The sequence below is a fragment of the Bacteroides pyogenes DSM 20611 = JCM 6294 genome (genome assembly GCF_000428105.1).
GTDB classification, from domain to species: domain Bacteria; phylum Bacteroidota; class Bacteroidia; order Bacteroidales; family Bacteroidaceae; genus Bacteroides; species Bacteroides pyogenes.
The window spans coordinates 115,343-163,290 of sequence record NZ_ATZH01000009.1 but is presented as its reverse complement, the minus strand read 5'-3'; the positions used below and the strand labels follow the sequence as shown (position 1 = coordinate 163,290).

30 protein-coding genes and 1 tRNA gene (1 of these 31 cut by a window edge) are annotated in these 47,948 nt (G+C 44.7%); 17 read left to right on the top strand and 14 right to left on the bottom strand.

Annotated elements, in window-relative coordinates; all coding sequences use genetic code 11:
• On the top strand, positions 1 to 266 hold a 266-nt coding region (locus C234_RS0102445), incomplete at its 5' end, for a transposase (RefSeq protein WP_027324468.1).
• 106 nt (positions 267 to 372) lie between these two features.
• Here the strand turns inward: C234_RS0102445 and C234_RS0102440 are convergent.
• The 10 genes from C234_RS0102440 to C234_RS0102395 form a co-directional block, all read right to left on the bottom strand.
• Positions 373 to 1,146 (bottom strand): radical SAM protein, encoded by a 774-nt coding sequence (locus tag C234_RS0102440; protein WP_027324467.1) that lies wholly within the window; start codon positions 1,144 to 1,146, stop codon positions 373 to 375.
• Between the two features lie 190 nt (positions 1,147 to 1,336).
• The gene (locus C234_RS0102435) at positions 1,337 to 3,562 is read right to left on the bottom strand and encodes a DUF5117 and DUF5118 domain-containing protein (RefSeq protein WP_027324466.1); all 2,226 of its coding nucleotides are present in this window, start codon (positions 3,560 to 3,562) and stop codon (positions 1,337 to 1,339) included.
• A gap of 28 nt (positions 3,563 to 3,590) precedes the next feature.
• Entirely contained in the window at positions 3,591 to 5,936 is a 2,346-nt protein-coding gene (locus C234_RS0102430; protein WP_027324465.1) for a zinc-dependent metalloprotease, read from the bottom strand.
• Positions 5,937 to 5,951: 15 nt separating this feature from the next.
• Positions 5,952 to 7,589, bottom strand: a complete 1,638-nt coding sequence (locus tag C234_RS0102425; RefSeq protein ID WP_027324464.1) for a PKD-like family lipoprotein — start codon at positions 7,587 to 7,589, stop codon at positions 5,952 to 5,954.
• Positions 7,590 to 7,607: 18 nt separating this feature from the next.
• A complete protein-coding gene (locus C234_RS0102420; protein WP_027324463.1) occupies positions 7,608 to 8,285 on the bottom strand; it encodes a DUF4843 domain-containing protein in 678 nt (225 codons plus the stop codon).
• 9 nt (positions 8,286 to 8,294) lie between these two features.
• Complete coding sequence (locus C234_RS0102415) at positions 8,295 to 9,821, bottom strand: RagB/SusD family nutrient uptake outer membrane protein (protein WP_027324462.1); 1,527 nt, start codon at positions 9,819 to 9,821, stop codon at positions 8,295 to 8,297.
• 16 nt (positions 9,822 to 9,837) lie between these two features.
• Positions 9,838 to 13,164, bottom strand: coding sequence for a SusC/RagA family TonB-linked outer membrane protein (locus tag C234_RS0102410; protein ID WP_027324461.1), 3,327 nt, complete (start codon positions 13,162 to 13,164; stop codon positions 9,838 to 9,840).
• A gap of 263 nt (positions 13,165 to 13,427) precedes the next feature.
• Complete coding sequence (locus tag C234_RS0102405; protein WP_244947323.1) at positions 13,428 to 14,591, bottom strand: FecR family protein; 1,164 nt, start codon at positions 14,589 to 14,591, stop codon at positions 13,428 to 13,430.
• Between the two features lie 44 nt (positions 14,592 to 14,635).
• Positions 14,636 to 15,133, bottom strand: a complete 498-nt coding sequence (locus C234_RS0102400; protein ID WP_027324459.1) for a sigma-70 family RNA polymerase sigma factor — start codon at positions 15,131 to 15,133, stop codon at positions 14,636 to 14,638.
• 50 nt (positions 15,134 to 15,183) lie between these two features.
• Entirely contained in the window at positions 15,184 to 17,220 is a 2,037-nt protein-coding gene (locus C234_RS0102395; protein ID WP_027324458.1) for a helix-hairpin-helix domain-containing protein, read from the bottom strand.
• A gap of 586 nt (positions 17,221 to 17,806) precedes the next feature.
• Between C234_RS0102395 and C234_RS0102390 the strand changes: the two genes are divergently transcribed.
• A complete protein-coding gene (locus C234_RS0102390) occupies positions 17,807 to 18,409 on the top strand; it encodes a DUF4294 domain-containing protein (protein WP_051290127.1) in 603 nt (200 codons plus the stop codon).
• Positions 18,410 to 18,413: 4 nt separating this feature from the next.
• Here C234_RS0102390 and C234_RS0102385 read toward each other — a convergent pair whose 3' ends face one another.
• A complete protein-coding gene (locus tag C234_RS0102385; RefSeq protein WP_027324456.1) occupies positions 18,414 to 18,944 on the bottom strand; it encodes an RNA methyltransferase in 531 nt (176 codons plus the stop codon).
• Positions 18,945 to 19,635: 691 nt separating this feature from the next.
• Between C234_RS0102385 and nadA the strand changes: the two genes are divergently transcribed.
• On the top strand, positions 19,636 to 20,574 hold the full coding sequence (gene nadA / locus C234_RS0102380) for a quinolinate synthase NadA (RefSeq protein WP_027324455.1): 939 nt from the start codon (positions 19,636 to 19,638) through the stop codon (positions 20,572 to 20,574).
• Between the two features lie 538 nt (positions 20,575 to 21,112).
• A tRNA-Pro gene (locus tag C234_RS0102375) sits at positions 21,113 to 21,185 on the top strand.
• 78 nt (positions 21,186 to 21,263) lie between these two features.
• Here C234_RS0102375 and C234_RS0102370 read toward each other — a convergent pair.
• Complete coding sequence (locus C234_RS0102370; protein WP_027324454.1) at positions 21,264 to 21,938, bottom strand: hypothetical protein; 675 nt, start codon at positions 21,936 to 21,938, stop codon at positions 21,264 to 21,266.
• Positions 21,939 to 22,355: 417 nt separating this feature from the next.
• On the opposite strand from C234_RS0102370, the gene leuS reads away from it, so the two are divergent.
• The 3 genes from leuS to C234_RS0102350 all read left to right on the top strand — a co-directional run bounded on the left by leuS (position 22,356) and on the right by C234_RS0102350 (position 26,917).
• Positions 22,356 to 25,193, top strand: a complete 2,838-nt coding sequence (gene leuS / locus C234_RS0102360) for a leucine--tRNA ligase (RefSeq protein WP_027324453.1) — start codon at positions 22,356 to 22,358, stop codon at positions 25,191 to 25,193.
• A 59-nt stretch (positions 25,194 to 25,252) separates the two neighbouring features.
• Positions 25,253 to 26,170, top strand: coding sequence for a YitT family protein (locus C234_RS0102355; protein WP_027324452.1), 918 nt, complete (start codon positions 25,253 to 25,255; stop codon positions 26,168 to 26,170).
• A 162-nt stretch (positions 26,171 to 26,332) separates the two neighbouring features.
• Positions 26,333 to 26,917 carry a non-canonical purine NTP diphosphatase gene (locus C234_RS0102350; protein ID WP_034536795.1) on the top strand — a complete coding sequence of 195 codons (585 nt, stop codon included), beginning with the start codon at positions 26,333 to 26,335 and terminating at the stop codon, positions 26,915 to 26,917.
• A gap of 51 nt (positions 26,918 to 26,968) precedes the next feature.
• On the opposite strand, the gene C234_RS15740 is transcribed toward C234_RS0102350, so the two are convergent.
• Positions 26,969 to 27,889: a DMT family transporter gene (locus tag C234_RS15740; RefSeq protein WP_051290126.1), complete on the bottom strand. Its 921-nt coding sequence runs from the start codon at positions 27,887 to 27,889 to the stop codon at positions 26,969 to 26,971.
• A gap of 337 nt (positions 27,890 to 28,226) precedes the next feature.
• Between C234_RS15740 and C234_RS0102340 the strand changes: the two genes are divergently transcribed.
• From C234_RS0102340 to C234_RS0102305, 8 genes are all read left to right on the top strand, one after another.
• Positions 28,227 to 28,805, top strand: a complete 579-nt coding sequence (locus C234_RS0102340) for an RNA polymerase sigma-70 factor (RefSeq protein ID WP_027324450.1) — start codon at positions 28,227 to 28,229, stop codon at positions 28,803 to 28,805.
• 322 nt (positions 28,806 to 29,127) lie between these two features.
• A complete protein-coding gene (locus tag C234_RS0102335; RefSeq protein WP_051290125.1) occupies positions 29,128 to 30,042 on the top strand; it encodes a FecR family protein in 915 nt (304 codons plus the stop codon).
• Between the two features lie 209 nt (positions 30,043 to 30,251).
• The gene (locus tag C234_RS0102330; protein WP_027324448.1) at positions 30,252 to 33,608 is read left to right on the top strand and encodes a SusC/RagA family TonB-linked outer membrane protein; all 3,357 of its coding nucleotides are present in this window, start codon (positions 30,252 to 30,254) and stop codon (positions 33,606 to 33,608) included.
• A gap of 17 nt (positions 33,609 to 33,625) precedes the next feature.
• Positions 33,626 to 35,224: a SusD/RagB family nutrient-binding outer membrane lipoprotein gene (locus C234_RS0102325; RefSeq protein ID WP_027324447.1), complete on the top strand. Its 1,599-nt coding sequence runs from the start codon at positions 33,626 to 33,628 to the stop codon at positions 35,222 to 35,224.
• A gap of 22 nt (positions 35,225 to 35,246) precedes the next feature.
• Positions 35,247 to 36,269: a glycoside hydrolase family 18 gene (locus tag C234_RS0102320; RefSeq protein WP_027324446.1), complete on the top strand. Its 1,023-nt coding sequence runs from the start codon at positions 35,247 to 35,249 to the stop codon at positions 36,267 to 36,269.
• 98 nt (positions 36,270 to 36,367) lie between these two features.
• Positions 36,368 to 37,432, top strand: a complete 1,065-nt coding sequence (locus C234_RS0102315) for a DUF1735 and LamG domain-containing protein (protein WP_248596473.1) — start codon at positions 36,368 to 36,370, stop codon at positions 37,430 to 37,432.
• A 29-nt stretch (positions 37,433 to 37,461) separates the two neighbouring features.
• Positions 37,462 to 38,877, top strand: a complete 1,416-nt coding sequence (locus C234_RS0102310) for a BT_3987 domain-containing protein (RefSeq protein WP_248596472.1) — start codon at positions 37,462 to 37,464, stop codon at positions 38,875 to 38,877.
• A gap of 23 nt (positions 38,878 to 38,900) precedes the next feature.
• Positions 38,901 to 40,517, top strand: a complete 1,617-nt coding sequence (locus C234_RS0102305; protein WP_034540453.1) for an Hsp20/alpha crystallin family protein — start codon at positions 38,901 to 38,903, stop codon at positions 40,515 to 40,517.
• A gap of 260 nt (positions 40,518 to 40,777) precedes the next feature.
• Here the strand turns inward: C234_RS0102305 and C234_RS0102300 are convergent, their stop codons facing one another.
• Positions 40,778 to 42,847: an acetate--CoA ligase family protein gene (locus C234_RS0102300; protein ID WP_027324442.1), complete on the bottom strand. Its 2,070-nt coding sequence runs from the start codon at positions 42,845 to 42,847 to the stop codon at positions 40,778 to 40,780.
• A 620-nt stretch (positions 42,848 to 43,467) separates the two neighbouring features.
• Between C234_RS0102300 and C234_RS0102295 the strand changes: the two genes are divergently transcribed.
• Both C234_RS0102295 and C234_RS0102290 read left to right on the top strand, forming a co-directional pair.
• Positions 43,468 to 45,711 (top strand): TonB-dependent receptor family protein, encoded by a 2,244-nt coding sequence (locus C234_RS0102295; protein WP_027324441.1) that lies wholly within the window; start codon positions 43,468 to 43,470, stop codon positions 45,709 to 45,711.
• A 52-nt stretch (positions 45,712 to 45,763) separates the two neighbouring features.
• A protein-coding gene (locus C234_RS0102290) for a SusC/RagA family TonB-linked outer membrane protein (protein ID WP_027324440.1) crosses the window boundary here: on the top strand, positions 45,764 to 47,948 show its 5' portion. Its footprint extends 1,193 nt past the window's final position; 2,185 of the gene's 3,378 nt are visible here — the first part of the coding sequence; the start codon lies at positions 45,764 to 45,766; its stop codon lies off the right edge, out of view.

Below are 47,948 nucleotides of genomic sequence, written 5' to 3'. Positions count from 1 at the left end.
ATTTGGCATTTTGGTGCGATGTTGCCATTGATGCCAAGTTAGAACCGTTTCGCAAATTTGTAAACACCATCAAAGCACATTGGTCTGGTATAGTCTCTTATTTTGAGAATAGAGGCGTTACCAATGGTGTGCTAGAAGGTATTAACTCTAAAATTCAACTGGCCAAAAGAAGAGCTAGGGGATACAGCAACGTAGACAACTTCATAAGAATGATCTACTACATGTCGGGTAAACTTGACATGGCCTACCCACACGATTCGTTATAGGGCCCGACATCTGATGAGGGAACACTCCCTTGAGAAAAAGTCTTTTGACAACATTTTCATTTTTTTCATAGTCTCCGTTCTTTATAGTTAAGCATTCACTCAGTAATCAATAAGAGGCCATGACCGGTATTCCCCCCTCCCTTACCAGTCGGGCAATCCTGTCGAGCTCTTCGCGGGAAGCTTTCTGCAAATCGTGGTCGGGAGTCTCACGGTCGATGGTATAAATCATCACTTCCCGTGGACGTATCTCTTTCACAGCTTCCAGCCATGGGAGAACAAACCCGTCCGACGTATTGTTCATGTCCCTGCCCTTATGGTTTCCTTTCAGAAACATAGTCTGAACAATGCAATTCCCCCTGAATGCTTTCATCCTTTCGATAACGGCGCGAACGGAATACTTTCCGTTGGGAACATCGAGCAGGCGGATATATTCTTCGTCCACCGTATCCAGCTTCAGAATATTGTTGTCTACCTTGTTCAACGCCTCGAACACGGCAGGACGGTCGATAAACGTAGCATTGCTCAACACGCTGACCTTCGCCTCAGGAAAATAGCGGTTACGGAGCGCAATGGTATCTTCGATGATTTCGGGGAAATGCGGATGCAGCGTCGGCTCTCCGTTCCCCGCAAAAGTTAGCACATCGGGCGCAGTTCCGTCCGCCTGCATCTCTTTCAACTTGGCTTCGAGCGCCTCGCGCACTTCTTCACGGGCGGGAAGAGGGCGGTGAGGACGATGTTCGGCATTCCATCCGCACTCACAATAAATGCAGTCGAACGAACAGACTTTGCCGTCTTCCGGCAGCAGGTTAATACCCAGAGATGTGCCCAAACGGCGGGAATGTACAGGCCCGAAAACGGGTGAAGGAAAAATAATGGCCATTGTATGGATGATTAGTAACAAGTTTTCGAACCGGTCGTTGCCGATTCGAAAACAAAGATAACCCAAAAACCATAAAAACGGCAGCGTATATCAAACTCTTTTTGTCTCTCATCCCACATAAAGAGATAATGAGAGAAAAACATATTCCATCGGCTTCACTGCAAGACGGCCATAACCCGGCGATTATCTTTCAGAAACATCCGTGAATCTTTCTGACAAAAAAGCCATACATATCGCGCACGTCAGGCTGATGGTGAGTCTTAGCCAAATCTTCCAACTTGCCGCAAAGGCGATGCAACTCGTATTCCAGAACTCTTGCGGAGCTATCATGAATCGTATTCTCTTTCAGACTGCGCAACTCTTTCAGATTATCCAGCCAGGTCTGTAAACACAACAACTGAATATCCATCTGTTCATAACTCACCGGCACGGATGGGGAGAAATCATTGAACAGCTCTCGATAAAGATCTTGAAAGAAATCCATATCACTATACCCTTCCTCCTGCAAAGCCTGAAAGCGGAGAGCCGACAATGTTTCTCCACTCAGCAAATGCTTGCATAATACGCTCAGTTCCGGATACAGAATCTTGCTTTTTGTTTCCAGCAGGTTTTCTTTTACATAGGCACATTCTACCTCCTCCGACGGATGAAACAGATACTTACCCAAGTCGGTCATTGCCCGGTGCTGCACCTCTGCCGGACGAAAACTGCCCACCGCCCCTGCAATATCCTTCAAATAAGTGGCATACAAACGAATCGCTTTTCTGTATATAGCAGCCAAGGCGCTGCCCCGATCGCGTTCTTTATTCTTGTATACCACCTTGTCAAGTTGCTTCAACACCTCCAGCAAATGTTCGACACCTATGGCACAAGCACCGGAAGGATCGGCACTCAAGTCGCCCTTTTTGGATATTCTCTTGTCTGATGGACGGAATAAGCGGATACGGTCGGGCAATCCTTCTATCCAACGCCGCAAATATTCCCTCTGCTCATAGCAGTTCTTGCCTTTCACAGGAGCATAACCAAAGTAAATAGCCCGATAATCGTCTTCCCCTATTTTTAGAGGCATCCCTTTTCCCTCATACACATAATTATAGGGAAGAACATCCATTACGGAAGCCGTAAACCCGTATTGCTGTACCTTGTGTAAGTCTTTCAGCCAGTCGAGAGGATAAGCCGAACTGCCTGACAAGTTCTCTCCTAACCCCAGAAGAAATCCCACTTCGCGGATGATCTCGCTTTGCAGCAACTCCTTTTCCACCACTTTAGAGAAACGGTCGGCAAGCACACGCCGATCGGTAGCTCCACAGCTCAACAGATAATCATCCATCCTCTCTTGCAAGAATCCATGGCCCACGTTCAAACGGCATGAAAGAATTTCACCCGTGCGCGGATGGTTGGTCAGGGTTCCTTTTATTCCCGGCAATTTCAGGTCGTAAGCGATAAAAGCCCGCTGCTCTGCCGAGACCTTATTCTTATCCGAATATTCCACCCGCAGGGCATTGCGGATACCCGCCTTCCGAAACGCATCGTTCCAAGCCATCACACCATCTCTCACTGCCTGAAAATACTCTTTCGGAAATAAGGTATCGACATAGAACACAAGCGGTTTGGATAAGTCCCAACGAAGAATCAGAGAATCTTCAACCATGTCGTAAGGATTTTGAGAATAATCTTTAAAACGCAACGCCTGATAAGGAAATCTGTAATCGGCCAAACGAATGGAATCTTTCTTTAAAGGAAGCAGACGTATGACACAGGTCACTTCAAGCGGAAGACTTCCCTCAGGCAACATAACGGCAGAACTTGAAAAGACATATTGGCCTGCTTCACTTCCGTGATATCTCCTTATCGTAAAAGAAACTCCTTCATCAAACGGATGTATTTTGATAATCTCCGATAATTCGGGAACCAGAGAGCGGATGAAGTTATAATCATAGCTGAACCAACTATCGCCGTTCAAAAGGAAATCCGTTATCTCCATAATGGTTCCCCCGCCGGGAGAATAGGTAAGGATAGGGTATTTAACGCCGGGAAATTGCACGTTAGACAAAGAAAAAGATTGTCGGTACGTACTTTTTTCGTCCAATACACGCTCGGTGTAGAAGGGTTGCTGAAAACAAATCGTTCGCTTATCGGGCGAAGTGATACGTACCACGCCTAACCCCTTGACCGGACGGGATATCAAATCAAAACCCCGGTCTATCCCGGCATTGACTTCCACTTCCCTTTCCATATATTGACGAGGGATTTCCAAATAGACTTTCTTTCCTGATACATATACGGGAAACACACCGTCGATCTTTTTCATCCCATCAATAAAAAAACGTTCGAATGTTTGTAAAGTATCTTGTGCCTGCGCAAATGCGCCAACGCTCACCAACCATACAACAATCAGATATAATCCTTTCTTCATGATTTATTTTTCAAAATTTATTTCACCCTTAATATGGAATGTTCCGTATAAGCGCCTGAACCCGCTTTCTACTTAACGGATCGGCTGTATTCCCGCTGTAGAGTATAGCTTCTTCTTTTATTTTCTTCAATGCGCGTATAATGGAAACCAACAGCCGTGAAGAAGCGATGCCTCCCGGTTTGTCCGACAACCTCAGCAACCTCTCTGTATAAAGTGTCTGAATCTTATACTTCTCATCGCTCACAAGAGCGCTGCTTGCCCATTCACCGAAGAGTCCGCTGTGCATATACTGTAAAAACTCTTCGGCAGTCAACATATCCCCGCAAGCGTCTGCCGATTCATCCACCCTGCAAAGAGCATCCATCAGTTTGTTCAAAAGTTCTTTGTAAAAAGAATCGAATTCGTGTGCGGCATCTATCTCCAAAGGAACGGTAAGTTTCTCATCGAAAAGCCACATCGGGGGTTGCAAAACGTAAGTTTGTATAAAACGCATCACTTTGCGATTGTAGTCCGCTTTTTCGGGAATGTATACTGCTTTATCTTCGCTGCCTGCCACCCGCTTCCCTCCTAAATGGACATATACATGCTGCACCCAATTAAGAAAATGCTCCAGCATGGCATTGTAACGTCCCTGCAACACGTAGAGTGCGGTTTTATCGGCCGGCTTCCAAATCTCATGGCATTCGCAGAGAAGCTTCATGTTGTCTATGCCCTGCGCATTAAAAGCGACATGGTCATTGCCCAAGTCTTCGGCTTGCGCGCGCACATCGATTCCTCCTCCGAAATGCAACAAAGAATCTCGCAGTTTTTCCTTATTCCACAAATCTCTGTTCCGCTGTCGCTCGGCAGCATTCTTACCGGGGAAAATACGATATCCCCACTCTATGGCCCATTTGTCATATTCTCCCACACGAATACGTCTGTTGCTGAGATCTACCTTGTCATGAGGACGCAAGGCGTAATTAAAACGCACATAATCCATAATGGAGCTTCCTATTCCGTATAGGCTCAAAAAGTTATTATCGCGCAACTGCTCTATGGAGTAGTGGGAACTTGCCAGATAATTATGCTCCAATCCCAACGTGTGCCCTATTTCATGGGTCAAAACCAACTTGATCAATTCGCACTGCACAGAGTCGGGCAGCAGGATATTCCGAGCATCGGGGTCATTGGCCCCGCATTGTACGAAATACCATTTTTGGAGAATATTCAGTACACTGCTGAAAATACCGACATGACAACCGACGATCTCTCCCGACCGAGGTTCGCAGGGAGTGGGTCCGTAAGCATTGTTTTGACCGGATATTTTCCACGATATAAATGGATAGGCGGCGTCATACATGCAAAATTCAGGGTCTTCGGCAGCATCAGGTGCCAATCGAGCGTCTATAGCATTCTTAAATCCGGCTTTTTCGAAAGCCGGAGACCAGTCGCGTACCGCCTCCATCACACAATCGAGATACTTCTCGGGAATATTGCGGTCTATATAAAAGACAATAGGCTTTACCGGCTCTACCAGTTCCCCCTTCATGTATTTATCCACATCTTCGGGACGAACTTCCAACCTCCATCGCTTAATAAAAGACTTTCTTCGGGAAGGCTGATCGCCTTCGAAGCTTTCTTTGCTGAAACTGAAGTAACTTCCCGAATTGGCTGCAACAGGCTCCAGCGGCTTTTCAGGAAGCAATCCGATGCATACCCCTGTTTCCCAATTTCCCTTATATGAAGGAGAAGCCGGACGAGTGGAAGAAAACATCGAAGAATTTTCATAAGTTCTGGATATCTTAATCAGCAGACGATCATCATATCCTTTAACCTCTTCAATGCGATCCATACCTTTTACACGCATACCTATCATCAGGTCGAAAGATACAATATCAAGTGTAAACAGTGGAAAATCTTTCAACATATCTCCAATCTCCACCAAACTGCTCGCACTCCCCTTTGCCTTGACAGGTAAAACCTTATAAAGCCTATCACTCTCACTCTGCATCGCGATACGGGCATACGCCCCGGTAGAGTCTGCTATCGTCCGTTCGTGCCGCGGATCCATCATCCACAATTCATCGCCATGCTTGCGAAAGCTAAAGAAGACCGGGCCTATCATATCGCCCGAATATCCGAACTTTTTCTCCATATTGCGGTCGGGACGGGCGGGGGCGGTCAGAATAGCCGTCGTGATAACGAACTCCCGACCAATCAAAGAATCGGGAACTTCCCAATACATACGTTCACCACTGCGATAAGTGGTAAACATGCCGGGAGAGACATCGGGCGACAACTCTTTTTCAAAAAAATCAGTAATACCAGGCTGCCCGTACAAACATGTACAGGCAGCACAAAGCAGAATAATACAAGAAATTCTTTTCAGCATAAACACCCGCAAACACTATTCATAATTATAGGTGATATCGACAATCTTTCGAAACGGATGAGCAGTATCTTCATATACGCATTGGGCATTTTCCGAACGGGCCACATCCCCCGCTACCGTTAACTGCAATTCCACTACTATCGCTTTATCGGCGGTATTGATACCCAGTCCGACACATCTTCCCAGTTCTTCCTCTTCCTCCGAATCTTTAAATTTCAAACAGGAGATTTGCGCCGAAGGATCCGTTTCATACGAATAAAGCTCTGCCACCCTTCCACGGTCGAGATCAACACGATAAAGCGTATTGCCCGATGCCATAAACAGCATATTGGCAGTATAGGCATAAGAAGTAGCGAACTTTGCAGTAGCGGCATTTACTCCCGGCGGCAAAAGAACGGTATATTTAGCCGCACAAAGAGGATCCTCATCTCTTTCGCTGAATTTGAAAACGGTCAGCTCGTTTCCATGCGCGGTTGTGCCAACCGCATAGGCATAGCTTCCGTCACCCCCACCGGATATGATATCTTTTATTTCCAACGACGCATCAACGGCATCGGGATTAAACACGTTTTCAACCGTTGAATTTTGTCCTACCGGACGAAGTGCAAAAGGACGATCCATCCAAGCAGAACCGAATCTACGCACAAAGCTCGAAGAACGGGGAGTGCCCATAAAATTATTGGTTGAATAGGCAGACATCTTCAAGAAAGAATGATTGACCGGATCAAAAAAGAATAAATAACTTCCGGAAGCCCCATACGCCGAAATGGAAGGATATTCTTCCCCGCTCTTAACGGAATATGGAACGCAAAAGCCGTCCATATAAGCTAAATAAGCTTTACCGTCATTGACAAACAGTTCTCCATGAGTACTCATTTTGTAATTGTCTATTTTAATGGGCTTTCCCTGATTCACCGGTTCAAACAGTATCTTATCCGCCTGAAACTTCACAGACAAAGTGATTGGAGCCAAAACAGCCGCATCCTGACTTGTCACCAGTACCAATGCCGGATTGGCGGTAAATCCTAAAAAGGATAGCAGCCTGGAAGCTTGCTTGTTTCCATACTCTTTTCTGGCACTTACAGCCAAAGGTTTTCCCTCCAAAGGAAAACTTTTGTTTGCCTCCGACTTAAATACATCCGGATAAACATAGTATCCGGCAGGAGATCCTTCTATGGCTCCCAACACTCCTTTACCCTCCTGCTCCTGCAATACAAACCAGCAAGGATTCAAAGGCTTGATGATGGTAATCTGTCCTTTCTTATACCAATTCGTTCCGTTCACCTTATCGGTAACAACCAGCATCAAGCCGATATTTTCAGATTGGTAAGGCTCAACCGTTACTTTACATTCTTTCCCTACGGAAATCTCCTCGTAATCGGCAATATTATCCGAACCGGCTTTCACACCCTCCTTCGCTTTTCTCCATTGAAATATAAGGTTGGATTCGTTTTTCTCCAATGTTTGAGATATTTGAGGCGTTATCACAACCTCCAACGCCTCTTCCTTCGGCATGCGTACCTTAGTTTCAGGAAGAGTGACCTCAACCGTATTTACATCATGATAATCATAATTGCCTTTATCTTCGTAACAGCTTGTTTGCAACAACATCACTCCGATAAAACCCGAGATATATTTAATTAATGTTCTCATATACTGTTCTTTTTACTTTTATTCAAAACTGATTTCATCCCCTTTTTCATCCAAAATAGGCGGATTGCCCGCGTCTTTATAATTTTTATATGCTTCCACAACCTTGTCATAATCATCGTCTTGCATATCCTTCAAAGTGCATTCGCAAACATCCATCATAAACATGTATTTGGCGTCACTATATTCCTTCCAAATCCATTCTTCCCAATTTTCCGGTTTGAGATTCCACCGAACATTCAAATCCATCCGTTTTTTTTCTACCAATCCTTTATCAAATTGATGACGCGGATTATCCAAATCAAACTCTAAAAAACAGCCGTATACTTTTTTCCCCGATTTTACTTCAGGCCGGTTGATTTTATAATAAAAAGTCTGACAAACCGTATCAAGAGCAGTATATGTATATGTATCATCCAATACAATCTCTACCGACTTCTCATAATTACTGTTCGGAATGGATTTCAAACAGAACGCCCGCTGCTCTTTCAGAAAATCACCTTGTATTCTAACGACAAAGCTATCTGTTATATAGGGTGTTTTCTTCACATAATCGGTATCTACAAAACTCCGCATGTTCCAAGTCGCCACAAAATTAACACGGGGAGTCTGATTGTACAGTTCGATTTCATTCTCACTGCATCCGGCATACACGCCGCAAACAAAAAGGGCAAAAATAAAATATATAATGTGTTTCATAATGTTCCTTTATTTAGAATTGTTTCCAAAAAGATATTCGTTATCGGGCAATGGCATTTGGTAATGAGCTTCAGTCATATTATCCTCGCCACAACCGTAATAAGTGCTATAATAGTGTGCTTTGAAGAAGTAGAAAAGTTGTCCTTCACCGAAATACTCTTTTCTATACTCTTTCATAATTTCGTTGATTCGTTTAGTCTGATGCACATTATCCAACGAAGAAGCGTCGAGCTCGTCATAACCCGCAGTTACAATCTCGTCGTTATAAGAAATGCCCCGTGCAAAACGAACAGTATTCAAAGCTTTCACGCTCTCGGAAGGATCGGCAATACATTCAGCCAAGATGTAATACATTTCCGGAAGGCGAATCAAAGGAACAGCATCGGCCCCTATGTACTTATTCAAACTTTTTGAAATCAAAGGCTTTTGATTGTACTTCCTGCAAAACACATACACAGTACCCGCATCCTTACCTACTTCAAACATCTCAGGGTTTCTCCTCCAATCTGTATTTCCTGCTCCAGCTTTTTCGTAGAAGTAATTAAAGTTTTCTTCGAGCGTAGCAAAATGATCCTGCGGATTTGTGCTTTCCATTCCCATTTTGTTATTCACAAGCAGATTGGCGAATTCATTCACAGTAATGCCGAAAATCTGCTCTTCATAACGGATTGAGTTATAATTGGAAGCAGTCTGTGAAGTATACAAAGTGAAATAGTTGGAAGCATTGATTACTTCACGGGCATACTTTACTGCCAATTCTTTGCTTTCCCCATCGCCTTTATAGCAATAAACGCGTGCCAGCATGGCTTTTACCGCATACAAATTCATCCGGAATTCCCTATTCACAAGGAAATGATTCTTTTGTTCATAACCATTTGCATCATGATCGGTAAAAAAATCGCATGGGTCACTATTCACCAGTAAAGTTTCGGCTTCCTTCAAATCTTTCAGAAGAACTTCGACCACTTCATTCGCCGTAATAACAGGCGTGGCTTTCTTATTAAAAGAAGTACGATAAGGAATTGCCTTTTCCGCAGGATGTTCTTTATACACAGGTCCGAAGAGCCGTAACAAATCAAAGTGAAGAAATGCACGGAGTCCTAATGCTTCTCCTTTCATTGTTTCGTAGTACCTCTCCGTTTTCAATACATCTTTATTTTTATCGACATATTCCAAGAAATTATTGATATTGGCTATAATGTTATACATGCTCGAATAAATCCCGTTCTTCTTACCCAAAAAGCGGTTTTGATAATCGAATGTAATGCTTTGGTTGTATACAACATCCGAATCATATCCGGGATATACGGAATACAAGCCTGCAAGCTCGTCTAAATAAGCATAAGTCAAATCTCCGGCATATAGCTGGGTAGTTCCCAACTTAAGGTAAATACCGGTGAGCGCATCTTTAAATCCCGGTTCCGATTCAAATTGTTTATCAGTGGGGATAGACGTTTTCGGTTCTACATCCAACCAGTGGTTGCACGACGTAAGGCCAAGCAACATTATTATCAACGATACGTATAAATATTTCATACAACTATGCTTTAAATTAAAAACCGACATTCAAAGAAAAAGTAAACTGACGGGAGAAGGGGTAATGCAGACCTCTCTCGCGCTTGACTGACGATAGATAGAAGAAATCTTCCATATTGAACGCAACCTTGGCGGAACTCAGTCCCCATTGTTTTATAAATTTTGTGTTCGTACGATCCATACGATAGTAAACCGACAACGAACTGCCTTGAAACACATTTTCATCCATAATGAAACGGGAAGTGGCTTTCGTTCCCGAACCGGTGGTGTTGATCTCACGGAATTGAGATTTATCTCCGGGTCTCATCCAACGAAGTTGCGACACTCGACGATCAACATTATACCTCAGATCCGCATTCTCCACTTTATCCAGCAAAGTCTGATTATATACCTGGCCGCCGAATCGATACCTGAAGCTCACATCGGCACCCCATCCCATATAAGTAAAAGATGAATTTATATGACCTTGCCACTTAGGTTCTGTATTCCCGATGGGAACAACATCGTTGGCATTCCAATTGACAGCGCTCGTCATTTCGCCATTACGCTTCATTAAAATTTCATCGCCGGAAGCCGGATCGATACCCAAAGATCGAACCACCCAGATGCGATAAATAGACTCTCCCTCCTGATAGCGCGGTAACGGAGCGTCATTCAGCTTGCCGGAATTTATTTCGTTGATATGCCGCATGGCTTCCGAAATTTTCAACAGCTTATCGGTATTATGCGACCCGTTGAGAGATATCACCCAATACGACTGTTTCGACGGATTTCTATAAGGAATGGCAGAGAATGTGACTTCCCAACCTTTGTTTTCAAGTTTCCCTATATTTTCAGGATACTGCGGAAAACCTACGGAAGGCGCAAGGCTCACTTGAGTAATCATATTGTTCGTCACTTTCCGATAATATTCTATACGAGCCGTCAAACGACTGTCGAGCACACCCAGTTCCAAGGCAAGATTTGTGTTTTTAGTAGTCTGCCATTTCAAATCTTCATTGTGCATCGCCAAAATCTCCGAACCGGTGGCATCGGACGAATAATAAGGCAGCAGCAGATTTGCGTAAGTATAATATCCATGTGCCTGGTAAGGGTTAAAACCTTGCGAACCGGTTGTGCCATAAGTTCCTCGCAGAATAAAATCGGAAACGAAAGAGAAATCTTTCAAAAACGATTCTTTTTTCAGATCCCAACGGAGACCTGCCGACCAGAAAGGCGCCCAACGATTGTTTTTCCCGAATTCGGAAGAACCGTCCAGGCGAACATTGAAATCGAACGAATACTTATATTTATAAGAATATCCTCCGGCAATTACCCAGCCCAGACTGCGGCTTGTACTTTCCAGCCCGGTCACCTTCTCATTGTATTTCTTGCCGAACAATAAATTATCCATATTGTCGTTCGGGAATCCCGTGACATAATTTCCGTAACTTTCCATCCTATTTTCCAATACACTCATACGAGCATTGGCCGTAAGATAATGATCTTGCAGCTGTTTATTCCAACTTCCCGTGAAGTCTATTCCCCATCTTACCGATTCACTTTGGCTCCGTCGATAATCGCCTCGTAAGGTAGGATCCGTTATTCTGTCGAACGCAGTGTGCTGGGCCGGACGGAAAATATCACGGTGACCTACGCTCTTCGATAAAGAGAAAGCTCCTTCCAATCGCAAATCATCGGTAGCATAATACTCCACCTTGAAGAGTTCCCGCACCGTGAAGTTTTTGCTTTGATCTTTACTGTGAAAGGTAGTATTGTACATCGGATTCAAATAATTCGATATATCACCCAATCCTTTAAAGTTATCCAAATGTTTCAAAATCTCTCCATTTTCTCCATAAGGACGCAAATAAGGATTCAGGCGGGTGTACTCACCGAAACTTCCCCACGGAGACTCATTAGCTACCGAATTATCCAGTGTAATGCTATTTTTCAACAACACTTTTTTCAATCGGTACTGAAAATCGAGCGCACCCGTCAACACATCTCGCTTACTTTCTTTCATCACACCCGGAGAGCTATTGTAACCCACATACATACGGTAGCGCAAAGCCTCATCACCGCCTTCCAAAGTCAATGTATGGCGCTGTTGAAAAGATGTCTGCAAAGGTTTATCCAACCAATAAGTATCTACTCCCGACAGAACTTCGCGCAACTTCGATTGATATACTTCCCATTTCTCCACCGTCTCACCGCCGTAAGTGTAAAGTCCCGATTTAAGTTCCGCATCGAGTTTCTCTTTCGCGTTCATCAGATTATAGCCGGTAAGGTCTGGATTTTCCACACGCAGCTCACCGCCGTATGTTACCCAAATGCGGCCGGGTTTAGGTGTTTTACTTTCGATTACAATTACCCCATTCGCCGCACGCGAACCGTAAATAGCTGTAGCTGCCGCATCTTTCAGCAATACGATGGACGAAACGCGGTCGGGATCTAAATCGGCAAGAGTCTGTACAGTTATTTCAAACCCGTCCATAATAAGCAACGGTTGATTGGGATAGGTTTCATATTCTCCTTGTAAAGACAACACTTCACTGCTTGTAGCACTTAAATCCATGTTCGCTCCTCCCCGCATACGCATATCGGGCAGGTTATTCGGATTTGATCCATTGGATATATCCTCCATGATACGAAGTCCGGGGGCTACAGCCGACAGTGCTTTGGCTACATTCGTAGTACTGTATTTTTTCAGTTCTTCCCCTTTTATGGCAATCGCCGAACCGGTAAACCCTTCTTTTTTGCGGTTGAATATACCTGTAACAACAACTTCATCCAATACCTTCGTATCCGATTTCATGACGACGGACATACGGGACGAAGCATTCAGCACTTGCGTCTGCATACCTATATAAGAAAACTTTATCCAGCTGCCTTGAGGAACGTTGAACAATTTAAAGTTTCCATCATTGTCTGTAGTTGTCCGCAAAGAAGTTCCTTCTACCAAAACAGTTGCTCCAATAACAGGCAATCCGTCTTCTTCGGAAGATATCTTACCGATAACTTCCGAAAAATCTTTTTTAGAATCCTTTCTGGTGATATTGATAAATTGCCCTTCAATATGGTATTTAAGGGGATTTTTTCCTATAATGGCCACCAATGCCTCATCGATGGTAGCATTTTCTACTTTTCCGGTAGAAGTATACGAATTAATTTCGTCATAAATGAAAAGCACCTTGTAGCGGGATACTTTTTCTAAACGCTTAAAAATAGAAGGTAAGCGTTCATTTTTAAACTCCATCGTTATTTGCTTTTCTTTACCGGTTTGCGCTCCCAGATAGGATGAACAAGAAAAAAGAAAAAGCAAAAATAAAACAGTGATTTTTTGCGCTTGATTCTTTTTCATAAGCCTGAATAGTTAAATTTTATTTTATTCTTTTTATTTTATACGAAATTAAAAGAAAGATGGTTACCCTAAAAAACGCTATTTTCAGGAAAACTCAGAAAACTGTCATCATTTTCTACAATAAAGTTCACAGGCGATATTTTTCCGCTCCCTTTTATTCTTTGGGTAATTCAGGATGGAAAACTCATTCAACACGAGAAAACATGAGAAAATAGAAACAACTTTCAATCACTATCCAAGGTTTATGTGTTTCACATAAAAAATTATTCTATAATCAGTCTTCCCGACTCAAAATAAGCATGAATCTTTTCCATCCGGTTCAACAAATCGACTATATGATCAATCTCCCGGTTACGATTGGTGGAGAAGTGCATGCGCAAACCCATTATAGAAGCATTTCTGAATTCTATGTCAATGTTGTACCACCTCCCTATCTCTTTCATCATATCAGCCAGTGTGACATCATCAAAATAAAAGAATCCCTCTTTCCAATACAAATATGCCTCCGTATCTACTTCGGTCAATCGGTACGTTCCATCAGAAAAATATTGTATGCTTTGTTTGGGATTCATTTCGATGGTTTTACCCCCACAAGTATCTCTGACAGCTACTTTCCCTTCGATCAAAGTGACGCGAGCATCGGTCGAAGGATAGTTACAGACGTCGAATTCGGTACCCAGTACACGAATATCTATACGCCCGCTTTTCACAATAAAAGGACATTCGGTATTACGGGCAACTTTAAAATAAGCTTCTCCATTGAGCCAAACGACTCTTTCTTTTCCATTGAAAACAGTAGGATACGTAAACCGAGTGTCTGCATTCAGATAGACTTCGCTTCCGTCGGAAAGAATAACTTTGAATGTTCCTCCCCTGGGGATAGTCAGTTTATGCATCTCTACTCTTTTTTGCTCCACTTCCTTTCTTTGCTCCTTATGAACCAAGTAACTGATTTCGCCGGAAGATAATTCAGCAGGAGCAGATATTTTTTTGACAGCTGCCATCACAGGCTCTATCTCTTTTTCGCCTGCTATTTGCAAAGTCACCTGTGTAGAAGCAGAATGATCTGCCAGAAAAACTTCAATTTTATCGGGAACGGGAGAAGAAAAAAACAAACGTAAAACAAGAAGACCGGCCACAGAAGCCGCAACTCCCAAAGACACTGCCACCCATTTCATGCGTTTTGTTTTTCGAGATGAACGCTTGCGATGAAAGTCAGATAATTCTTTCGCGATATCCAGTTTTAATGCATCTCTCTCTCGCTGCATGTACATTGTGATTTCCGCAACGTCACAACAAAGTTGCATGCATTCATCCTCATTTTTCAGGCTTTCGAGTTGCTCTGAAGTAATATGAGAAGCGTTTTCCATCATCTGCAAAGCTTCTTCTTCCGGTCCGGTTATATGTATTTTGTTATCGTTCATCATCAAATTTGTACTATTTCTATATCATATACGATTTAACCCCTGTTTCAGTTACCTTTTTCATTAAGCTCTTTTCGGAGAATACGCAATGCCTTCACAATATTCTTATGAATGGCTGCCACGCTTACATTCAAACTTTCGGCTACTTCTTTGTATTTTTTATTGTGAATGTAACACTCTTCCAGAATATGACAATTGTAAGGAGTAAGTTTTTCCATCGCTTTCCTGAGCGACTTGATACGCTCATCCGACTTATGCCTGTCGGCTTCTATGATCTTACCCGCAAGCTGCGAAGCAAATTCCACATACTTCTCATGAATCTGTTGCTTACGGAGAAAATCTATGCAACGTGTGCGTATGATAGTATAAAGATAAGTTTTTGCAGTATTTTCCTCTATCTTGTCGAAGTTACGCCATAAATATTCGAAAGCATCGCTCACAATGTCCTTGCATACTTCTCCGTCGTTTATAAAATAGTAAGCAAAATATACCATTTGCGCATACCATTCATTAAACATACGGTCAAAAGATGCTTTATTGTCCATCGATTTGCTTATTTTCCTTTATTTTTATTACATCGAACCGCAAATATAGCTTAAAACTTCATACGTAACTGCATCTGCAGGTCGGCTTTTTTGTTTCCGCAGATCAAATCATTGCCCGAACCTATTTCGCGACGGTCGCGATAGATGGTTTCGCCGAACTTCGCTATCAGCATCCAATGCTCATTCAGGTCGTAGCGCAAATGAGCGGTCCACCGCATGCCACGCCCCTGAAAGGAAGGAGTATGGAATGTATAAAGCAACCCTTTTTCGGCAATATACACCCGCGAATCGTAATCGCCGGTACAAAAATAGCTGCCCTGAACCTGCGCTTTCAAAGCCAACCAAGGCAAACGATAAGAGAGCATTTGCGATAGTTGGTATCCGACGGAAGCAGTTTCTCCCTTGATGTGGAAATGAACATAATCCATTGTCGTGCGGCATGAAACCGATTCTGAAGGGTGGCAATCCAACCGATAGCGAAGCTGATGGCGAAATACGGGTTGCGTAACATTTCCGCCCGTTCCCGTCGCATCCCGTTCTTTTTGTTTATAACGGTATCGGAGATACATAGTGAGATACTTCCGTGCCGAGAAAGTTGCCTGAAACAGTCCGTCGGCTCCGGCAGAAGGTTTGCTGATCCGGTACTTCTTCCACGGAAACCGGAACAGATCGAACGAAGCGAAGAAATTCCAACGGCGGAACGGAGCGGTTTCCACTGCCAGATAACAGCCGTTTTCATTCTCTACGCTGTTTCCTTCGGAAAACGAACGGGCAAACATCGCCCAATAGTCGTAAGCATAGTAGCGATGAATGAACATCAGTTTTGTTCCTTGCGCCGGAGAATATTCCAAACGATTGAGCGAAGCCCAACCCTGTTTTCCCATCGCCGTTTCGCCCTGAACAGAAAAACGATGGAAGCGACAAGCATAATCCATCCCCAGATTATAGAACCTCCGTCCGTGCAGACTATAGCGTGAATAGCCTGTTAATAACGGTTCATAACTCCGGTTGAAAAAGTAGTAAACCCCGCTTATACCCAGCTTTATACGGTGTTGTTCATAACTTACGTTTCCTCCCGCCGACTGCAAGGCGAAAGCGTCTTTCTTCTCCGCCTCTTTCCGGCTGCGGTGCAGGCCCGTTCTATATATGGAAGTAATGACGCCGTTCTCAACCGTACCGTCAATCAATCGATGCGAATAAAAAGCCGATACATTCCATCTGTCGGAAAGAGAAAGCGTGGCAGCCGCTCCCCTGAAGTAGTTTACTTCGTCGGTGGAGGCATGTCTGCGGATACCCTGCCCAACGGTCTGACCGGAAAAAGCATACGCCGTCTTCCCCGTCAGGTATCCGGAACCGAGCACAAGCCCCTGCCCGAAACTTATGCGATAGTTGCCCAATGCCAATGCTTTCAGGCGTCCGCAGCGACGAAGAAAAACATAAAACGAATAATAATCGTATCCCCTCCCGTTGTGTAAAGCTCCGAAAGGCTCTCCAGCATCTTTCTCGGCAGTCATTCCCGCATACAGATTGTCCCGATAACGAAATACGTATTTCAAAGAGTTATAAACAGAAGGCCCGAGGTAAGCATGTTCATAACCTTTTCGTTTATAAAACGGTATATCCAAACGAATTAAGCCCTCATGCACACCATATTTCAGACTGTTTTTCAACATGCTTTTCCACCGGAAATCTTCCCGATTGTTGATATCTCTCACACAGACGAAAGGCAGCAGATATTCGATTGTTCTGCGGTCGAACCCATCCACCAATTGCAGTTCGTAAACAGTCTGCATCGGTCCGTTTATATAAATATAAGCCAACAGATTTTCTATTTGGAGATCGGTTAAAAAAGGAAACTGCCGGAGCTGATCGCGGGTAGCCGTATTCATATCAAGCGGTTCCCGAATCCGGTGGGAAAGCTCTTCCAGTTCATCTTCCCAATCGGGTTCTTCAACATCGTTATTAACAGACGATTCTTCGATTATATCTTCCAAAACACGTTCTGAAGGTGTTTGAGCGTTACAAACGGAAGTTATCAACACACTGTTCATAATACTTATCAACCATATCAGCCGATTTCTTTTCATGCAGTAGATTCGTTTTTTTCAAGGTCAACAATTAATTTGCGGTGCAAAAATAAATGAAGTACGACCAACTGCAAGCAAAGAATATATTTTTTAGAAGCCAAAGAATGAAATTTCTTCAAACCTTGCAGGTAGCTCTTCCTTTTTTAATCACAAGCAGGTTATATCCATCGGTAAAGAGTAAATCTCATCCCAAAGCATTAGTATTTTCATAGCATCCTATACATATATAGGCATCAGTGGTGAGTATATATACTCAGCGTGGTGGATATATATGCCCAGCGCGATAGATATATATGGCTACCACGGTGGATATATATGAATAACGAAACAGCTCTATATGATGATTACATATACCTCTCATACACCAATAAAACCAATAAAAAACAGTAAGTTGAAAATCAAAAACAAACGTTTTTACGGAATGCAACCACTCCTGAGAATAAAGCTGAATATCAATATTTCCGTATTTCTATTCCGTAAGAACTCCGGGATAGAAAAATCAATACCGGCAGTTTAAATAAGTTAATGAGCCTGAGAAAAAACAATCAAAGCTGATTATCAACAAATAATATTCTATTTTTGTAGGGTGAAGAAATATCTGTCCATAGCCATCCTATGGTTGTCGGTCGCCTTACTTTGCCCCGGCGTGCAGGCGCAGGAACAACAGCCCATCCGCGGATACCTCGTTCCGATGTGTATTTACGAAGGGGATACGATACCGTGCGTACAACTGAAGACAGTGTACATCTTCCGCCCGCTCTCGTTCAAAAGCGAAAAGGAACGGATTGAATATTACCGGCTGGTGAGAAACGTGAAAAAAGTATATCCCATTTCCAAAGAGGTGAACCGGGCTATCATCGAAACTTATGAATACCTGCAAACGTTACCCAATGAAAAAGCTCGCAACAAACACATCAAACGAGTGGAAAAAGGACTGAAAGAACAATATACCCCGCAAATGAAAAAACTCTCTTTTTCGCAGGGAAAACTGTTGATAAAGCTGATAGACCGACAAAGCCACCAAACCAGTTACGAACTGGTAAAAGCATTCATGGGACCTTTCAAGGCAGGATTTTACCAGACATTCGCCGCCCTGTTCGGCGCCAGCCTGAAGAAGGAATACGATCCCGAAGGGGAAGACAGGATGGTGGAACGAATCGTATTGCAGGTGGAAAGCGGGCAATTATGATTTCTCATAGACTCAATTTCCCGAACAAATCCCAAATCACAATGCCTGCGGTAACCGATACATTCAACGAATGCTTCGTGCCGTATTGAGGAATCTCGATGCAACCGTCGGAATGGTCGATAACTTCCTGCTGAACGCCTTTCACTTCGTTTCCCATCACAACGGCATACTTTTTCGATCTGTCGAGCTCCAGATCGTTCAACATCACGCTTCCTTCAGCTTGCTCCACAGAGTAAACCGTGTATCCTTCGCGACGAAGGTTATCAACAACTTCAACAGTGTTATCAACATGTTTCCAATCGACCGTGAACTCAGCCCCCAAAGCCGTTTTATGCATTTCGGGATGCGGAGGAACAGCCGTTATACCGCACAGATACACACATTCGATACGAAACGCGTCGGATGTGCGAAACACCGAACCGATATTGTGCATGCTTCGTACATTGTCCAACACAATCACCAAAGGCAACTTATCAACCGTTTTAAACTCTTCCGCACTGATGCGGTTCAATTCTGTTATTTTCAGCTTTCTCATTTTACAACCACCTTTTAATCTTCCGTCAATCAACAAACCTTATACAGAATAAGAAAAACAGGATCATTTGTTTTCAACACCCGGAAACCTTATTCCATACAATAAGGATGCAAACAAGTATTAAACAAACGATTATCTTCATCATCTTCTTCCACGAAAAACGTTCACGATGAAAAAGAATGCTTTTCTATCGTATGAAGTTATTCGTTCGTCACAATGCAATCACTGCCGCAAAGGTAACTCTTTTCTGTTAACACAAGTGTTTATAACGGTTGAAAACCTGTCGAAACTATCGGCAAAGATTTTTAAAAACAATAGTTGCTTTATTCAAAATAAAATATAATAGAAATAGGCTATGAACATTCCAAAAAAATAACCTGCAATTTTTGACGAATACATAAACACATTTTTCAGCATTCACCTGCCTGTTTATATCCGTAAAGTTTTTAACTTTGCATATTATCAACAAGAGGTGAATAGAAACTTCTCATTTCTGTAAAGTTTGATGATAATGAAACATATAACAGTAACAAATGAGAAAACAAAGCTGTTGATAATATACTCGTAAACCGGAAGTATGGACTAATAACTTATTTTGCAAGAAAAACGGAAAATAGTTTCTAACACTATTAACAGGCTATCATCACCAACAAAGATTTTTTTAAAAAAAAGAAAGAAAAAGAATATTATTATGAATGAACTCATAAAGAAAATACAGAAGCTGAAAGAAGAGAAGAATGCCATCATTCTGGCGCATTACTACCAGAAAGGAGAAATACAGGACATAGCCGACTTTGTGGGCGACAGTCTGGCATTGGCTCAATGGGCTGCCCGCACGAAAGCGGACATTATCGTGATGTGCGGTGTTCATTTTATGGGTGAAACGGCAAAAATACTTTGTCCGGACAAGAAAGTGTTGGTTCCCGATCTGAATGCGGGCTGCTCGTTGGCAGACAGTTGTCCGGCGGATGAGTTTGCCAAGTTCGTCGAAGCGCATCCGGGATACACGGTTGTTTCATACGTCAATACCACGGCTGCCGTGAAGGCGGTGACCGATGTGGTAGTGACTTCCACCAATGCCCGGCAGATAGTGGAAAGTTTCCCGAAAGACGAAAAGATTATTTTCGCTCCCGACCGCAATCTGGGTAACTATATCAATTCCATTACCGGGCGTGATATGCTCGTTTGGGACGGAGCCTGCCATGTGCACGAACAGTTTTCCGTAGAAAAGATCGTGGAATTGAAAGCGAAGTATCCCGAAGCTTTGGTGTTAGCTCATCCCGAATGTAAAAGTGCGGTGCTGAAGCTTGCCGATTTCGTAGGATCTACCGCTGCCCTGTTGAAATATGCCATCCGCCATCCCGAAAACACGTATATCGTAGCTACGGAATCGGGTATTCTGCATGAGATGCGTAAGCAGTGTCCGCAGACGGAGTTTATTCCCGCTCCTCCCGACGACAGCACTTGCGCTTGCAACGAATGCAGTTTTATGCGATTGAATACGTTGGAAAAACTCTACGAATGTCTCAAAAACGAATCTCCTGAAATTACCGTAGATCCGGAAGTCTCCGCAAAAGCCGTAAAACCTATCCATCGGATGCTGGAGATTTCGGAAAAGCTGGGATTGTAATTTAGAGTATGCGATGCATGCGATTGTTCGCTTAAGAAATCCTTTGGTTTACCGGTGAAATGGTAGTTCATCGTCAACCAGGCGCTTACACGCACCTCCATCGCCTTGCAGCTACTGGTAAAATAGTGACTCCTCGTCGGTAGGTTTTGATTATATACCTTTTATATAATCGTACTGACAGTCGGCGTTAAGGGATGATGAGCCTGTTGCAAAGGACTTTGAATATATCTTTTATACAATCGTACCGACAGTTTTCTGAAGTTGATACAGAAAACATAGCAGTTCGATACGGCAAACTTCAGGAGTGTGTTTGCCACCTGTCCGGTTGGTATTTTTTCTGTAAAAATGAAACTCTGCTTCCGGATAACAGCCTGTTGTTTGTTGTTTCAACCGTTTTTTGTCGATGAATAGCCAAAGTCGGTTGAATCAAAAAATGAAGAATATTGTTTGATATAACAAAATTAGTTCCTATCTTTGCAGCCGAAAACGTTATCGGACATCGATGTGTGTCGAAAACGGTGATTTTTTATCTGATAATCGGAATGTAGCGCAGTTGGTAGCGCACTACGTTCGGGACGTAGGGGTCGGGCGTTCGAGTCGCCTCATTCCGACTCAAAAGCTCAACTTGCTATAAGTTGGGCTTTTTTGTTTCTATAGCTCTTTCACAGGCTTTGCATATTTGGGGGTTATTAATAAAAAAGTTCCGTTGTCATTTTATGGTATGGGGTGACTCTTTTGAGAAGGGCGCTGACCTCGAAGGTCCCTCGATAAGCGGAAACCGACCATTTTATTTCCGGGAACCAAACGCTCTGCCCTTCCGCATGAACTTCGAAATCCGCCTTCACTTTTCTTTTTATTGTGTCAAGTACGGAAAAGCAAATATATCCGCCCTTCATTTCGTTGGCATACGTGAGTATTTTCCTTTTTCTGATTGATTTGGGAAGTTTGTTCGTATCGGCGTATTGATAGATCTGGATCTGGTGCTCTACCGAAATATTGTAAAATTTATCCAGAATCCTCTTCTTCAGACGGAATTCGTCCTCTCGGATGTTCCGGAGCGGATATTCCTTTCCGATTTCGGGCCAGCCTTTTTGCGAGCACTGGATGTCGAATACATATAAACCCTTTTTCTCGGAATATACGGGTATCATGAGCCCGAAGGTAAAGGTATCCTTTTTATAGCTCCAAAATGCCCTCTGGTCCGGTTCAAATAAGTTTCCGGAGAACCCGCCTTTCATCCTTTCCCCGTCTATCGTGCACTCCGCACGCCCCGGACCGTTTATTTTTCCTTCTTTGCGAGAGCACGCCCAAAAACCGGTTATCAGCAAAAGGAAAAAAAAATATATTGCACTTGTATTCTTCATATATATAATTTTTATTTTACTTTGATGCTGTCTTGCTTGGCATACTGATTAAATGGAATGAAAGTAAATCTTTTAAAAAAAGTTTTTCATTCTGTTTATTGTATGCGTTATAAATGCAATTCTCGGATGAAATAGGTTTTATTATTATTTCAAACAAAAATATTGATTTTTTATTGTATTTCATATATTTCTTGTTGAAAATTTAATGTAACCCGATATATCTCCTTATTTATCACTGGAATCTTTTTCTGCGGCTTCAGCACTTATTGTTGATTCCGTATTGTCGGCTTACCTGTGTCTGAAACTAAAACGATAAACTTCTTATGCTCCTTATGTGGTTATCTGAAAATAAACATGTAAATTTGCCCGTTCATTGGGAATAGAATATAAATCACTATAAATAAAAAGATTATCACTATGGAGTATAATTTCGGGGAGATTGAAAAGAAGTGGCAGAAACGATGGGTGGAAAACAAAACTTATCGGGTGACGGAAGATGAATCGAAGCAGAAATTTTATGTACTGAATATGTTTCCTTATCCTTCGGGAGCAGGATTGCATGTAGGCCATCCGCTGGGATACATCGCTTCGGATATTTATGCGCGTTACAAGCGTTTGCAGGGATTCAATGTCCTTAATCCGATGGGATACGACGCATACGGACTTCCTGCCGAGCAATATGCCATTCAGACCGGTCAGCATCCTGAAGTGACTACAAAAGCAAATATCGAGCGCTATCGCGAGCAACTTGATAAAATAGGGTTTTGTTTCGATTGGGACAGAGAGATAAAAACTTGTGAGCCGGAATACTATCATTGGACGCAATGGGCTTTTCAGAGAATGTTCGGAAGTTATTATTGCAACGATGCTTGTCGCGCGCTTCCCATCGAAGAACTGATTCATCATTTCGAAGCGAAAGGAACCGAGGGGCTGAACGTTGCTTGTAGCGAAGAACTCTGTTTTACGGCTGCCGAGTGGAAAGCAAAAAGTGAAAAAGAACAGCAGGAAATTTTGATGAACTATCGCATTGCTTATCTGGGCGAGACGATGGTGAATTGGTGTCCTGCGTTGGGTACGGTATTGGCGAATGATGAAGTGGTAGACGGCGTGAGCGAACGCGGCGGCCATCCCGTTGTTCAACGGAAGATGCGCCAGTGGTGTTTGCGCGTATCGGCCTATGCGCAGCGTTTGCTCGACGGATTGGATACGGTGGACTGGACGGAATCTCTGAAAGAAACGCAGAAGAACTGGATAGGACGCAGCGAAGGCACCGAAGTACAGTTTAAGGTGAAAGACAGCGATTTGGAGTTTACCATATTTACTACCCGTGCCGATACGATGTTCGGCGTTACTTTCATGGTATTGGCTCCGGAAAGCGAATTGGTAGAGCGGTTGACTACTCCGGAACATAAAGCCGAAGTGGAGGCTTATCTCGAACGTACGAAGAAACGTACCGAACGCGAACGTATTTCCGATCGCAGCGTGAGCGGAGTGTTCAGTGGTTCGTACGCCATTAATCCGTTTACAGGCGAAGCCGTTCCTGTGTGGATCAGCGATTACGTACTGGCAGGATATGGAACGGGAGCCATCATGGCTGTTCCTGCGCACGATAGTCGCGACTATGCGTTTGCCAAACATTTCGGATTGGAGATTCGTCCGTTGGTGGAAGGATGCGATGTGAGCGAAGAAAGTTTCGATGCCAAAGAAGGAATCGTATGCAATTCGCCGAAAGCTGGGAGTGAAAGCGATTCTTGCATTCTGAATCTGAACGGATTGACAGTGAAAGAAGCCATCGAGGCAACCAAGAAATATGTGAAAGAACATCGGTTGGGACGGGTGAAAGTGAATTTCCGTTTGCGCGATGCCATCTTCTCCCGCCAGCGTTATTGGGGCGAACCGTTTCCGGTTTATTACAAAGACGGAATGCCTTATATGATAGACGAAAATTCTCTGCCGCTCGAACTTCCCGAAGTTGCCAAGTTTCTGCCTACGGAAACAGGAGAACCTCCGTTGGGACATGCTAAAAAATGGGCATGGGATACGGTGAACAAACGTGTGGTGGAAAATGAGAAAATCGATCATCTGACCGTGTTTCCGCTGGAACTGAATACCATGCCGGGATTTGCCGGTTCTTCGGCTTACTACCTGCGCTATATGGACCCGCATAACCGTGAAGCATTGGTCGATCCGAAGATAAACCGCTATTGGCAAAATGTAGATTTGTATGTGGGCGGTACGGAACATGCCACCGGTCACCTTATTTATTCGCGTTTTTGGAATAAGTTCCTGCACGACATCGGTGTTTCGGTAGTGGAAGAACCGTTCCAAAAGTTAGTGAACCAGGGTATGATTCAAGGACGGAGTAATTTTGTATACCGCATTAAAGATACCAATACATTCGTTTCCCTGAATCTGAAAGACGAATACGATGTGACTCCCATTCACGTAGACGTGAATATCGTATCGGGCGATGTGCTCGATGTGGAAGCCTTCAAGGCATGGCGTCCCGAATATGCGAACGCCGAGTTCATTCTTGAAAACGGAAAGTACATCTGCGGATGGGCTGTGGAAAAGATGAGCAAGTCGATGTTCAACGTGGTGAATCCCGATATGATTATAGATAAGTACGGAGCCGATACGTTGCGTATGTATGAAATGTTCCTCGGTCCGGTAGAACAGTCGAAGCCTTGGGATACGAACGGTATCGACGGTGTGCACCGTTTCATCCGCAAGTTCTGGTCGCTCTTTTACAGTCGCGCGGGCGAATACTTGGTGAAAGATGAGCCGGCAACGAAAGAAGAACTGAAAGCGCTTCACAAACTTATCAAAAAAGTGACGGGAGATATCGAACAGTTCTCTTACAACACGTCGGTCAGCGCGTTTATGATTTGTGTAAACGAACTATCGGCACTGAAATGCTGCAAGAAAGAGATATTGGAGCAGCTTGCCATCGTGCTCGCTCCTTTCGCTCCTCACGTATGCGAAGAATTGTGGCACACACTCGGACACGATACTTCCGTGTGCGATGCCCAATGGCCTGTATGCAACGAAGAATATCTGAAAGAAGATACCGTAAACTACACTGTTTCTTTCAACGGTAAGGCTCGTTTCAATATGGAGTTTTCCGCCGATGCCACATCTGAAGCCATTGAGAAAGAAGTGTTGACCGACGAACGTTCGCAGAAGTGGATAGAAGGCAAAACACCTAAAAAGGTTATCGTTGTTCCGAAGAAGATTGTCAACGTAGTTGTGTAAAACGTTGTAATCCTTATAAACACGAGATTAAAAACTTCGTCAATCTATAAACAAATCATATGTACAGACCTGCCAAAGCCGATATTATGAGAGAGGTGAAAGATTATTTTTACATCACTCTCGGATTGATCAGTTATTCATTCGGATGGGCGGCATTTTTGCTTCCTTATGAGATAACCACCGGAGGGACAACCGGTATCAGCGCTATCATTTATTATGCCAGCGGATTTCCCATTCAATGGTCTTATTTCATCATCAATGCCGTACTGATGACGTTTGCCATTCGTATTTTGGGGCCGAAGTTCAGCATAAAGACTACTTATGCCATTTTCATGCTGACGTTTCTGTTATGGCTGTTTCAGTTGTTGGTGAATAATTATGTGCATGTTCCCGATATGTCAGTAAACGGAAAGCCTCTTATATTGGGAGCGGGACAAGACTTCATGGCGTGTATCATCGGAGCTGCCATGTGCGGTATCGGTCTGGGCATTACCTTCAATTATAACGGAAGCACAGGCGGCACGGATATTATCGCTGCTATCGTGAATAAATACAAAGATGTCAGTCTCGGCAGGATGATTATGATTTGCGATGTGTTCATCATCACCTCCTGCTATTTTGTGTTTCATGACTGGCGGCGTGTTATCTTCGGCTTTGTCACGCTGTTCATCATCGGTGTCGTGCTCGACTGGGTAATCAACAGTGCCCGCCAATCGGTTCAATTCTTTATATTTTCTCAGAAATACGATGAAATAGCCGACCGTATCATAAAAGATACTCATCGCGGAGTCACTGTGCTCGACGGTAAGGGATGGTACAGCAAAAACAATGTGAAAGTACTTGTGGTATTGGCAAAGAAACGTCAGTCGCTGGATATTTTCCGTTTGGTGAAAGGTATCGACCCGAACGCTTTCATTTCGCAAAGTTCTGTCATCGGTGTGTATGGCGAAGGATTCGACCAGTTGAAAGTGAAATAAAGAAGAATATTTACTGTTGCTTTCGGTTTCCGGATTATGAGTTTCCTGAAGAACTCTTCGGAAGACCTCACCGAATGATAGATACGGGGTTTCCCGGATGATGATTTGCCTGAAGAAGAGGTTGAAAGTGAAAGTAAGTATTTATAAAGTGTATTTGAAATAATGAAACTTGTATTTGCTACCAATAATGCTCACAAACTGGAAGAAATCTCTTCCATATTGGGCGATAAAATCGAACTTCTCAGCCTGAAAGACATCGGTTGCCATGAGGATATTTCCGAAACAGCCGATACGCTCGAGGACAACGCTTTATTAAAATCATCGTTCATTTACCGGAATTACGGATTGAACAGCTTCGGCGATGATACCGGGTTGGAAGTGGAAGCTCTTGGCGGAGCTCCGGGAGTATATTCCGCCCGTTATGCCGGCGGAGAAGGACACGATTCTCAAGCCAACATGCGCAAATTGCTTTGTGAGCTGGAAGGAGTGGAAAACCGTAAAGCCCGGTTTCGTACGGCCATCTCACTTATTCTCGATGGTAAGGAATATCTTTTCGAGGGCATAATCAACGGAGAGATTATCAAAGAAAAACGGGGAGACTCCGGCTTCGGTTACGATCCTATCTTCAAACCCGAAGGATACGAACAAACCTTTGCTGAACTGGGAGCTGAGGTGAAGAATGAAATCAGTCACCGGGCATTGGCTGTGAAGAAATTGGCTCAATTTCTGAAAGAAATAGAGGAATAGCAATGACTTGATAATATGATTATTGCCGTTGATACAATTAATTAAAAAGCTCTATATATCTTTATTAATCGGTGTTACAGGCTTTTTGCAATATAGAGGCTTCTTTTCCGCCCAATACACTCCCAATATGATACATGCAGCCCCAAGCAGAGCTACCGGAGTTATCTGTTCGTGGAGAATCAGCGCAGCAGCTGCCATTGTCACCACCGGATTCAGATAAATATAATTGGAAGCGCGCATCATTCCCAGTTGCTTGATGACGATATTCCATACCACGTAGCAGATGAGTGAAGCCAGCACACCGAGGAAAAGCAGGTTCATCCATACTTCGGGCAATAACAACACTTTCGGATCGAGTGTCAGGGGATCGAGCAGAAAAGCCGGCAGAATAGTGACCAATCCATAGAAAAATATTTTACGAGTGAGGAATACGGTAGAATAGCGTCCCGTTACTTTCTTTATAATGAGGCTGTAGAATGCCCACAGAAGGGCGGCAACAAAAGTAAGCAAATCACCCAACGGAGATATTTTCAGTATCACGCTTCCGTTGAACACCACCATTCCTACCCCTGCCAACGCTATGAGCGAACCGTAGACAAGTCTTTTAGTCACCTTCTCGCTCCGGTAGAATAGCATCGAGAGTCCGGTAGTAAGCAGCGGGGCAGTACAGATAATGAAAGAGACATTGGATGCCTGTGTAATTTCCAGCGCCACGTTTTGCAGAAAAAAGAAAAGCGAACCGCCGGAAATGCCTCCCGCCGCCAACCAGAGTTCGTCTCTCACTGTGTTGGCAAGCAAACGTCGGGGCGAAATGATCCAGATTCCGATATAAGCAATCAGGAAACGGAAAAAGAAAATATCCTGGGGAGTCAGTCCGTGCCGGATCAACACTTTGGTAGAAATAAAAGTCATTCCCCACACGCTTACGGTGAGAATGGCTATCAGATGATAATATCCATGCCTTAGTTGCATATGTTGCCTTCAATTTAAATGATACCGCAAAGATAAATCTAAACATGAATATACGGATAATATTGCAATAAAATTCACTATTAACAGAAGGAGAAATTGCAAGAGTTTTAAACGAGGGGAACAAACGTAAGAAGAATGGAGCCCTAAGAAGAATAGAGCCGTATGTAGAGAATGCCTGATAAAAGAGAAAAAAACAGACAGGATTCGTTACGGAAACTCAACAAAGCCCAAAGGAATAAACATAAAAAGAAAAAAGAAACATTAGGAAAAATAAAATAAAGTCTGTTCCTTTGCAGCCAAAACTTCCTTTTTCTATCGTATTACAGAAACAAAAACTATGAACAGCAAGCAACGGACAGAAGATGAATACCTGATATTGGAGCAGTTATCCAAAGGCGATTCTGAGGCTTTCCGCAAACTGTACCTGTTCTATTACGATCGCTTATTCCGCTTTGCGCTGACGTTTCTGCACTCCGAACCTGCTTCGGAAGATGTTATATCGGATATTTTCTTCAATTTATGGAAAGACCGCTACACGCTGCCTTCCATCCCCAACCTTCAGGCGTACTTGTATCAGGCCGTGCGAAACGGATGCCTCAATGTATTGAAAAGCGGATATGTATCGAAGCGCGACGACCTTCCCGATACCGATCTGCAAGTGACCGTTTCGCCCGCCTCTCCGCTCGACGAGCTTGCTTACAAAGAGCTGACCGAAGCCATCGCGAAAGCGGTTGTATCACTGCCCGAACGTTGCCGCCTCATCTTCCGCATGGCAAAAGAAGACGGAATGAACCACAAGGAAATTGCGGAGGCGTTGAATGTCAAACTATGTACGGTGGAGCGGCAGTTGCTGCTGGCAAAAGCAAAGATAAGAAAATCCATCGAACCGTTTCTCGACCCGCACGAAGAAGAGTAAAAGAACCGCAACACGAGAATAGCATGATAAAGGTGAAGCTGCATACTCAGCCTGCTTCATCCGTATGTACAAGATAGTTTCCCTTCATTGAAACTTTTGTTTCCCTTTGGGGAAACTTTATTTTCCCACGTGGGACACTTTTGTTTCCCCAATGGGAAACTTTTGAAACACTGAAGGGAAACTACGGTGTCTATAAGAGGGAACCGCCGCACTACATAAAACCTGCCCCAATAAAAAACTTCAAAAAAAAAGAGTTTTCGCTTTAGCAGTTTTGCCGTGTGAGTTTTCTATAGAATATAAAGCTTTAGCAAAACACATCAGAATGCATACAGAAGAAAAGAATAACAAGATAAAGAAAAGAAAAGCCGACGCGTTGATCGAGAGCATAAGGTTGCAATCTTCCCGTCCGGGCGAAGAATATTCGGCAGAACGTTCATTTTCCCGGCTGATGGAGCGTATCAATGCCATCGACCGTCCGGCGGATATCTTCCGCCTGCGCGCACGCTACTACCGGAAATGGCTTGTTGCCGCCACGGTGTCTCTGCTCATCGCCTTAAGCGGATGGCTCTACACCGCCTTAACGCCCGAAGCCGTCCCCGCGCTCATCGTACAGAGCAACCATACGGGGCTTGTGCAAAACGTAACCTTGCCCGACGGAACTGCCATCAAACTGAACAACCGGTCCAAACTCATCTATCCCGAACGCTTCTCCGGAAAGAAGAGAGAGGTGTTTCTGGAAGGAGAGGCTTACTTCGATGTAGAGCACGACAAGAAGCATCCGTTTGTGGTGCATGCGGGCAGCCTGAAAATCAAAGTGCTGGGAACGAAGTTTACGGTAAACGCGAACTCCACGCTGCCGCAAATCACGGCAACCTTGCTGGAAGGCTCGATTGATGTAAGCAACGACAAACAAAGCATACTGATGAAGCCCAATCAGCAACTGACGTACGACATCGGACAAAACAGCATGAAGCTTGCCGACCTTACGGACACGGCGGACGAAATACGGTGGACAAAGAACGTGTGGGTGCTTTCCGGCACTCCTTTGCTCGATATCTGCCGGCGGCTTGAGCAATTGTTCGATGTAAAATTCATCATCATGAACGACGAGCTGATAAACAAATCGTTCACCGGAGAATTCTACACGAACGAGTCGCTCGAATCCATCTTGGAAATCATGCGGATAAGTACTTCGCTCAAATACGAGCGCAGAGGGAAGAACATAATATTGAAATAATAAATTGTAAAACCTTTTAAAACCGGAGTTGCCTATGACATAATACTGTAAAGAACAAAAAAAGGCAGGAAAATACTGGCTATATTTTCCTACCCTAAGAACTTTGTGCAAACGATGATAGTCATCATCATCAAAATCCTTAATTTCTAATTTATAAAAGTATGACAAATAAAAAAAAGAACCAAGATTTTTGTCAGAAATGTTGCAGTATGTGCGCAAACACTTACAAAAAGAGCATATTTCTGGCAATATTACTCTTCACAATTCCCTATTTGGCTTTCGCTCAAACAACCGGGCAAAACGTTAAGCTCAACTTTACCGACACTCCACTTTCCGTTGTAATCAGCGATATCGAAAAGCAGAGCGGGTTTAAATTCTTCTACAACAATGACATAGACGTCACTCAAAGAATGTCCGTACAAATTACTTCGAACGACATGCACCAAGTGGTAAGTACGTTGTTAAAGCATACATCCATCGGCTACAGCATCTCCGGACAGCGGATAGTGCTCTTTGCGAAAAAGGCAACAGCCAATGGAAAGAAGACATACACCGTGAACGGAGTGGTGAATGACGCCAACGGTCCGGTGATAGGCGCCACCGTTTCTACCAAAGACGGAAAAGGAACCATCACCTCTCTCGACGGCGATTTCCGGTTGGAAAATATTCGCATGGGCGATGTCCTCACAGTATCTTACATAGGCTATCAGGCAAAAAGCATCGTGTTCAACGGACAGGAAAAGCTCGTAGTCGATCTGGTGGAAGACACCAAGACATTGGATGAAGTGGTGGTTACGGCGCTCGGTATCAAGCGTGCGACCAAAGCGTTGAGCTACAACGTTCAGCAAGTAAAGACAGACGACGTAACCGTGAATAAGGATGTAAACTTCATCAATGCGCTGAGCGGAAAGGTGGCGGGTGTCAACATCAACGCTTCTTCATCCGGTGTGGGAGGCGCCTCCAAAGTAGTCATGCGCGGAACGAAATCCATCACTCAGTCGTCAAACGCTCTTTACGTCATAGACGGCGTGCCCATGTTCCCCCAAACAAAAACGGGAGGCATGGAGTTCGACGCGAAGGGGACCACAGAGCCGATAGCCGATATCAATCCCGAAGACATCGAATCGATGTCGGTACTGACCGGTGCGGCGGCGGCTGCTCTTTACGGATCGGCAGCGGCCAATGGCGCCATCGTTATTACCACTAAAAAAGGTAAGGAAGGACGCGTGCAGATTACCGTGAACAGCACTACGGAGGTGATGGACGCCTTTGTATTGCCTAAATTCCAAAACCGGTACGGAACAGGCAGCCTGAACTCTCAGGCGAATGTTTTAGACCGTAGCTGGGGAAGAGCGTTGAACAGCTCGAACTATTATGGGTACAGCCCGGCAGACGACTATCTGAAAACCGGAGTTACCGCAACGGAAAGCATCTCGTTGTCGACAGGAACAGACAAGAACCAGACTTATCTGTCGGCAGCCGCTGTCAACTCAAACGGCATTATTCCCAACAACAAATACGATCGTTATAACTTTACTTTCCGCAATACCACCAAGTTCCTCAACGATAAGATGACGTTGGACTTAGGCGCAGGATATGTTTATCAAAGAGACCGGAACATGATCAATCAGGGAGAATACGGAAACCCCTTGGTAGGCGCATATCTGTTTCCGAGAGGCAATGACTGGGAAGCGGCGCGCATGTACAAGCGCTACGATGAGTCGCGCAAAATCGATACGCAATATTGGCCTGTGGGCGATGGAGGACTTACCATGCAGAACCCTTACTGGGTGAACTACCGTAATTTGCGCGAAAACAGCAAAGACCGCTACATGATAAATGCCAACCTGCACTATCAGATATTGGATTGGCTGAGCGTATCGGGAAGAGTCCGTCTGGATAACTCCATCAACGATTATACTGAGAAATATTACGCCACCACCAACGACCAGCTTACCGAAGGCTCGAAGCGCGGATTCTACGGAATCAATCGCACAAAAGATAAACAGATATACGCAGATGCTCTGTTGAGCATCAACAAATCTTTTGGCAACGATTGGAATCTGCAAGCCAATTTGGGAACTTCATTCTCCGACATGAGGACGGACCTCTTGGGAATAGGAGGACCGATTGCCGACGGATCGATTCCCGGCGAAAAGCAAGGATTGACAAACTTCTTCGCCGTTCAACATTTAAGCCCGAGCAAAACGGCGCGCAATCAAGACGGATGGCGCGAGCAGAGCCAATCGGTGTTCGGTTCTGCCGAGATAGGATACAAAAGCACGTATTACCTCACGCTTACAGGACGTAACGACTGGCCGTCTCAACTGGCAGGTCCGAAGTCGGTAAACAAGTCTTTCTTCTATCCATCCGTCGGTCTGTCTGTGATTCTGTCCGAAATAATACCCAATATGCCTGCCGATCTTCCTTATATAAAAATGCGCGGTTCGTACGCGTCGGTAGGTTCTCCCTTTATGCGTTTCATCGCCAATCCGAGCTACGAATGGCATCAAAAGCTTTACTCGTGGAGCAACAACACGGTTTATCCGGTCTACAACCTGAAGCCGGAACGGACAGATTCATACGAGCTGGGATTGACCGTACGCTTCCTGAAATACTTCGATCTTGATGCGACGTATTATTCGGCAACCACCAAAAACCAGACGTTCGATCCTAAAATAGGGGGCGGAGCTTATTCTAAGATTTACATCCAAACCGGCTCTATACGCAACCGCGGAGTGGAGCTATCGCTGAATTTCCACAAAACATGGAACAAGTTTACGTGGAATAGCGGATATACATTCTCTACAAACAAAAACAAGATTCTGGTATTGGCAGACAATGCCATCAATCCGGACACAGGTAAGGAATTCTCCATTTCCACGCTTGACATGAACGGACTGGGCGGAGCACGCTTCCTGTTGAAAAAAGGAGGGACAATGGGCGACCTTTATTCTCGTGTCGACCTGAAACGGGATAGCAACGGAGCAATTTACATCACTCCCGACAATAAGATAACAACATCGCCCATCACCGAAGAAAAGAATTACATCAAGCTGGGCAGTGTGCTTCCCAAAGCGAACATGGCATGGAGAAACAACTTTAACTGGAACAACTTCCATTTCGGTTTTCTCATATCGGCACGTTTGGGAGGTATCGTGTTCTCTCGTACACAGGCTGTTCTGGATAACTTCGGTGTTTCCGAAGCGTCTGCTGCCGCACGCGACAAGGGATACGTAATAGTGAATAAAGGAGATTATGTGAATCCCGAAACTTGGTACACCACCATCGGAGGAGGGACTTCCATTCCGCAATATTACACCTATTCCGCAACCAATGTGCGTTTGCAGGAAGCAAGTGTGGGATACACTATTCCACGAAAGAAACTGGGAAATATCTGCGATATCACTTGCTCACTGGTAGGGCGCAACCTTTGGATGATTTACAACAAAGCGCCGTTCGACCCGCAGAATGTAGCTACAACCGGAAACTTCTACGACGGTATCGACTATTTCATGATGCCTTCTTTACGCAGTATCGGCCTTAGCTTGAATCTTAAGTTTTAACAGTAAACACACCCTTTATGAAAAATATAATCAATAAATTATCTTTGGGCTTGATGGTATGCGCTGCAACGGCTTGTACCGGAAGCTATCAGGAGATAAACTCGAATCCTTACCAACCGAACGACTTGTCTGCCGACGATTATTTGTTGGGCTCCGCAATAGCGAACTTAACCGGAACAGTTATTTCGGCCGATGTAAACACCGCACAATTTACCGATTGTTTGCTCGGTGGACCTCTGGGCGGTTATTTCGCTCCGTCAAAAGACGGCTGGAACAATATAACCATCGCCAACTATAATCCGACAAACGATTGGACAAACGTTTTCATGCACAGCGATCATATCATGCCGACTTTATTTACCAATCTGGGTATTGTTGCTCGCCATTCTGAAACAACGGGTAATCCTGTCCCTCTTGCCATTGCAAAAATAATCAAGGTAGCGGCAATGCATCGTGTGACGGATGCCTATGGACCTATTCCTTATTCCGAAATAGGTTCTTCGGGTGAAATCTCCGCGCCATACAATTCTCAGCAAGAGGTGTATAACCAATTTTTCACAGAGTTAGACGAAGCTGTCAAAGCGTTGGAAAACGCGCAATACACCTTATCTGCCGACCTCATATATGGAGGTAACCCGCACCAATGGGCAAGGTTTGCCAATTCACTGAAGTTGCGCTTGGCAATGCGAATTGTATATGCCGACCGTGAGAAGGCTCGCCAAATGGCGGAAGAAGCAATAAAAAGCAAAGCCGGATTGATTACTTCGAATGCGGACAATGCACAATGGGATTATTTCAAATCTTCGGAAAACCCTATTTACACGGCTACGCGGTACAATTCGCCGGCTCAAAGCACCACGGGAGGAGATACGCATGCAGCCGCAGATATTATCTGCTATATGAACGGATACAAAGACGCGCGCCGCGAGAAGTATTTCAATAAATCGCAATGGGAAGGAATAGAGTATATCGGTCTCCGCAGAGGTATCGAGGTTCCATCGCTCAATGCGGCGGGATACAAATACTCGGGAGTAGGCGTAAAGCCGAACGATCCCATCATGTGGATGAATGCGGCGGAGATAGCTTTCTTACGTGCGGAAGCCACAGCCGTGTTCGGATTCGATATGGGCGGCACGGCTGAAGAGTTTTACAATCAGGGCATACGCCTTTCTTTCGAACAATGGGGTGCAGAAGGAGCTGAAGCATACCTTGCAGACGAAAGCTCGGTTCCGGACACATACAAAGATCCTGTCGGAACCAACAACTATCTGACCGCTTTATCTTCTCTCACCATCAAATGGAAAGAGGATGCCTCCGTAGAAGAGAAGCAAGAGCGAATCATCATTCAAAAATGGATTGCTAACTGGATGTTAGGTAATGAAGCATGGGCAGACTATCGCCGTACGGGATATCCTCACCTCATTCCCGCTTCCGAAGCCGGAAACAAAAGCGGAGGCATTGTAGATTCTTCAAAAGGACCGGGGCGTATTCCTTATCCGCAGGAAGAATATACAAAAGAAGGAGGCAAATATGTAATCGAAGCCGTATCGAAACATTTGAACGGCCCGGACAATATGGCAACCAAAGTTTGGTGGGATGCCAAACCGAATAAATAAACCGAATAAAAATTTTAATATTATGGATAAGAAAATAGTATTCACCTTTTTCCTCATTATATCTACGGCACTCTTTTCTTGCAGCGAATGGACGGAGATGGAAAGCATAGATATAAAAGAACCTGATATCACCGCGCAAAATCCGGAACTATATGCAAAGTATCTGGAGAATTTGCGCGCTTACAAAAAGTCAGAACACAAGCAAGTGTATGTATGGTTCGACAATAGCGAGAAAACACCGCGTACAAGAGCGCATCATCTGACTACATTGCCCGACAGCATCGATGTGGTTTCGTTGATTCATCCCGATCAGTTAGCAGATTGGGAATTACAGGAGATGAATGAGATTCGCAGCCAAAAAGGGATGGAAGTGATTTACACCATCAGCTTCGATGCCATTAAAGCTTTTTATAATGCCAAATTAGAGAAAGCTACGGACGAAGAGCCTGTCGCCGCTCTGTTTGAGGACTTTCTGGTAGATTCTCTGCAACATGCGTTATCTCTTGCCAAAAAGTACGAGTACGACGGCATCTGTATCGAATACTCAGGAAAGTCGATGCTCCACATGCGCGAACCGGAGAGAACCGAATACACGAAAAACGAACGGATCTTTATGGGGATTGCAGCCGATTGGCAGAAAAGAAATCCTGAAAAAAGCGTAGTATTTGAAGGAAAGCCTCAAAACCTGATCGACAAAACATTTCTTGAGAAGTGCAAAATGGTAATGGTATCAGGCAAGAATGCAACGAATGAAAACATGCTTACTTACCATTTGTCGTTAGCCGCAGTGGAAGGCGTACCTCAAAGCCGTCTCGGAATGGTTGTATCAGCTACTTCATTAAATGACCCCAATAAATTATACGGTTATTTCGCCAATGGAGAGTTAGCCATGCAAGGCTTGGCAAACTGGGCGCCGATGGCACATAACGGAATTGAAGTAGCCGGAGTGGGCGTATACAATGTGTCTACCGACTATTATGAGCCAACCAGAACTTACCATTATACGAGATCAATCATATCAAGCATTAATCCACCCGTAAAATGAAAAAGAGAATAAACATGAAAAAAAATAGAAGTTATTCACTACGCTTATCATTTGTTTTTGCGCTGTGTTGCTTAATCGGAGCAGGATGCCAAAAAGACATGGAAAACTTCGATAATAAAGTTTTTATCAGCAATGAGACGGTAGAAACGTTGTTGTTGAAAGGAGACGATACCGGTAGGGGAATTATTCAGACAGCTATCGCTCAACGCGAGCAAACAAATATTGAAGTTGTTTACAAAGCCGATCTTTCATTGGTAGACCAATACAATCGGATGTTCAATGACAAAGCAGTCGCCCTGCCTGAAGCATGTTATGAGATAGAACAGCCAAAGTCGACTATTGCAATAGGAGGCGTCAAAGGAAATGATGTCATTGTGCATTTCAAAGAGCTCTCCACATTGAACCGAGACTTGTTGTATGTATTGCCTGTAACCATCAGCAGCACCAACTTAGATGTGTTATCAAGCGCGCGAACTCGATATTTCGTCATTAAAGGAGCTGCTCTTATTAATGTGGTAGCCAATATTAAAAACAACAAACTAAGCCTTTCTTCTTCGGGGAGCAAAGACGCTCTGAACAACCTGAGCACGATAACAGCCGAAGCACTCATACGTGTCGATAAGTTCGGCAAACTCATCAGCACTATCATGGGTATCGAAGGACGATTCCTTATCCGCATCGGCGACGCCGGCTTACCCGATAACCAAATCCAATTGGCTACTTCGAGCGGAAATGTGACTGATCCCAGTTGGACTGTAAACACAAACGAATGGACGCATGTGGCCTTGACCTTCGATTCGTCAAACCGCTCGGTAGAGCTATACATAAACGGAGTCAAAAAAGGCGGAAGTCAACCTTCTCCTTACAGCGGTACAGTAAATTGGGGGAATAGCTCTTTCTGGATCGGATATTCATATGAGGACGGACGTTTTCTGGATGGAGACATCTGCGAGTGCAGAGTATGGAACCGCATACTGACACAGGAAGAGATACAAGCCAAAAACCATTTCTATACCGTATCTCCCGAAGCGGAAGGATTGGTGGCTTATTGGAAATTCGACGAAGGGGCCGGTATTGTTGTCAAAGACCATACTAACAATGGAAATAATATCGCATCATCCAAACCTTTGACTTGGAAAGCCATAGAGTTGCCTGCCAAATAACTTTTTCAAATTACTTTAAAATACGGAAAATGAAAAGAATCAAGTTTATCAAACCGCAATATTGGCTGATGGCATTCGTTTTGACCGCCTGTTTGGCCGCTTGTACGAATGACGATATAAAAATAGGCCAAGTAGATGAAGGAAACTATACTGTCAGTAGTGAAGAATTAGCGTTTATCAACGATATAAACGGTAAACGCATGTTTACTGTTACAGAATTTCGTAACGAAGGGAGCACCGAACTGTTTGTGAATGTTCCTAAAAAGTCCTCGGCTAACAGTAGTGTTACCGCCACTTATGACAAATCTGTATTAGATACGTATAATGCAAATAATAATTCCGATTATGAAGCCTTTCCGGAACAACATGTCACTTTCGATAAAGAAGGTATTATCACGCTGAATGCCGGAGAAATGAAATCGTCGGGATTGAAAATCTCTTTTACCTCTGACGGAACGCTTTCTACGGATAAAAGCTATGTAATTCCCTTACGCATGAAAGTAACTTCAGGTAACTTCAAGTTAGCCAAAGAAGATGAAACAAGGCTGATCTTTGTAAAAGATCTGACCGGATTGCCCGACTGCCAAAAAGAGAGCGGCATAAAGGTATTCAGCTGCATGGAGGTGAACGATACGAATCCGCTGAATAATCTGAGCTTTACGCTAAAGAAAAGCGGGAAACCGTTGATCGACGTATTGATAATCTTTTCTGCCAACATCAATTATGACGAAAAGACAGGGCGCGTATACATATATAATAATGAGAACGTACAGGCGATTCTCGACAAACGCGAACATTATCTGAAACCGTTACAAGACAGAGGGATGAAAGTAATACTCGGAATCTTGGGCAATCACGACCGTTCGGGTATCGCCAATTTGGCAGACGAAACGGCAAAAGCTTTCGCACAAGAAGTAAAAGCCATGTGCGACGCCTATAATCTGGACGGAATCTTTGTAGACGACGAGTATTCAAAATACGAGACTCAAAACATTACGCCGGGATTCGTATTTCCATCGCAAGAAGCTGCCGCACGCCTATGTTACGAGGTTAAAATGGCACAGCCGGACAGGTGGGTCATTGCTTATGCGTACAGTACAACTTATGGGCTACCGGCAGTAGATGGCAAACAGTCGGGTGAATTTGTAGACTATGCGTTGCATGATTATGGCGGATCTTCCGATTTAGGTCGTTACTTTCCGGGTATGCCTAAAATGAATATGGGGCTCCACTCTCAGGAGTATAGCCGGGGATATTGGGCATACGAAAGCCAGTTAGTACAGATGAGAAAAAACGGATACGGTTCACATATGATTTTTGCGATGGACCCCAATCGCTGGAATTTCGAATATGGGCAATTGACATCTATGCAACGCATAGCACGAGCCTTTTACGACGACGAACTCGTGTTCGACGGGAAGAAATATCCGAAAGATTGGAAGTAATAATTTAGTAAAAACAGGAAGTTATGAAACTATATAAATATCTGTCTATTTCATGTATTATGCTGTTTTCATTCGGTATAGCCGGGTGTTCCGATGAAAATGAGAAAGAAAGAAAAGAGATTGCCTCTCCGTTGCCCGAACTGAAAATAAAAGAAGATCCCATAAAAGTCAAGATCGGTACGGACAATAAAGTCAGTATCGACATCTTGGAAGGCGGTGGAGAATACAACGTTTTTTCTACCAACGAAGATGTTGTTACAGCCGAAATTATCGACAACAAAGTTTCTCTGGAAGGAAAAGCGATCGGGGAGGCGGCATTGGTTTTGTCCGATAAGAACTCCAAGTATCTGAAGTTTCCCGTCAGCGTATATCTTACCGATAAAATAAAGTTCAGCCAAGAAGAAGTTGAAATGAAAATATTGGCAGGACACCGCAAGTTGATAAAAGTAAATATCTCCGAAGGGAACGGCGGTTACAAAGCCGAATCCGACAACCGGGATATAAAAGTCAATGTCACAGGAGAGGGAGAGATAACCATCGAAGCGATAGCGAAAGAGGAATCTTTCTCCGGCTCTGTTACCATAAAAGACAAAGCAGGTTTCACTGCTTCCCTCCCGGTGAAAGTAGCGGTCACTACAAATCCTTTCCCCGAAGAGTTTCTTGCTGAAATAAAAGCGGACAGCAAACGGCGTTATTTCTTTGACGGTGAAAGCAAGGATAGGGATAATAGCACACCTGTCAGAAAATTGGAAGACGGACAATATTCATATGGATGGACATACTATTCGATATACAGCCTGCAGATTTCATTCAAAGGAGATTTGAGTGTCGGAAAGAAAACAGAAGCGATTTATGCATATAGTATGTACTATAATCCGACTGAAGAGGCTGTCGATTTAGAAATCATTCAAAATGACGGAGAAAATATCTGGGCTATCTTCAGCTATAAAAAAGACGGGGTGATACATTATGGCTACTTCTGCGATAAAACAATCGACAAAGAGCTTATTAAGTTGAAATTGGAAACAAACATGGTAACAATTTCCGGTAAAAAAGGAGAACCGAAGAGCGTGGAAGTCAAAATTCTATCAGGCAGCGGAAATTATGAAGCCTATTCGGATTATGACGGGATAGAAGTTACCGAATCGAACGGCGTACTTCTTATCACCGGAATTCCCCAGGAGGAAGAGATTGAAGCGACAGTAGCTGTTGAAGACAAGGAGAACAATCAGGAGGAAGAGATTACCGTTATTCTGAAAGCATCGGAAGAAGGAGCGGCTGAAAAGGCCTTTTCGTTGGATGAGAAAATCATGTCTGACGATAAAGAGCGTTTAGTAATTGATGGTAGTTCCATCTCTGTTTCGGATATGGAAGTTATACAATCTCCAAAACAATTAGGGTTTAAGCAGAGAAGCCCTAGAAAAGGCATTGTTTTTATGGAATTGGAAGATAAGGAAGTAGGTGAAAAAAGTAATATTAGGATTTATGTTTATGGGTTAGATCCATATTCTTCACTCATCACTACTACTGCAAAATCATTTAAAGTATTGAAAAACAGTGATGGAAAAATCTGGGCAACATTCATTTATACAAGTAAAGACGGAAAAGAAAGAAAAGGATATATTTGCTGTGGCGCTTAAGTAAAAAGATCTTTCGGAAGAAATAGGGAATTTGGCAAAACAATTGAAATGCTGGAAATAGAACTAACACGGGTTGATAGTCCAATAGCATGTTTTCTCGTCGACAAAATTACCGCGTTTCTTTTGAAAGTCTTTATTAAAGATTGATTAGAGCATATAAAAGCAAGTGAGGGTGAGATTAGAACTCGCCCTCACTTTTTTAGTTTACTGAGCTGCAAACAACCTTGCAGTCCGGATAAAATTGATCACCCCGGATATCCTCATTCCGCCTTTTTCTCTATCCGGATGCGGGCATCCACAGCTATCACCCACTTCTCGGTGGCGAGCAGCGGATTGATGTCCATTTCCTTAATCTCTGTGGCAAACCGGAGCAGTGTAGACAGGCGGACGATGATCTCAGCAAACTTGTCTTCGTTCACACCTTTTTGTCCGCGCGTGCCCTGAATGATTTTGTACGCGCGCAAGGAGCGTATCATCGAATAGGCTTCGGGATAAGAAAGAGGAGCAAGGCCGGAAGAGACGTCTTTCAATACTTCGACAAAGATGCCGCCCAATCCGCAGAGCACCACATGCCCGAACTTTTCTTCGTATTTGGCGCCGATAAACAGTTCCGTTCCTTTGAGCATAGGCTGCACCATGACGGCTTTCGCAGCGGGAATCTGCATCATGCGGTCGAATTCGAGAGCCAGATGTTGCTCTCCTTTGATGTTGAGCACCACTCCGCCTACATCCGATTTATGTACCGGACCCACCACTTTCGCTACTACGGGGAATCCGCAACGGCGTGCGAAAGCGATAACTTCTTCTTTATTGTCCGAAACAAACTCATCGACCAGCGGAATGCCGGCAGCGTGCAGTAATGCCTGCACGTAATGAGGCTCAATGTATCCGTTTTCGGGGATGGAGTCGATGATTCGCCGGATGCGGGGAATGTCTACGCCCAGCAATTCGATCTCCGAAGCGGCAGGACGAGGAACGTTCATGATGCGCGAGAGAGCTGTGCCCAACGTTACTTCATCGGCGAAATTCACATGCCCTTTGGCAAGAAATTCGGCTACTTCAGCACCGGCGGTATTGACAGAGGGCAAGATGGGGAAGATCGGTTTGCGGCAGGTTTGCATCTTCTCATGCAGCACGTCGTACATCTCGAACATAGTCACCAGTCCCGGTGTGCCGAAAATAGCCATCATGGCATCTATATTGTGAAACTTGCTTTCGCAGAAATCAAGGCAAAGGCGCAAGTGTTCGGGAGTGCCGGTGGCGAGCACGTCGATCGGATTGCCTACCGAAGCGCCGGGAAACAACTGTGCTTTCAAATCTTCCGCTTCTTCGCCTTCCAGTTTGGGTACATTCAGCCCACCCTTGCTCAACGCGTCTGTCAACATCACGCCCGGACCTCCGGCATGAGTGATGATGGCGAAATTCTTTCCTTTCAAATCGGGCAACGTAAATACGCAACCTACCGTAGTAAGCTCCTCGCGTGAAAAACAGCGCACGATTCCCGCTTTACGGAAAAGAGCTTCCACCGCCGAATCTGAGCTGGCTATGGCTCCCGTATGCGAAGAAGCCGCACGGCTCCCGCTTTCGGAACTTCCCGCCTTGATGGCGGCTATTTTGCATCCCTTGCGTATGAGTGATGATGCATGAAATAAAAGTCTATCGGGGTCTTTGATGTTTTCGATATACAATAGCTTGATGTGTGAATCTTTTTCCGCGTCGAAATGTTCGTCCATAAATTGCAGTACATCCTCCACACCGATCTGCTTGCCGTTTCCTACCGACCATACGGAATTAAACTGCAATCCCTTTGTGACGGCGCTCTCTAATATAAAGACAGCTGTTGCGCCGGAGCTGGAAATCAAGTCCACTCCTTTGGGATCAAGATTCGGAATGGGTTGGCTGAACACACTGTGATGCCAAGTATTGAGCAGTCCGATACAGTTGGGCCCGATAAGCGAAGCTTTGTGACGGTTCACCGTATCCAGAATCTGCTGTTCGAGCAACGCCCCTTCGTGCGTCTCTTCGCCGAATCCGGCAGAAAGTACGATAAACGCCTTTGTCTTTTTCTCGTTGGCCAGCACCTCCACAGCTTCCGGACACATAGCCGCCGGGATAGCCAGAATAGCCAATTCGGTATCAGGCACGTCTTTCACATCTGCAAAAGCCGTAACTCCCTGCACCTCTTTCTCCTTAGGATTCACCGCTCTGAGCGCTCCCCGAAAGCCACCGCTTATTAAATTTCTCAAAATGGCGCCTCCGGGTTTATGCACGTTATTGGATGCCCCTACTACAACAATGCTTTCAGGGCGAAGCAACTGACTTGTAATCATATAGTACGCAGATTTATGTTTAACATGACTACAAATATATTCTTTCCGGCAAAGAAATGCAAAAATATGCATAAAAGATTCTGCGATACTTATCTATAAAGCTTTTTATAGCTAACTGAGGTCAAAATAGTTTCCCACCGGGGAAACAAAAGTTTCCCAATTGGGAAAATAAAGTTTCCCCAGCGGGAAACTTTTGTTTCAACGAAGGGAAACTAACTAAAACCATATAGCCGAATGTTTTTAGCTATATAGCTTAGCCTCTTTAATTGTGGTTGAACGTTTTTAATCCGCCTTTTGTCACCTTAATTTGTAAGCGAGGTTGGCTCCGGTCTTCAAAGTGTACAGACAACTCATATACTAAAAAAAAGGTATTTTAGCCCTCATTAATACCTGAATATAGCGATTGTACCGCAAATCCGATGTGCATATCTTTGCAGCGTAATTAAAAATAACCACTCCTATTAAGCGGATGGGATAGGTTAATTCCTATAAAATATTAATAATCAGCTACAATATCTTTATTTATCAAATGAAGGAGTCGTTAGAACTTTTCGAGAAATCAATAAGGTAAAAACGAATATTTTCAAACAAACTCCGACACTATTCAGACATATACAATGATAATAAGTAAAAGACAGTTGTTACTTCTTCTTCTTCTTTCTGGATACGCGGAAGCTCATTCGCAAATCCAAAAGCAAGAACCGGAAATAAAGAACGACTCCGTCTACCAGCTGCAAGAGGTGGTAGTTTCGTCCCGACAAATACTCGGGAGTAAATTTAAAGCCAGAAACCGTACGGGTTCGGCCTATTACATCTCGCCCGAAGAGATGAAGAAATTCGGATACACCGACATCAATCGTATGCTAAAGGCGGTTCCGGGAGTAAACATGTACGAAGAAGACGGTTTCGGGCTGCGCCCCAACATCAGCTTGCGCGGTACGAAAGCCGAACGAAGCGAACGCATCTCCATCATGGAAGACGGGATACTGGCCGCTCCCGCACCTTATTCGGCTCCGGCGGCGTATTATTTCCCCAACGCCGCCCGTATGGAAGCCGTCGAAGTGCTGAAAGGAAGCAGCCAGGTGCAGTATGGTCCGTTCACCACAGGAGGAGCCATCAACATGGTATCGACTCCCATACCGAATGCTTTCTCGGGCAAGGCGAACCTCTCTTACGGAAGCAAGAACACGTTCAAGTCGCATACGCACATCGGAAACATGTGGAAGCACTTCGGCTTTGCGGTGGAATACCTGCGCTATCAGTCGGACGGATTCAAGAAATACGAAGACCATCCCGTCAAAGGATTCACCAGAGACGACCTCATAGCCAAAGTAATGGTGAAAACCGACAAAGGCACGGGTGTAAACCATGCACTGGAACTGAAGTTCGGATACGCGGGCGAGAACTCGGACGAAACGTATGTGGGGCTTTCCGAAAAGGATTTCAAGCAAACTCCTTTCCTCCGCTATGCAGGCTCGCAGATGGACGAGATGAAAACCAATCACCGGCAATGGGTAGCCACTTACCTGCTCAACTTCTCCAACAAACTGAAAGTAACCACCAACGCATATTACAACCGCTTCCACCGCAACTGGTACAAACTGAACGACGTACGGGCGGGAATCACTTCTAAAGAGAAGAGGTCTATTGCCGATGTGCTCATCGATCCGGAAACAAACATCCGTTACTTCGACATACTGACGGGCAAAACCGACCGCGAAGGCGAAGCGCTGCTGGTAAGAGCCAACAACAGGACATATCGTGCCAGAGGGATACAAACCAAAGCGGAATACCGCTTCAACCTGAATGAGTTCTTCTTCGATATAGAGTTCGGACTGCGTTATCATCACGACGAGGAAGACCGCTTCCAATGGGATGATGCTTACTCCATGAAGAACAAGAAGATGGTGCTGTTCAGGGAAGGCATTCACGGGACGAATGCCAACCGCGTCACATCGGCGGACGCACTGGCAAGCTACCTGCTCGCCAAATTAAGATACAACTCATGGACTATCACTGCCGGGTTGCGCTACGAAGACATCGACCTGCTGAAAAAAGACTATACGAAAGCAGATTTGGAGCGTACGGGAAAGGTTCGCATCGAAACGCCCAACCATGCGCGCGTTTGGATTCCCGGCGTGGGAGTAAACTATCAGCTCGTTCCCGAAGCGTCGGTATTCTTCGGAGTTCACAAAGGATTCGCACCGCCGAGCGCGGAGTTGTATCAAAAACCCGAAAGCAGTGTGAATATGGAATTGGGAACACGCGTTTCCGCCGGTAACTTCAAAACAGAGCTGATCGGCTTCTACAACAATTACAGCAATATGCTTGGAAGCGACCTCGCCGCCTCGGGCGGATTGGGAACGCTCGAACAGTTTAATGTGGGCGAAGCCCGCGTAAAAGGCGTGGAGTTCCTTATGCAATACCAACCCCTGCCCGAAGCGTGGAGAGTGCGCATGCCCCTGCAAGTATCATATACTTATACCGATACGGAGATGAGAAACTCGTTCTCGAGCCATTCATGGGGCAACGTGATGAAAGGAGACGAAATTCCCTACATCTTCAAACACGCGCTGAACATGCAGGTGGGAATAGAGCACAAATGGTTCGACGCAAACATAGGAGCACGCTACAATAGCGATATGCGCACATCTCCCGGACAGGGGACAATCGCCGAAAGAGAGAAAGTGCCTGCGCACCTCGTGCTGGACGCATCGGCCAGCGTATATGTAAACAAATACCTGACGGTAAAAGTAAACGCCGTGAACCTGACCAATAAGGTCTATCTCACTTCACGCCATCCGGCAGGGTTGAGGGCAGGACATCCTTTCGGCATCTACGCAGGAGCTAACGTCCGGTTCTGAACAAATACGTGCAATCATATATAAAAAAGAAGAAATATAACAAGATAAGGCAATGAATGTATCATCGGTTATAAAATTAGTAATCAGCATCCTGTTCACGGCAATCTTCTCTCAGGTTTGTCCGGCACAGGAACTAATGAAAATAAAAGGCACAGTGCGCTCTGCTTCCGGAGAGCCTCTGCCGGGCGCCACAGCCATGGTGGCGGGCACGGCAAAGGGAGTCATCGCAGACGGCGACGGACGGTTCACACTCAAGGCCCGCAAAGGACAAACGTTGGAAGTGAGCTTCGTGGGAATGAAAACCCGGAAAGTGAAAATCACCTCCACCGTCATGAACATCACGCTTCAGGACAACGTGCAGGAGATAGAAGGAGTGGTAGTGACCGGCTATCAGAACATAAAGAACCGGGTATTTACGGGAGCGGCCGCTTCGGTGAAGCTGGACGACATCAAGCTCGACGGTGTGGCGGACGTATCGCGCATGCTCGAAGGGCGTGTGGCGGGACTGTCGATACAAAACGTCACCGGCAGTTTCGGATCGGCTCCCCGCATCAACATACGCGGCGGCGCTTCCATCATGGGAAACGTGCAACCTCTGTGGGTTATCGACGGAGCTGTGTACGAAGACTTAGTGTCGCTCACGCTCGACCAATTGGCTTCGGGCGATGCCGTGACGCTCATCAGCTCCGCCGTTGCCGGACTCAACGCTTCGGACATCGAAGACATACAAGTATTGAAAGACGCTTCCGCCACATCTATTTACGGAGCCAGAGCCCTGAACGGGGTAATCGTAATCACTACCCGCGCAGGTAAAAGAAACACGTCGAACAGATTTTCTTACTCATACGAGTTGAGTATGCGGTCCATCCCTTCGTATACGGACTTCGATCTGCTCAATTCGCAAGAGAGCATGTCCATCTATCAGGAGATGAACAGGAAGGGATACTTTTCTGTGCAAAACACATTATACGGGCGCCGCAGCGGTATTTACCACCAGATGTATAAGGCTCTCGGAACCGTCGATCCGTCTACCGGACGATATTATCTGGAAAACACGGACGAAGCCAAGCGCGCGTTCATGCGCGAGCGGGAATATGCCAACACCAACTGGTTCAAGGAGGTGTTTACATACAACCCCATCCATACGCACACCGTAACCTTCTCCGGAGGAGGAGAGAATTCGACCATGTATGCCTCCATCGGTTTCTACGACGACAGGGGATGGACGCTTGCCGATAATGTAAAACGCATCACCGCCAACATAAAAAACTCTTTCTACTGGAATGAGGACAAGATAAAGGCTACCATATCCGCACAAGGGAACTTGCGTAACCAAAACTCTCCGGGTACGATTTCTCAGCGAAAGAATACGGTGATCGGAACGTTCGAACGCGACTTCGACATCAATCCCTTTGCCTATGCTTTGGGAACAAGCCGTACCTTGCGCCCCCGCAATGCTAACGGCGAACCGGAATACTACCGCAATAACTGGGCTCCGTTCAATATCCTGAACGAGTTTGACAACAATTACCTGAAAACCGAAGTGCTCGACTTCAAACTGCAAGGCGAACTTTCATACAGACTCAACGACAACATCGAAGCCAAAGGATTGGCGTCGGTACGTCATGCGGTTACCAAAAGTTCGCACTTCATCACCGAACAATCGAATGTGATACAGGCTTTCCGCGCCAACGAAACTCCCTACGTGGCGCAAGAGAATATCTATTTGTTGAAGAATAAAGACAACCCCTTGCAACTGCCGCAAGTGGCGCTGACTCACGGAGGCATGTTCAATAAGACCGAGACTTCTCTGCGCAGCTATTTGGGACGCTTTGCGCTCGACTACAACAAACAGATGGGTGAGCACGACATACGCGCTTTCGGATTTACCGAAATACGCTATGCCGACCGCAGCATCAACCCTTTCCAAGGTTATGGGATACAATACGACAGAGGGAATCAGGTGTTCACCAATCCTTTGATTTTCGATAAACTCACTAACGAAGGAAACACTTATTTCTCGCTTACCGAACGCTACGAAAGAGGGGTGACCCTCTCCGCCAGCGCCACCTACGGATATGCGGGCAAATACGTTTTCAACGGCGTATTCAACTATGAAGGGTCGAATACGGCAGGCAAATACAGCCGTTCGCGCTGGTTGCCTACTTGGAATATCGGAGCAAAGTGGAACATGGATCAAGAGAAGTTCATGAAAAAGTATCCTGCCGTTTCCAAGC

Coding starts and splice junctions, on each gene's coding strand:
- C234_RS0102440 (WP_027324467.1), bottom strand. CDS start 1,146: ATGGCCATTATTTTTCCTTCACCCGTTTTCGGGCCTGTACATTCCCGC.
- C234_RS0102435 (WP_027324466.1), bottom strand. CDS start 3,562: ATGAAGAAAGGATTATATCTGATTGTTGTATGGTTGGTGAGCGTTGGC.
- C234_RS0102430 (WP_027324465.1), bottom strand. CDS start 5,936: ATGCTGAAAAGAATTTCTTGTATTATTCTGCTTTGTGCTGCCTGTACA.
- C234_RS0102425 (WP_027324464.1), bottom strand. CDS start 7,589: ATGAGAACATTAATTAAATATATCTCGGGTTTTATCGGAGTGATGTTG.
- C234_RS0102420 (WP_027324463.1), bottom strand. CDS start 8,285: ATGAAACACATTATATATTTTATTTTTGCCCTTTTTGTTTGCGGCGTG.
- C234_RS0102415 (WP_027324462.1), bottom strand. CDS start 9,821: ATGAAATATTTATACGTATCGTTGATAATAATGTTGCTTGGCCTTACG.
- C234_RS0102410 (WP_027324461.1), bottom strand. CDS start 13,164: ATGAAAAAGAATCAAGCGCAAAAAATCACTGTTTTATTTTTGCTTTTT.
- C234_RS0102405 (WP_244947323.1), bottom strand. CDS start 14,591: ATGATGAACGATAACAAAATACATATAACCGGACCGGAAGAAGAAGCT.
- C234_RS0102400 (WP_027324459.1), bottom strand. CDS start 15,133: ATGGACAATAAAGCATCTTTTGACCGTATGTTTAATGAATGGTATGCG.
- C234_RS0102395 (WP_027324458.1), bottom strand. CDS start 17,220: ATGAAAAGAAATCGGCTGATATGGTTGATAAGTATTATGAACAGTGTG.
- C234_RS0102385 (WP_027324456.1), bottom strand. CDS start 18,944: ATGAGAAAGCTGAAAATAACAGAATTGAACCGCATCAGTGCGGAAGAG.
- nadA (WP_027324455.1), top strand. CDS start 19,636: ATGAATGAACTCATAAAGAAAATACAGAAGCTGAAAGAAGAGAAGAAT.
- C234_RS0102370 (WP_027324454.1), bottom strand. CDS start 21,938: ATGAAGAATACAAGTGCAATATATTTTTTTTTCCTTTTGCTGATAACC.
- leuS (WP_027324453.1), top strand. CDS start 22,356: ATGGAGTATAATTTCGGGGAGATTGAAAAGAAGTGGCAGAAACGATGG.
- C234_RS0102355 (WP_027324452.1), top strand. CDS start 25,253: ATGTACAGACCTGCCAAAGCCGATATTATGAGAGAGGTGAAAGATTAT.
- C234_RS0102350 (WP_034536795.1), top strand. CDS start 26,333: ATGAAACTTGTATTTGCTACCAATAATGCTCACAAACTGGAAGAAATC.
- C234_RS15740 (WP_051290126.1), bottom strand. CDS start 27,889: ATGCAACTAAGGCATGGATATTATCATCTGATAGCCATTCTCACCGTA.
- C234_RS0102340 (WP_027324450.1), top strand. CDS start 28,227: ATGAACAGCAAGCAACGGACAGAAGATGAATACCTGATATTGGAGCAG.
- C234_RS0102335 (WP_051290125.1), top strand. CDS start 29,128: ATGCATACAGAAGAAAAGAATAACAAGATAAAGAAAAGAAAAGCCGAC.
- C234_RS0102330 (WP_027324448.1), top strand. CDS start 30,252: ATGTGCGCAAACACTTACAAAAAGAGCATATTTCTGGCAATATTACTC.
- C234_RS0102325 (WP_027324447.1), top strand. CDS start 33,626: ATGAAAAATATAATCAATAAATTATCTTTGGGCTTGATGGTATGCGCT.
- C234_RS0102320 (WP_027324446.1), top strand. CDS start 35,247: ATGGATAAGAAAATAGTATTCACCTTTTTCCTCATTATATCTACGGCA.
- C234_RS0102315 (WP_248596473.1), top strand. CDS start 36,368: ATGGAAAACTTCGATAATAAAGTTTTTATCAGCAATGAGACGGTAGAA.
- C234_RS0102310 (WP_248596472.1), top strand. CDS start 37,462: ATGAAAAGAATCAAGTTTATCAAACCGCAATATTGGCTGATGGCATTC.
- C234_RS0102305 (WP_034540453.1), top strand. CDS start 38,901: ATGAAACTATATAAATATCTGTCTATTTCATGTATTATGCTGTTTTCA.
- C234_RS0102300 (WP_027324442.1), bottom strand. CDS start 42,847: ATGATTACAAGTCAGTTGCTTCGCCCTGAAAGCATTGTTGTAGTAGGG.